At 40.4% G+C, this 57,671-nt stretch carries 31 protein-coding genes and 9 pseudogenes (1 of these 40 only partly in view); 38 read left to right on the top strand and 2 right to left on the bottom strand.

Going from position 1 to position 57,671, the window contains the following annotated elements; translation table 11 throughout:
* Positions 1 to 443: 443 nt before the first annotated feature.
* The 6 genes and pseudogenes from LIT25_26490 to LIT25_26515 all read left to right on the top strand — a co-directional run bounded on the left by LIT25_26490 (position 444) and on the right by LIT25_26515 (position 7,667).
* Entirely contained in the window at positions 444 to 1,226 is a 783-nt protein-coding gene (locus LIT25_26490; protein ID USK36685.1) for a DeoR/GlpR family DNA-binding transcription regulator, read from the top strand.
* Positions 1,227 to 1,538: 312 nt separating this feature from the next.
* Complete coding sequence (locus tag LIT25_26495) at positions 1,539 to 1,703, top strand: hypothetical protein (GenBank protein ID USK36686.1); 165 nt, start codon at positions 1,539 to 1,541, stop codon at positions 1,701 to 1,703.
* 157 nt (positions 1,704 to 1,860) lie between these two features.
* Positions 1,861 to 4,731: a metallophosphoesterase gene (locus LIT25_26500; protein ID USK36687.1), complete on the top strand. Its 2,871-nt coding sequence runs from the start codon at positions 1,861 to 1,863 to the stop codon at positions 4,729 to 4,731.
* A gap of 131 nt (positions 4,732 to 4,862) precedes the next feature.
* On the top strand, positions 4,863 to 5,204 hold the full coding sequence (locus LIT25_26505; GenBank protein USK36688.1) for a hypothetical protein: 342 nt from the start codon (positions 4,863 to 4,865) through the stop codon (positions 5,202 to 5,204).
* A gap of 239 nt (positions 5,205 to 5,443) precedes the next feature.
* Positions 5,444 to 6,547, top strand: coding sequence for a HupE/UreJ family protein (locus LIT25_26510; GenBank protein ID USK36689.1), 1,104 nt, complete (start codon positions 5,444 to 5,446; stop codon positions 6,545 to 6,547).
* A 341-nt stretch (positions 6,548 to 6,888) separates the two neighbouring features.
* Positions 6,889 to 7,667 (top strand): annotated as a pseudogene (locus LIT25_26515) (alpha/beta hydrolase).
* 147 nt (positions 7,668 to 7,814) lie between these two features.
* On the opposite strand, the gene LIT25_26520 reads toward LIT25_26515, so the two are convergent.
* Positions 7,815 to 9,245 (bottom strand): IS4 family transposase, encoded by a 1,431-nt coding sequence (locus LIT25_26520; protein ID USK36690.1) that lies wholly within the window; start codon positions 9,243 to 9,245, stop codon positions 7,815 to 7,817.
* Positions 9,246 to 9,348: 103 nt separating this feature from the next.
* Here LIT25_26520 and LIT25_26525 point away from each other — a divergent pair.
* The 15 genes and pseudogenes from LIT25_26525 to LIT25_26595 all read left to right on the top strand — a co-directional run bounded on the left by LIT25_26525 (position 9,349) and on the right by LIT25_26595 (position 30,337).
* A pseudogene (locus LIT25_26525) lies at positions 9,349 to 9,518 on the top strand (IS4 family transposase).
* A gap of 129 nt (positions 9,519 to 9,647) precedes the next feature.
* On the top strand, positions 9,648 to 9,896 hold the full coding sequence (locus LIT25_26530) for a PTS system mannose/fructose/sorbose family transporter subunit IID (GenBank protein ID USK36691.1): 249 nt from the start codon (positions 9,648 to 9,650) through the stop codon (positions 9,894 to 9,896).
* 718 nt (positions 9,897 to 10,614) lie between these two features.
* On the top strand, positions 10,615 to 13,935 hold the full coding sequence (locus LIT25_26535; protein ID USK36692.1) for a metallophosphoesterase: 3,321 nt from the start codon (positions 10,615 to 10,617) through the stop codon (positions 13,933 to 13,935).
* A gap of 1,030 nt (positions 13,936 to 14,965) precedes the next feature.
* Positions 14,966 to 15,142 carry a hypothetical protein gene (locus LIT25_26540; GenBank protein USK36693.1) on the top strand — a complete coding sequence of 59 codons (177 nt, stop codon included), beginning with the start codon at positions 14,966 to 14,968 and terminating at the stop codon, positions 15,140 to 15,142.
* 172 nt (positions 15,143 to 15,314) lie between these two features.
* Positions 15,315 to 15,488 carry a PTS system mannose/fructose/sorbose family transporter subunit IID gene (locus LIT25_26545; GenBank protein USK36773.1) on the top strand — a complete coding sequence of 58 codons (174 nt, stop codon included), beginning with the start codon at positions 15,315 to 15,317 and terminating at the stop codon, positions 15,486 to 15,488.
* A 366-nt stretch (positions 15,489 to 15,854) separates the two neighbouring features.
* Positions 15,855 to 16,105: pseudogene (locus LIT25_26550) on the top strand (DUF839 domain-containing protein).
* A gap of 203 nt (positions 16,106 to 16,308) precedes the next feature.
* Positions 16,309 to 16,533, top strand: coding sequence for a twin-arginine translocase TatA/TatE family subunit (gene tatA / locus LIT25_26555; GenBank protein ID USK36694.1), 225 nt, complete (start codon positions 16,309 to 16,311; stop codon positions 16,531 to 16,533).
* Between the two features lie 34 nt (positions 16,534 to 16,567).
* Positions 16,568 to 16,678 (top strand): annotated as a pseudogene (locus LIT25_26560) (twin-arginine translocase subunit TatC).
* 200 nt (positions 16,679 to 16,878) lie between these two features.
* Positions 16,879 to 19,485, top strand: a complete 2,607-nt coding sequence (locus tag LIT25_26565; protein ID USK36695.1) for a carbohydrate-binding protein — start codon at positions 16,879 to 16,881, stop codon at positions 19,483 to 19,485.
* Between the two features lie 132 nt (positions 19,486 to 19,617).
* Positions 19,618 to 19,944: a hypothetical protein gene (locus LIT25_26570; protein USK36696.1), complete on the top strand. Its 327-nt coding sequence runs from the start codon at positions 19,618 to 19,620 to the stop codon at positions 19,942 to 19,944.
* Positions 19,945 to 20,119: 175 nt separating this feature from the next.
* Entirely contained in the window at positions 20,120 to 20,782 is a 663-nt protein-coding gene (locus tag LIT25_26575; protein USK36774.1) for an IS6 family transposase, read from the top strand.
* A 381-nt stretch (positions 20,783 to 21,163) separates the two neighbouring features.
* Positions 21,164 to 21,700, top strand: a pseudogene (locus tag LIT25_26580) (response regulator transcription factor).
* 184 nt (positions 21,701 to 21,884) lie between these two features.
* Positions 21,885 to 25,421, top strand: a complete 3,537-nt coding sequence (locus tag LIT25_26585) for a S8 family serine peptidase (protein ID USK36697.1) — start codon at positions 21,885 to 21,887, stop codon at positions 25,419 to 25,421.
* Between the two features lie 266 nt (positions 25,422 to 25,687).
* Positions 25,688 to 29,824, top strand: a complete 4,137-nt coding sequence (locus tag LIT25_26590; GenBank protein ID USK36698.1) for a S8 family serine peptidase — start codon at positions 25,688 to 25,690, stop codon at positions 29,822 to 29,824.
* A gap of 345 nt (positions 29,825 to 30,169) precedes the next feature.
* Positions 30,170 to 30,337 (top strand): annotated as a pseudogene (locus LIT25_26595) (IS3 family transposase).
* A 158-nt stretch (positions 30,338 to 30,495) separates the two neighbouring features.
* On the opposite strand, the pseudogene LIT25_26600 reads toward LIT25_26595, so the two are convergent.
* Positions 30,496 to 31,734 (bottom strand): annotated as a pseudogene (locus LIT25_26600) (IS110 family transposase).
* A 564-nt stretch (positions 31,735 to 32,298) separates the two neighbouring features.
* On the opposite strand from LIT25_26600, the gene LIT25_26605 reads away from it, so the two are divergent.
* The 17 genes and pseudogenes from LIT25_26605 to LIT25_26685 form a co-directional block, all read left to right on the top strand.
* Positions 32,299 to 34,038 carry a class I mannose-6-phosphate isomerase gene (locus tag LIT25_26605; protein ID USK36699.1) on the top strand — a complete coding sequence of 580 codons (1,740 nt, stop codon included), beginning with the start codon at positions 32,299 to 32,301 and terminating at the stop codon, positions 34,036 to 34,038.
* A gap of 21 nt (positions 34,039 to 34,059) precedes the next feature.
* Positions 34,060 to 34,455, top strand: coding sequence for a PTS sugar transporter subunit IIA (locus tag LIT25_26610; protein USK36700.1), 396 nt, complete (start codon positions 34,060 to 34,062; stop codon positions 34,453 to 34,455).
* 19 nt (positions 34,456 to 34,474) lie between these two features.
* Positions 34,475 to 34,960, top strand: coding sequence for a PTS sugar transporter subunit IIB (locus LIT25_26615; protein USK36701.1), 486 nt, complete (start codon positions 34,475 to 34,477; stop codon positions 34,958 to 34,960).
* A gap of 15 nt (positions 34,961 to 34,975) precedes the next feature.
* The gene (locus LIT25_26620) at positions 34,976 to 35,767 is read left to right on the top strand and encodes a PTS sugar transporter subunit IIC (GenBank protein USK36702.1); all 792 of its coding nucleotides are present in this window, start codon (positions 34,976 to 34,978) and stop codon (positions 35,765 to 35,767) included.
* A gap of 2 nt (positions 35,768 to 35,769) precedes the next feature.
* A complete protein-coding gene (locus tag LIT25_26625; protein ID USK36703.1) occupies positions 35,770 to 36,576 on the top strand; it encodes a PTS system mannose/fructose/sorbose family transporter subunit IID in 807 nt (268 codons plus the stop codon).
* Positions 36,577 to 36,708: 132 nt separating this feature from the next.
* On the top strand, positions 36,709 to 37,458 hold the full coding sequence (locus LIT25_26630; protein ID USK36704.1) for a GntR family transcriptional regulator: 750 nt from the start codon (positions 36,709 to 36,711) through the stop codon (positions 37,456 to 37,458).
* 717 nt (positions 37,459 to 38,175) lie between these two features.
* Positions 38,176 to 43,239, top strand: a complete 5,064-nt coding sequence (locus LIT25_26635) for a discoidin domain-containing protein (protein USK36705.1) — start codon at positions 38,176 to 38,178, stop codon at positions 43,237 to 43,239.
* Positions 43,240 to 43,486: 247 nt separating this feature from the next.
* Complete coding sequence (locus LIT25_26640) at positions 43,487 to 44,551, top strand: HupE/UreJ family protein (GenBank protein USK36706.1); 1,065 nt, start codon at positions 43,487 to 43,489, stop codon at positions 44,549 to 44,551.
* Positions 44,552 to 45,668: 1,117 nt separating this feature from the next.
* Positions 45,669 to 45,833 (top strand): annotated as a pseudogene (locus LIT25_26645) (RNA-directed DNA polymerase).
* Positions 45,834 to 46,425: 592 nt separating this feature from the next.
* Positions 46,426 to 46,878, top strand: a pseudogene (locus LIT25_26650) (IS4 family transposase).
* Between the two features lie 991 nt (positions 46,879 to 47,869).
* The gene (locus LIT25_26655) at positions 47,870 to 51,076 is read left to right on the top strand and encodes a DUF5010 C-terminal domain-containing protein (protein USK36707.1); all 3,207 of its coding nucleotides are present in this window, start codon (positions 47,870 to 47,872) and stop codon (positions 51,074 to 51,076) included.
* 119 nt (positions 51,077 to 51,195) lie between these two features.
* On the top strand, positions 51,196 to 51,597 hold the full coding sequence (locus LIT25_26660) for a hypothetical protein (protein USK36708.1): 402 nt from the start codon (positions 51,196 to 51,198) through the stop codon (positions 51,595 to 51,597).
* A 127-nt stretch (positions 51,598 to 51,724) separates the two neighbouring features.
* A complete protein-coding gene (locus LIT25_26665) occupies positions 51,725 to 52,807 on the top strand; it encodes a HupE/UreJ family protein (GenBank protein USK36709.1) in 1,083 nt (360 codons plus the stop codon).
* Positions 52,808 to 53,767: 960 nt separating this feature from the next.
* Complete coding sequence (locus tag LIT25_26670) at positions 53,768 to 55,381, top strand: ABC transporter substrate-binding protein (GenBank protein ID USK36710.1); 1,614 nt, start codon at positions 53,768 to 53,770, stop codon at positions 55,379 to 55,381.
* Between the two features lie 3 nt (positions 55,382 to 55,384).
* The gene (locus tag LIT25_26675) at positions 55,385 to 56,374 is read left to right on the top strand and encodes an ABC transporter permease (protein ID USK36711.1); all 990 of its coding nucleotides are present in this window, start codon (positions 55,385 to 55,387) and stop codon (positions 56,372 to 56,374) included.
* Positions 56,371 to 57,186 carry an ABC transporter permease gene (locus tag LIT25_26680; protein ID USK36712.1) on the top strand — a complete coding sequence of 272 codons (816 nt, stop codon included), beginning with the start codon at positions 56,371 to 56,373 and terminating at the stop codon, positions 57,184 to 57,186. Before LIT25_26675 ends, LIT25_26680 begins: the two co-directional genes overlap by 4 nt.
* Positions 57,187 to 57,198: 12 nt before the next feature.
* Positions 57,199 to 57,671, top strand: partial view of an ABC transporter ATP-binding protein gene (locus tag LIT25_26685; GenBank protein ID USK36713.1) — the 5' portion only. It continues 463 nt past the right edge of the window; only the first 473 of its 936 coding nucleotides appear in the window; it begins with the start codon at positions 57,199 to 57,201; its stop codon lies beyond the right edge, outside the window.

Below are 57,671 nucleotides of genomic sequence, written 5' to 3' on the forward strand. Positions count from 1 at the left end.
TATACTGGCTACAATGTAAGCTTGCAGTGGATTTAAAATTAAGTTCGAAAATTTATAAAAAAATATGATAAAAAATTCTGTTTTGATAATGCTAGATTCTCTTTCGCGGAGAATTTGTGTGCATCCAGTAAAAATACTAAATACCAACAGTAATGAAACGGCCATACTTCTCCTAAATATGTTTTCCTCCTCCTATAAACCAGACTTTTGGTTATTTCTTCATTTTTCAAAAAATTATGTTCATTCAAACATATCTTATTTATATTGGATAGTTTTGTAGAAAAATACTGAGAAAGCTTGTATGTACGTATCCATTTGTAAAAACTTTGCAAGAATCTCACGTGAGTTAGGTTGTGAACTTATGCGAATTTGTGTTATTTATAGAATAAGTAAAAAAATTAAGAAATACCAAATTTGCCTAATAACTAAAGCAGGTGAAAATATTGTTAGCTCATGAGCGTCATGAACATATAATGGAATGCTTACGAAAAAATAAGTCTGTCAAGGTGTCTTCGATCACAAAAACGTTTGGTGTGTCTACCGAAACAGTCCGCAGGGATTTTGAATATCTCGAGAAAGAAGGGTATATAAGAAGGGTGCACGGTGGAGCGGTTTTAGATAATGCGAACAGTCAAGAAATCAATTTCTCATTGCGGGAAACCAAAAATATTGAGGAAAAGAAGGAAATAGCGAAGATTGCTGCACATTATGTTACAGAAGGACAATCCATTGCATTAGATGTCAGCACAACAAATACCGAATTGGCGAAAGAATTAAAAAGCAGGTTTCAAAGACTTACCGTTTTAACAAATTCCTTAATCATTGCCAATGAACTTTCAGAAATGCCTCATTATACGATTTTGATGCCGGGGGGTGTACTCCGAAATGAAGAATTATGTCTAGTAGGTTCTTTAGCGGAAGAATTTTTTAAAGGATTTCACATTGATACTTTTTTTATGAGCATCAGTGGTATTTCCTTGACGGAAGGGCTGACGGATTACGGGTTAGGTGAATACCAAGTGAAAAAGAAAATGCTTGAGAATTCTCGAAGTTGCATTGTGCTGGCGGATAGCAGTAAATTTGATGTTGCATCATTATTGAAAGTCTGCCATTTTGAAAGGGTTGACCGTATTATTTCTGATTCAAATCTATCCGAAAAGGTACTGCAGAAATATAAAAAAGAAGGTATTGAAATTGTGAATAAGATTAATTTGGAGGAAAAGTAGCCGTCTACTTTCCTTTTTTTTATGTGTTTTTTAAACTCAGTTTATCTCATTTCAGCTTTTCTCCTCAAATTTCAAGTAGCAAAGTAAATCTTTTATTTTTTGCAGCCAGGAAAATAAAATCCACCATCAGCTATTAATGTGTAATTGTGTGATTTTGGTGATTTTTCAAAAAAATTACACGATATTTACAGAAAATCAATAATAATTGTGTATTATTTGTTTGTACAATAGGTAATTTGTGTGAGTATGTTATATTTTATGCTGTTTTGAGGTGGCGTCTATTGTCATGTATTTCCCCTATTCTAGGAGGTGATGCTTCAAAATATCGGCGTACCAGAATTAAAGCACCATTTCAGTTTAATGAGAGCAGCAGAAGGAGAAAATCAAGGTTTCAATATTGGAAACGAAAGGGGGATTTCCGTGACGAAAAATCTCCTCTCATCCCGATCGATGGGAGGATGCCCGCCATCCTTGTAAAGCGGGGCGACCTTCTCCAGCACAATGGAGTCGTGGACAGGATCGATATAATCAATGAGTTCCGCATCGAAGTTTCGCTACGGTTTTGTTTTTTACTCAATTTTACAAGCTTTTTGAACAGGCTCTTAAAATACTTAAAATATGGAGGTTTTCTGTAATGAAAAGAATTTTATCTATTACCCTCGCATTCACGATGATATTCGTTATGTTATCGACCACCACATACGCAAAAATAGATAATGCCAGCAAAGATGCCAAAATTGCATCGATTAAATTTGATAATAATTTGAAGGACGATGCAAATCAACAAGATTTGATAGCAAAAGGGAATTATAGTTTTGTAGACGGTGTATTACCCGGAACCAAAGCTCTGCATTTAGAAAGCGGAAATGGCAATTATGTCAGTACGCCGCAGAGCTTGAAATTTGGAGAAGAGAGTTTTACCGTATCCTTCTGGTATAAGGGCGACACTAAAAATAATAATGTCATATTATCAAACAAGGATTTTAGTAACGGCTCTAACGCAGGCTGGGCGATTTACACATCAGCCAATTCGATCAACATGAATTTTGGATTCCCGACTGCAAAAGTAAAGAACATTTCCTTTGGGCGCAACACGTTTGATGCTTCCGATTGGCGTTACGTGACATTTGTTGTAGACAGAGATAAAATGCTCGCGTCGCTTTATATTGATGCTTACAAAATGGCTGAAACTTCGCTGAGGCACGGATCTTTAGATACGTCGAATCCATTGAATATAGGTGGCGACGGATTGGGCAACCTCGGCGGTAATTCATTCGATATCGCTGATCTGATGATTTGGAAAGGCGTCATTAGCAGTAAAGTCGTTCAAGCGAATTATAATAGTTACGCTGGACATGAAGTAGATATGAACGCACTTAACGACACCATATCAGAAGCAAGTGCAATCGTAGAAGACGGTCGCGGCAAAGGCTTCAGCAAAACCGATTTTAATTATTTGAAAAAGGCTTTGAGATATGCAGAAAAGGTTGCAAGAACGCAAAAAGAAAAATTCTATACACAGGAAACCATCAATTATTACGAACGTGAACTAAACAACGCCATATTCATCTATCAAAAAAGCAATAAAACATTAACTCCCCCCGGTTTAAATGTAACTATAAACAGTGACACAGAAATCAATGGTAATCCTAATACAATCGCGCGCGTGGAAGAAGATATGAGAAAAGCCATGAGCGTGTTCCCGCAGGCCGATGTCATGTTGATTCCTGGCGACGTTACCGGAGGTAACAACGCCGGTGAACATGTGTGGATGGGTGGGCTTACAAAAGTATACAATAAACTTCAAAATGAGGGTTTATTTGACAGTACGGAGTTGTTAATGGTAAGAGGCAACCATGATTTGGGCGGTTCCGAAAACCTAATACCTATCGGTTCGGCGGGCGCATGGAACGAAGCAACGAATTCGTACGATAACAATTTCTTTAACAGTGCTTATCGGGTTAAGGTAAAAGGATACAATATTGTCGGTTTTGACGCAAATTACAATAACCAAAATACGGTGGGAAAAACCCAAAATTACCTCAACACAATCACAGAAGAAGAGGATTATGATCCAACAAAACCCATATTTGTATTTTCTCACTTCCCTGTAAGCGGAACCGTGTGGGGATCGAGATGGAGCAGCTCGGGAAGTAATGCTGTAGGTAAATATATTGCCGACAATAATTTGTCGCAGGTGTTTTATATGTCAGGCCATACGCAATACGACCCGACCGACGAACGTTCTCTCCATCAAGGTTCGGCTACGTTTCTCGATTCCGGTTCGTCGCACTATTCCAGTTATATCGATAACGGTCCGTACGGCGGATATATTGAAGGAAATTATATCAATAAATACCATACCATACCGCGCATTGTGAATTTCTTGGAGGTTTACGGTCCGAAAATTATTATCAAACAGTACAATTTAAGTACTGAAGAATTTGTAGGCATACCTCGTGTAGTAAACGCTGGCGAAGGCAAAAATGCCTTTACGTACAGCAGGAACGATATAAGAGAACTCATACCTCCGCAGTTTGATGAAGGCAGTATTAAGCCAAAATCCTTCGAAAACAACGAGCTTATTTTTACAATGAAGCAAGCCAGTGACAACGTTCGTGTGCTGGAATACAATGTTGATCTGATCAACAAGCTTACAGGAGAAGTGGACAAATCGTTCAATAGTCTTTCGCTGCCGCTAGACAAGCCATTCGATGTATATAGGGAATACAAGATGACAGGCTTGTCGCCGGTTACTCCTTATACACTCCGAATATTCGCCGCGGATTCCATGTATAACCGTTCGTCGCAGGAGATTGACATTAATGAAAACAGTGGTAATTTAAACAGCATCCCTGCGCCTGCTGACATAACAGAGGGGACAATCGGATCGGCGAAGACAGCGGACGGCCTTGGATTGCCAGCGACAGTACCCTTGGATACCGATGAAGGCTGGGGGTTTGCCGATGTGTCATGGAATGTAGATGCTTCAAACTATGATCCCGCTGTAAAGACTGTACAGACCTTCACTGTAAATGGAACTGTAACTTTGCCAACTGGGGTGGCAAATCCCAATAACGTGCCTTTGACAACAAGCATTAGAGTAACTGTTAATAAGATTCGGACCGACTCAGTTACCGCTTCATCGTATTTCAATGCCAGTTATACTCCCGACAAAGCGTTCGATGGCATCATAAGGGGCAGCGAATGGGTGTCCAAGTCAGAACTGAATCCATGGATCCAGCTGAATTGGACGACGGCTCAAACGTTCAACAAGATTATCTTCTATGATCGGCCTAATTTAGTGGACTGGGCGCCCGGCGGAACGCTTACCTTTAGCGACGGAAGCACGGTTAAGGTTTCAGGAATCCCGGATGACGGGAGCGCTTATTCTGTAACTTTCCCTGAGAAGACGGTGACATGGGTCAAATTCCAGGTATCCGGTGGAATCGGCTCCGCTGTCGGTTTGTCGGAAATGAAAATTTTAGCGCCGGTGGATAAGTAAGTTCCTGAGGTCGAGATGACCGTACTGGGAGACAACAGCATTTATGAAGATTCCGGGGATTTGACGCCTAAGATTACACTAACCGATAAGTTGTCGGGTGTAGACAACGCAAAACGACGGTTACGCTTGATTTGCATGCTTACCAAATCGGAACGGCGATCCCGCTCTATACGTTGCCGCTTGGGCAGCATACGCTTGTTGTATCCTCCAGCGACTTGGCCGGAAACCAGGTAAGCAAAACCGTTTTTCAGACAGTAGCCAGCATCGATTCCTTAAAGACGTTGGTGACACGCTTTGTCGATACCAAATGGATCGACAATGCCGGAATTGCCGATAGCCTGCAGGACAAATTGGCAAACAACGATCTAAAGGGCTTTGTGAGTGAAGTGAATGCTCAAAGCAGGAAGCACATTTCAAGCGAAGCGGCAAACTATTTGCTGCGAGACGCTCAATATGTATTGAAACAAAAGTAAAGCAATTCAAAGCTTGACCCAAGAGAATAAACACAGATGCCATCACATTTACGAATTTTAGGATGGATCGGTAATGTAACGGGGGAGATCCATTTTCTCCCCCTATTATTATTGATGGATTCAGGATTTACCACGTTAGGAACTATAATTGTTACGCAAGCCTGTGAAATTCCTGTTGCAGGCTTGCATAGCAATTCCTTCTCTACTTGGTCCATTTTATGAAAAGAGGTCCAGAAGCAATGAATCTAAGAACTTTCCTCTCCTTGTTCATCATCGTATTAATTTTGGGGACTGCCACAACTTCATTTGCGCATTCCTCAAGCATGGGTTACTCGAAGTTAAACGTTAAAGGGAACCAGATTGACTATGAACTTTTTCTTGATCAACGAGACTTGCTTGTGCAATTTGATACCAACAAGAATGATAATCTGGAAAACGAGGAACTGCCCTCGCAAAAGGACGGAATCGAATCGTTTTTACAGAAAGATCTTCGAATAGATGTGGATTCGAAACCCTTAACGATGGAATTGCTTTCGATGGACGTGACAACAAAGGATTCCACAAGAGGCGTAGTGTTTCAATTAAGGTTAACCGCCGATGAAGCGATCGAACAATTAAATATTCATTACAATCTGGTGTTTGAAGATGCGCCTGCTCATACGAGTGTACTCTTGGTCCATTCAGGGGAATTTTTCTATGAGGATATTCTTGATATCAATAGAAAAGATATTCAGATCACCTTTCCCGCGGCGGAAACTACCGGAAGCTGCAGCGATTGCGGCCATAGTGCTCAGTCCGAGATTGGCTCCGTCCTGTGGAAATACTTTGTACTTGGAATCGAACACATTTTAACCGGCTATGACCATTTGCTGTTTTTGTTATCCTTAGTATTAATTGCATCTAGATTCAAGGATGCGTTGAAGATTGTTACCGCATTTACAGTCGCCCACAGCATTACACTGTTCTTGGTGGCCACCGACCGTATTCAGGTCAGTTCGCATTGGGTCGAAGCCTTGATTCCCCTGACGATCTGTTATGTGGCAGTGGAAAATATGTTTGTTCAAAAGGCGAAATGGCGGTGGCAATTGACGACCTTATTTGGCCTGATTCACGGTATGGGTTTCGCCGGGGCTTTGGCTGAAACGGGACTTCCAAAGAGTAATCTGATTGGCTCACTCCTGACGTTTAATTTAGGTGTGGAAGCGGGCCAGATCATGGTCCTATGCCTATTACTTCCCTTCTTACTATGGCTGCGAAGGTTCCCATGGTATCGTAAAATGATGATTTCAACGTCTTGCCTTATTTTTGTGCTGGCATTTTATTGGTTGATTCAAAGATTGTAATTAGGCCATTTATTGATCAATACGAGAGTTAGCGGTATTTTTGCTAGCTCTTTTTTATTATTGCGTGTCTAACCAAGTTTTTTCAGGGAGGTGAGGAGTAATGAAAAATGACCCCTACTCGAAGCATTATAAAAATAAAATAAATCTAAAAAAGGGTCAGATTGTAGAGAAAGAAAGGAACTTAGATGGTTCATTTTGAATTTGTAAGTTATGCAAAGGAGAAGGATAGCAATAAACCCTACCTTTTTCGCTTCGGACCTACAACTGGGATAAGTACTCATTTATGTTTACAAATATGAATATCTTATTGTTGAAACCATATTTATCATGGAGGAATCGGCATGGGATACTTTGTTACTGTAGAGCAAGGTGTGAATTTATATGTTGAAGATATTAATCCGGGGGGCAGCAAGACGATACTATTTATACATGGATGGCCATTAAACCATAAACAGTTTGAATATCAGTTTAATGTTCTTCCGGCAATGGGATATCGATGATAGGAATTGACTGGAGGGGTTTTGGCAATTCGGATAAACCTTTCATTGGTTATAATTTTGACAGACTGGCAGATGATGTCCGCGCTGTAGTAGAGGCACTACAATTAAAAGACTTCACACTAGCAGGACATTCCACAGGAGGAGCGATATCGATTCGATACATGGCTCGATATCAAGGTTATGGTGTATCTAAATTAGTTCTTATTGATGCTGCTGCACCTACTAGTGTTCCAAAGGAAGTTGCAAATAAATTTATTACAGAAACATATAATGATCGACCTAAAATGCTTCAAGGAGTAACGGATCTCTTTTTCTTCCAGCATATCACTGGAGCATTCTCGGACTGGTTCTTTCAGCTGGGATTACAAGCAGCTGGGTGGTCGACTGCCGGAATTATGAAGACTCTAAGAGATGAGAATGTGTACAATGATCTTGACAAGATACTCGTACCAACACTAATTATTCATGGTATCCATGATAAAATCGTTCCTTTCACCAATGCTCAGGAAACTAATAAGCTAATAAAGAATTCACAGCTTATTCCATTTCATTACAGTGGTCATGCTCCTTTCTGGGAAGAACGTGACAAGTTTAACCAGCTATTAACACAATTTATTTAGTTGAAAATTTATACTTATTGGGGTACAGCCACATACCCATCAAGTTAATAAGTAAATTACTAGATACGAAATAATCCTTGTTTCAAAACTAGCGAGTGATGAAAAAGTAAGCATGCCAAAAAAGCCTTTAAAAACACGATTTTTTTGCTAGGCAGCTTGTCTATGCTTCACCGTCGTTTCATACACAACCCCTAGAATATCAAAGACGGTCATCTTCTTATACCGATGACATTTACGACCGTTCTTTTTGAGCAGCTGATAAAGGCGATGCAGAATTTTCAAAAGGTCTTCTGTGCCAACTGCTATCGCCTTAAACAGTAATGGAAAGTAATCTTTAATCATATATATCGCTTTGTATTCACTCAGCTCCTGCTTTTTCTTTTCAAGCATAAGCTGTCGCATTTGAAACATCGTAGAAGAACAGAGGAGAATGCCAATGAGTTGTCCATATAAATGGCACTCTAGGCGTTCTCTTTTCATATTTTTACATTCATCAATTTCGAAGAATGACTTCCACGTTTTAAACAAAATCTCAATCTGCCAACGAAGTGAATACAATGAATGCACGTAGTTCGTTGTTACTTCTTCTGGCGACGTGTTTGTGAAATATACATTCATGCCCATTAAACGTTTACTTTTATCCTTCATGACAATGCCTTTCTTCTTTTCACGTATCACTTGGTTTTTCAGGCGTGTTTGCGTTTGATCATCAGTTAAACGATGGATAATGACACGTGCTGGAAGCTTCTGATTTTGGCCAATGTATGCATCGGGAATTTCCATCGTGTCACCAGGGGTTAGACTAGACATCATTTGTGTCATATCAAGCTGGATGTATTCTGTTTGCTTTTTTAACGTGCCATTTTTGAAGTATTCTGGCTCAGGGTTTTTGATATAAATACGTGTATTCAGCTTCAACCGCGAGATATAGTAAGCCTCTTTATCATGAATGGCTTGTAAGTCACCTAAATCGAAGTAACCAAGATCACGCAAACATAAATCGCCTGCCTCAACGGTTTCAAGGCAGGTGGTACCGTATGTTTTATCATTATTCTTTCCTGGTCCAAGCTGCATGTTAAGAAATTGACCACTCAGTAAATCATTTTCCAATTGGATTTTCACACCTGCCGTATTACTACTCCCACCTGAACCTTGATAGTCAGTGGCAAAATGATCAGGCAGTTGAAACACTGTCGCATCTAAGATACGGATACGATTAAAAGTAGAAATCATGTGTGCAGAAAGCGATTGATTTGAACAGAGTTTTTTTGAGAGAAGAGAAGTAAAGACTTCTCGAAGAAATGCGACAGCTGCTGGATTAAAGCGTTGATTCAGTCCTTCTGGGCTAATTAGTACCTCTGTGGAAGCTTCTAACCGACTGCACAATTGTGTAAGTGATGTGCTAGCGATTTCCTGACTGAGCCATACGCAAAGGGCAATGAGTTCGTTTGCTTGATACTTACTAGATCGCTGTACAAAGCCAACTTGTTTGGATATGTTCTGTAGGACTACTGGAGATAAAAAGTATTGTAGCTCTTGTGCGAAAAGATTTAGTTCATTTGAAATGATAGGATTCATCAAAAACGCCATCCTTTCTCGTAAACCTCTTACGATAAGCATAGCGTTTTTTCATTTTGAGGGTATGATTTTAACTTCGCTTGATGGGTATGTGGCGGTACCCCTGTTCCAAACTATACAAAAAGGCACCCAAGAATTATCAAAGAGTCTCCTTCGTCTGTTTAACCTCCTACAGCGCAACGGACGAAAATCTCATAGATACCAGAAAAAACAGTCTTTGATATATTAGGTGTCGTTTACAATTGTACCATATCTGAAGATCTAGCTGCTTAATTAAAAAAAGACAAAACCCATTAGGGTTTATTTCGTATGCGAATTTTTAAATAATCTACACTGATCCCCTATAAAAAGTAAAAAAACTCTCCTGAAAATTTCCTAATGCAGTCTTAGCTTGATAGCGATGTGGTACTACCCCAAATTGGGGGATTAGCAGCCTCAGTCGTCCATTTATCAACTACATTAAAGGTACCGAATGGCAAAGAAACTATTGAATTACAAAAGATCTTAGACGGTTTCTTCCCAGGGTTCCTATCCCTTCTTGCAGTCCTATTTTTCTGGTATTTAATTTCCAGGAAAAAGTATAGTGGGAAAAAAGTTCTGCTCATATTAGTAGCTATTACAATTGTGGGTGTTCTATTAAATGTGTTTTAAGCAATTTTAGATCAGGATGATATTCAGGCCTGACAGGGTGAGTTTGTTATTATGAATATTCGTTAAATTCCGCCCCGCCCACACAGAATATAACTTTTGAACTATATAGTTATACCAATAGTTAAACCAATAGTTATACCAATAGTTAAACCAATAGTTAAAACAATTATCAATATTGCAAAAATTTACGTTGGATTTACACCCTGTTAAAATTTGTCACTTACCATTAAGCAGATAAGCAAATTTGATTCTGGAGGGGGTGGTTTTAGAATAATGTCCGGCCAATGGAATGTATCAGTGAGTTGATATGCTAAATTGGGTGGAAATCTTGCAGCAAGAGTTGTATAGGATCAATGCTTACGAATTTAGCTCAAAAACTTTACGACGAGGGAGGGACAACCAGATTCGATGTTAACGGGGTCTCGCTGTCAAAACGAGAATTTTTCCAGCTAAGCGATCAAGTAATATAAAATCCTGATTTTCAACCCCTCTAAGGGACCCCTTAACGGGCTAAGCAAAATGACAAACGGCCATTTCATATTGAGTATTACAAAGAATAACAGGAGGTTTAATTATGCTATTTCTTAAAAGGTTAAAAATTCTAACACTAACGATAATAGCTATTCTAGTAGGTTTTAGTGCTGTGCCTTTTCAGGGGGAAAGCTATGCAGAAGGGACAGAAAACACTACGGAAGAACCTATCTTCAGCTTCATGTCCATGTCGGACACGCATAGCAATACGGGTAAAACGGCTAAAGCTGTAACGGATGCTAAAAATAATAATGCAAGTGCAATCGTTTTAGTCGGGGATATAACCAATCTCGGGGATAGCGGTGAATATGATGCCATAAAAAATGCTATCGATTCTGTAAAAGATCATCCGCCGGTGCATTATACAATGGGAAATCATGAATATGATTGGCAGTCGGATTTTAATGTAGCGGTGAACAGATTTATACAAAAGGCAGGAATACCAGAAAATAAGGTGTATTACCACCGGGAAATACAAGGCTATGACTTCCTATTTTTAGGGTATGATAAGAAACCGACCAATACCGCGTATATGTCCGACGAACAGTTAGCCTGGTTTAAAAGTAAGCTTGCTGAAAATGCTGAACCGGACAAGCCGATTTTTGTGTTCAACCATATGCCTATTTCCAAGACCGTATCCAAGTCATATTCGGATAATTATGGTGAACAAACGGGACAGGAACAGAAGTTCAGAGATATCCTTGAAAAATATCCACAGGCTATTTTAACAACAGGGCATCTTCACGACGATACTAAGATACAAGGCAACATGTACACCAATAGATTTACTGCATTAAGAGACGGTGCCGTTTTAGAGAGTCAAGCTATGATGTTTGATGTATATAAAGACAAGGTGCATGTAAAGGGAAGAGATGTAACTACACAAAAAACCATATGGGAAGGTACTATGAGTCTGCACCCGAATACAACCGGCATGTATGAAGCCGAGGATAGTGTGTTCGCATATGCAACATCTGGCGACGACATAAATCCGTCCGGCGGCAAGTATGTGAATATGAACCATGGAAGCGCATATATCGAGTCGCTCAAGGTTGACGGAGCTTCTGGCGGCAATAAAATATTGAAAATAAGGTATGCTACCGATGCTGCCAATGTTGCCAAGGGATTATATGTAAATGGAGCCAAAGTACAGACGCTCAGCTTTCCGACTACCGGGAGCACGAGCTCGTATAACGATTTGGTGGTACCTGTTGAGCTGAATCAGGGTCCAAATAACAAGATCGTCATAAAAAGCGATGGCAACGCAGCGGGCGTGAACATAGATAAATTCCAAATTATGGATAGTAAAGATCCCAGCACGATGTGGGGATATAACGGCAATGGCAACGACAGTATCAAGAATGGGTTTAATGCAACTTTGCATGGAAGTGCTGCCTATGATACGACGGATAAAATGGAAGGTTCCGCTTCACTCAGCCTGAACGGTGCTGACGGTAATTATGCAAGTGCAGATCTTGTATCCACAAAAACAAACAATGTAACGCTAACAGCTTGGGTGAAGTGGAATGGTGCAACCTCAGGATCTCAACAAATATTGTCCAACGGAGATGGCCGTACCAATGGATATTCAATCGTGCTGGATCATGACCAAGGCGATAAGGTTTCCATTGCGGTCAACGGGCAGACGATCCTTGGATCGCAGACTGCATTGACTCCAGGACAATGGACCAATATTACTGCGGCAAGAAAAAGCGGCACCTGGAAGCTTTATATCAATGGCAACAGCGTACCAGTAACCGATAACAATACAACTCCTGCCACACCTACAACGGGAACGTATATCGGTGCAGACAGTAGAGGCCAACAAAGCTTCAATGGACGTATTGATGCAGTAAAGGTTTACAATCAAGAATTGTCTACAGATCAGATCATGGCAATTGCCAACGAGACTCCTAACGTTAAGTTGCAAAGCATCGAAATAACTAAACTGCCAACAAAGTTGAATTACCTGCAGGGAGATGGGATTAATATAGATGGGCTGGTTGTGACAGGCACTTACAGCGATGGAACAACAAAAGTGGAGAACGTAACGGTTGATCATATTACCGGCTTTAAGTCTTTTCGTAAAGGAAAAGTGCAACTGACTGTGACTCTAGGTGGAAAGACAGCCAGCTTTAACGTAAATATTTTAGATGTATTGTCTGGTTCAGCATCGGTGCCAGGAAGGATAGAAGGTGCAAACTACAATTCGAAACAGGGTGCTGTACTTAGAAGTGGACGGGTTAATGATGGCGGACCCGCATGGCAAGTGGTTTGGATAGAAAAAGGCGACTGGATGGAATATCACGTAGATGTGGCAAAATCGGGATTCTATCAAGTAAATTACAAGGTGGCAACAAGCTGGAGTCAAAATGGAAAATTCGGTCCGGCAGAGATTGAATTCCAGGTAGATGGAGTACCTCAAACGAGAACCACATTCTTAAACTCGCATTGGAACTATGTCATTAAATCCGATACGGTCGCACTGAGTGAAGGCTCACATAAAATAAGGCTGAAAGCAACTGCACCTTTTTGGGTTTTGCGCTGGTTTGAATTGATAGAGACTCAAGAAAAAAAATTGAACAGCATCACTGCGCCTGCACCGGTAACAGTGGCCATCGGAACGGCGAAGACAGCGGAAGCTCTTGGATTGCCTGCTAAAGTAGCCCTTGTAACCGATGGGGGAAATGTGGATGCCAGTGTGAATTGGGATGTAAATAGTGCAAGCTACGATCCAACTGCCACGACGGCGCAGACCTTCACGGTAACAGGAAAAGTAACTCTGCCTATTGGAGTCACAAACCCGAACAGTGTTCCATTGACAACAAGCATTAGCGTATCTGCAAGGGCTGCCGAATTAGTAGCCCACTGGAAGTTCGATGAAGGCTCCGGTACAACCGTCGGCGATTCTTCAGGCAACGGCAACACCGGAACTCTGGTTAACAACCCGACTTGGACCGATTCGGGCAAAGACGGAGCGCTTGCTTTCAGCGGCGGCTCAAGGGCCGAGTTCAACTCTTCGGCAACTTTGAATAAAACAGGTGACGAGTCCGTGTCGTTGTGGTTCAAGACTTCTCAACCTGCAACCAGCACCACGAGCATTTTCCGTAACAATAATCGTTTCACGGCCCTTCAGTTGGCAGGCGGTCAAGCTCGCGCGGCCCATTGGCCCATTGCTTCATCCAGTTATAAAGCGCTGTATTTTCCATGGACTTACAACGATAACAAATGGCATCATTATGTGGCTTCCTACGATCATTCAACGGGGATGAAGATTTATGTCGACGGTAACTTAGTGACAAGCAATACAACGAATCTCGGACTGCTTCCGACTGTGACGAATAAAATCGTGCTGGGAGCCACCGAAACCGGCGCAGAAGGTTACAATGGACTGCTGGACGACGTTCGCGTATATGATCTCCCGTTGACTCAGGACGAAGTAAGGCAATTGAGTGATCAACAATCGCCAACGACAACGGACAATGCGCCAAGCGGCTCGGTCAATTAAGATGTCACTGTAACCTTAAGCGCGAGCGATAACGAATCGGGTGTAGCCGATACCTGCTACACGGTAGACGATGGCGCTGAGCAAACGGGAATTGCCGATAGCCTGCAGGACAAATTGGCAAACAACGAGCTAAAGGGCTTTGTGAGTGAAGTGAAGGCTCAAAGCGGGAAGCACATATCAGGTGAAGCGGCAAAATATTTGCTGCGGAACGCTCAATATTTAGACGCTCAATATTCATTGACACAATTACGATTCGCTCAAGGGATTAGATTTAAACTTTGATGAAAAGAGGTCCCGCGGCAAAATATTTGCTGCGGGACGCTCTATATTTAGACCTCAATATTTATTGACACAATTACGATTCGCTCCAAGGGATTAGATTTAAACTTTGATGAAAAGAGGTCTCGCTTTGAAAATACGTGCATTCCTGTCCTTGTTCATAGTCACCTTAATATTTTGTGCGAATGCCAGCACTTCATTTGCCCATACTGACAAGGCCCAGTGGCAGGGTAGCTGCTATGAACCGCAAAGTAGTTTACTGTATATGGAATATTTACAGGTGTTTATCCAATAATAGTTACCAAAAACCACAGTTATTGTAATGATATCTTAAACCTATAATGTTCATTGATACCATAGGCTTTGAGGTTTACCATAAAAAATCTCCAAAAACATTACCAAATATCTTTACCATAATGTTATCTTACTTTTCCTGCTGTTTACTTTGCGGTCTGTGACATGAACCCTGTCACTAGGCCTAAAAGAGATGACGTTCATCTTTCGGAGAAACCATTAAGGCTTGATCACAGGGTTGCTGCTCTAATCCGTCACATAAGTCTTAACACCGATGAAATGGCTGTTTTCCTGTTACCGAATAGGTTAGTTGGTCCCACAAATGACCCTTTTCGGTTCTTTGTTTTCTACAAAGGTTCAAAGTTGCTAAAGAGGAAACAATTATTGCAAGTATATCAAGTTCTCCATTTTTATTAGCAAAAGCAGGAATCTTAAAGGAAAAAAATATACTGTTGGAATGACTCCAGAAAATATGGAGAGTTCAGGCATCTTTGAAAAAGAAAATTATTCAGAAGAATTAGTTGTGAAGGATGGAAACATAATTACTGCAAGAGGAAGAGGGTTTATTAAATTCGGAAAATATTTTGGGGATGCTTTAAAACTTGAGTTTAATGAAAGATGGTATCAAGAATAAATAAATTGATATTCAACTAACGCATGCGTTTCTTCAATAAGGTCTTTGAAATGTTCTTCCGCAAAACAGGGTCAATAGAGAAGAACGTTATTAATGTCTTCTAAGATTATCTTGAAATCGAGTCTTCTGTTAAAGGGCGCGTTTCTTCAGGAACGCGTCTATTTTAGAAACTATTGTATTACAAAAGATCTTAGACGGTTTCTTCCCAGGGTTCCTATCCCTTCTTGCAGTCCTATTTTGCTGGTATTTAATTTCTAAGAAAAAGTATAGTGGGACAAAAGTTCTGCTCATATTAGTAGCTATTACAATTGTGGGTGTTCTATTAAATGTGTTTAAGCAATTTTAGATCAGGATGATATTCAGGTCTGACAGGGTGAGTTTGTTATTTTGAATATTCGTTAAATCCTGTCTACACAGGATTTAAATTTTGAATTATACAGTTATAACAATATATCAATATTACAAAATGTTTACGTTGTATTTACACTCTATTAAAATTTATCACTTACCATTAAGAAGATAAGAAAATTTGATTCTGGAGGTGGTGGTTTTAAAATAATGTCCGGCCGATAGAATGTATCAGTGAGTTGATATGATAAATTGGTGGAAATCTTGTAGCAAGAGTTGCATAGGATCAATGCTTGCGAATTTAGCTCAAAAACTTTACGACGAGGGAGGGACAATAAGATTCGACGTTAACGGGGTCCCGCGATCTGAATTGGCAGGACCTGTCTTCTCGCCTGATGGAAACACGCTTTTTGTCAATATTCAAAGCCCAGGTCAAACCTTTGCCATTTGGGGACCGTTCCAACGCAGAAACTCTGCGCGCGCAAGGGAAATGTCCTATGCTGCTCCTGCGAAGCAATTTGCACCGCAGTTTCGGACAAACTGGCTCAAGTTGCCGAGAGTCAAGGGATGTCCATTCTAGAAGCTGCAGCATTTGAGCGCCACGCACCTCAGATGATGTTTGCTTGTACAAAACACGTTAAGGAAGCTTTAAAGATGATGTATCTCCCACACGTTCATGTCATCTCGAACCAAGATAAATTAAGTGAGAGTGTCAGATGTCATATTTGTGGTTATAAAGCTCATTATAAGTTGTTTAACTATCTCCCTCAAAAGAAGCAGGATTTAAAAAATATTATATAAATAGGAGGTTAATTATAATGTTACAAAACATAGGGATTCCTGGTTTGATTTTAATACTTGTGATTGCTTTAATTATTTTCGGCCCCTCCAAGCTGCCGGAAGTCGGACGGGCTTTTGGACGCACGTTAACTGAATTCAAGAGTGCGGCCAAGGGGTTAGTATCCGATGAAGAGAAAGAGGAAGCGAAAAAGCCTGAATTAACAGCTGTTGAAAAGAAGCAGGAGAAATCAGCAGTTTTATAATCATAGGTAGACGAGGCAACTCGTCTATTTCTTTGTGATGTTCTTAACGAAATTAGGGATTCTTAACCCAATCAGACTGGCTAAAGCGAGGAAACTCTCATATTTTGCTCTTATTGTAGTATCGATCTTGATTACGCCACCTGAAGGCACAAAACGGGAAATACATTTCAAGAAGCTGCAACCATTTTGCTGCGAGACGCTCAATATGTGTTGTCACAACAATAGCGTATTTATGAAAAGATAGAGGAAACGGATTCCAGCATGACTTGAGTTATAAACTTAATATCTACTCATTATTATTAATATTGTGAAAAATAATACTTTGTTAGAAGGGAAGAATATTCAATGAAAAAAATTATGAAAGACCAAAACGTATTAAACGAAGAAGTAAAAACGGTAAAAAATGATCCTTTTAATGTGGAAATGGATCGCCGCACCTTTTTGCAGAAGACCACGATTTTTGTTGGAGCTGCTGCCATAGGATCGACTCTAGTAAACTCAATTCCTGGTTTACCAGCTAGTGCAGCATCTAGTGCAGCATCTAGTTCATCCATCATGAAACCAGCAGGGGCAGAAAACCCTATCTTCAGCTTTATGTCCATATCTGACATACATGTCAATACAACGAATCTTGCTGAGGCGTTGAATGACTCTGTTGCTAACAATGTCAGTGCTATAGTTTCAAATGGGGATATGGTCAATTATCAAAGAGATGATGAATATGACACTGTCATAAATGCGATGAATGCAACAAAACATGCTCCAGTATATTATACAATTGGAAACCACGAGTATGACTACGATCCTGATTTCAACATATCCAAGAATAGATATTTAAAAAAGACAGGAATGCCGGGATTGTATTATGATAAGTGGATCGAAGGTTATCATTTCATTTTTTTAGGATCAGAGGAAAAATGGGCATTTATTTCCGACGAGCAGATCAGTTGGTTAGAGAGCAAGCTAGCTTCCAATGCCGACCCAAGCAAGCCGATTTTTCTGTTCTTGCATCATCCATTAGACGCAACTGTATCTAAATCATATCCATCGGATGGTTATATCGGAGTTGATTTTTTACAGCAGCAGAAAATCAAGAAAGTTTTGGCGAAATATCCACAGGCTATTTTAACAACAGGGCATCTCCATAATGATATTAGATTGGAAAACAATTTATATAGCAAAGAATTCTCAGCAGTAAGAGATGGATTTGTTACTGGCGCTGGCTGTCAAGGTTTAATATTTGATGTGTATAAAAACAAGGTGCAAATTAGGGGCAGGCACTTCAATACGTTAACAACAATATGGAACGGTACGATACTACTGAAACCGAATAAAAAAGGTGCGTACGAAGCCGAAGATGGTGTATTCGCTTACGCAACCATGAGCGATGACGTCAATGCGTCTGGTAGTAAGGTTGTCAATATGAACGATGGACGAGCATATTTGGAAATGCTCAGGGTTGACGGAGGAGCATCTGGCGGCAATAAAATATTGAAAATAGGGTATGCTACCGATGCTGCTAATGCTTCGATGGGGGTATATGTAAATGGAACCAAGGTACAGACGCTTAGCGTTCCGACTACCGGAGGAATGAGTTCATATAACGATCTGGCGGTTGCTATTGATCTGAATCCGGGTCCAAATAACAAGATCGTCATAAAAAGCGATGGCAACGCAGCGGGCATGAACATAGATAAATTACAAATTATGAAAAGTACCGATCCCAGCACGATGTGGGGATTTAACGGCAATGGCAACGACAGTATCAAGAATGGGTTAATTGCAACCTTGCATGGAAGTGCTGCCTATGATAAGACGGATAAAATGGAAGGTTCAGCTTCGCTCAGCCTGAACGGTGCTGACGGCAATTATGCGAGCGCAGGCCTTGCATCAACCAAAAGAGACGATGTAACGCTAACAGCTTGGGTGAAGTGGAATGGTGCAACCTCAGGATCTCAACAAATATTGTCCAACGGAGATGGCCGTACCAATGGATATTCAATCGTGCTGGATCATGACCAAGGCGATAAGGTGTCCATTGCGATCAACGGTCAGAAGATCCTTGGATCGCAGACTGCGTTGACTGCAGGACAATGGACCAATATTACTGCGGCAAGAAGAAGCGGAACCTGGGAGCTTTATATCAATGGCAACAGCGTACCAGTAACCAACAAGAACACAACTCCTGCCAAACCTAGAACGGGAACGTATATCGGTGCAGACAGCAGCGGCAAACATGTCTTCAATGGAAATATCGATGCTGTTAGGATTTACAATCATGCATTGTCCACCGATCAGATAAAGGCGATTGCCAATGAGACTTCTGACGCTAAGTTGGAAAGCATCACAATTACAAATCTGCCAACAAAGCGGATTTATACTATAGGGGAAAAAATTAATATCAGTGGCATGACCGTTGTTGGTACCTATAGCGACGGTTCTACACAGAATGTGAAGGTAAGTGCTGACAACATAACCGGCTTTAAAAGTATTGCTGAGGAAATGGGTCAGACCGTAACGTATACGGTAGGTGGAAAAACTGCTTCATTTACAGTAGATATATATACGGTAAAGCCTGGTGTACAATCAGTACCAGGATTGATACTAGCTTCAAGCTATAATGCAATGTCTAGTGTAATCCCTACCGATGACGGACAGATGGTAGTTTATCTAACCAAAAACACCTGGTTGGACTATGTTGTGAATGTAGAGAGTACAGGAACTTATCGTGCAGATTTCCTGGTAGCAGCACCTGGTGATGGAGCAATAGATTTTATTGTCGATGGTGTTTACCAGAAAACAATATCTTTGCCGAGTACCGGTGGCTGGACTTCCTGGAAGACTAGATCAGATACTGTAGAACTAAGCAAAGGCGCGCATACTGTAAGGTTAAAAATAAAGCAAGCGGGATTTGACTTCCGTTCGTTTGAATTGGTAAAGATGAATGATTGAAAATTAAACAGCATCACAGCACCTGCACCGGTAACAGTGGCCATCGGGACGGCGAAGACAGCGGACGCCCTTGGATTGCCAACGACAGTAGACTAGGTTACCGATTCAGGCAGCCACCCCATTCAAGCCAAAGTGACATGGAATGTAGATGCTTCAAACTATGATCCCACTTTAAAGACTGTACAGACCTTCACTGTAAATGGAACTGTAACTTTGCCAAATGGGGTGGAAAATCCCAATAACGTGCCTTTGACAACCAGCATTAGAGTAACTGTTAATAGTATCCCACAGTCTCAAATGACGGAAACAGCGACAAGTCAGGAAACAAGTGCCGCTAATAATGCAACATCCATGGCGATTGACGGAGACCCACAAACGTTTTGGCATACAAAGTGGGATAAATCTGATGTTCTCCCCCAATCAGATCAGAACAAAGAGCAGTCGCTTTTTTACTGGTAAGATCCGAAATGTTCTAAAAATGATTGATGTAGATAATCAGAAACCCAGCATCTTCACATGAGAAGATGCTGGGTTTTTAAGGTTAGATGTGCAAAATATCGCCTAAAATAAGTGCAAAATAACTCCTAAAGTGACACCCCGAAGATAATTCAAGTGGAAACATTATCAACCTGATATTATTTTATTATCCGTTCGATGGTACCTACGGTATAACCTCAGTTTTCGTGATTCAGTCGAAATGATGGAAGAACGTGGACTATCTATGGCTCATACAACCATTATGCGTTGGGTTCATCAATATGGACCTGAATTAGATGAACGAGTACGACGTTGTCTTAAACCAACCAATGATTCCTGGAGAGTCGATGAAACCTATCTGGAAGTCAAAGGTCAATGGATATATCTGTATCGTGCCGTTGATTCAGAAGGGAATACGATTGATTTTTATCTAAGTAAAGCAAGAAATAAACAAGCAGCCAAGCGCTTTTTTAAGAAAGCCTTGGCTTTTTCGCACGTTTCTAAGCCTCGTGTGATAACCGTAGACAAGAACCCAGCTTATCCCAGCGCTATCCAAGAGTTAAAAGAAGAAAAGCAGATGCCTGAAGGCATCCAACTAAGGCAAGTGAAATATCTCAACAATATCGTAGTTCAGGATCATCGCTTCATTAAAAAACGAATTCGCCCGATGCTTGGATTAAAGTCCTTGCGAACTGCTAAACGAATTATTGCGGGGATAGAGGCTATGCACATGATCAAAAAAAGACAGACTCTCCAAAGGGAGAAGTCTGTCCAAAATCAAAAAGAATTCATTCATAAATTGTTTGAATTAGCTTCATAAGCTAGCAATTTAAGGAAATTGACACTCTATGTTTCTATCGAGTATTTTTTGCACCAGAACCGAATCCTCCGATAACATGCTGCTTAGAATCGATTCTATAATAATGATCAGTCCCCAGTATTCCTAAAACAACCCTTTAGATTAATGGGATTCATCTATATCTTTGGTGCTATACATCTAAAACAAAAGGCACATACAAATTATAACATTTGATGAGCAGTCAAATAAAGAAATAGGCATTAAACTAATATAGTAGCTTGCCATTTGAGGATGAGCTTACAGCCGGTGATTGGCTAGTGGATATTTTCCATTTTGCCAGTGCCGGTTTTTTTTGTTGGATAATAATGGATAAATAGATTCTTTGAAATAAAGGAAGGTGGCGTTTCCGTGGATGAGGTATTGGAAAAAGTAGAGGAGTGTAGAACGTATTTTGATGGACATCAATCTCCCTGGAAAAAATGGAATTAAGGTTACGTCACGCGTGAAAAGTCAGTATCCGAATTGCCGTGTTCTTGTGTTGACGATGTTTGAAGATGATTAATACTAAATGGAAGCACTGCGGGCGGGTGCAGATGGCTATGTATTGAAGGATTCGCCATCTGAACAAGTGGAGGCGGCCATTCGAATGGTATCACTAGGAGATTCTATTATTCATCCTCGCATGACCAAAAAGTTAATTACATATCATCACCAGCAAACGTAATCCGAATCAAATGAAAATACTTTGACCGAGCGAGGAAAAGAAATACTGTTTGAATTGGTCAAAGGTCTTAGCAACAAGGAAATCGCTGAAGCGCTATTTATCAGTGACAAGACCGTCAAAATTCACATCAATAAGATTTTTAAAAAGCTGAATGTGAAAAGCGTTCACAGGCAGTCATTTATGCCGTTCGAAATCAACTTGTTCCATTTTCTTAAAGAACTATCCTGCGCTATTTAAGGTGCGGATAGTTCTTTTGTTTTATGTTGCCATAGAACCAAAAGCTATAGCAATTATACCTTTTGATTAATTTTCAGAAAAGTGAAAATGAGAGATGATAAAGATAGATTTGAAGTTTACTAGTTTTAATTTATTTTTTTATAAGGAAAAGGAGATAGGTTCATGAAAAAAGGAAAAATGAAGGCATGGAAAGTCATGACCACGGCAGCGATGACTTCCTTATTATTTTCATCACTTACCGTTTTTGCAGAAGGTGATGTAACGCCAGTTGATTCGCCAATGGCTAAAGAAATGGCGGAACAGGGAGGACAATTATTTTTTGATAAGGATAAGATCGAAACAGGTCAAAAAGATTCACTATATAAAGACGTCAAAAAGGAAGGTTTTGCTAAAGCATATAAACCGAATGATACGGTTCGCTTAATCGTAGAAGTTGAACAGCCAGCAGAAATTAAGCAAACAGCCAAAAGCAAAAAATCTTTATATAAACAAAAACAAGATAAAGTAATCGAACAAATCTCAAATGAAAAAAATTCGAAATCAAATGCTCCTATTAAAGTGAAGCATCGTTTTTTCAAAGGGTTTAACGGATTCAGTGTAGAAACAGAGTTCCAAAATATAAAAGATATCCAGTCTATTCCTGGGGTTACGAATGTCCATATCGCCAGAACTTTCCAGGAAAATATGGCAGCAAGTAAAGAATTAGTACAAGCTCAAAAAGTATGGGAGCAATATGGCTATAAAGGTGAAGGATTAGTAGTAGCGGTCGTAGATTCCGGGATTGATTATACGCACAAAGATATGACATTATCTGACACAGCCAAAGCGAAGGAAAAATGGACTCAAGATAAAATTAATCAAAAATTTGCTGAGACAGACGTAAACGAAATTTGGTATTCCGACAAAGTTCCAACAGGATATGATTGGGCAGACAATGATACGGATGTCATTCCGGGAACAAATGGCAGTCCGCATGGTACACACGTGGCTGGTACAATTGGAGCAAGTGGAGACGAAACGAAAGATGGAGTCGAGGGTATTGCACCAGGTGTTCAACTATTAGCTGAGAAGGTATTTTCAGATAATGGCGGCGGTGCCTATGAGGATGATATTATCGCTGGAATTGAGCATGCAGTCACAATGGGTGCAGATGTAATTAACATGAGTTTAGGTGTCGATGCAGGCTATGTAGATGAAGAATTTGATCCGATTCAAAAAGCCATTCGAGTTGCGACAGAACAAGGCACCCTTGTTGTAGCAGCAGCCGGAAATTCAGCCTACAGTACGAAGAATAATATCATTCTCTCTTCATTAAAACCATATGCAGAAAATCCTGATATTGGAACAGTTGGTGCACCGGGTGTAAGTCCATATGCTCTATCGGTTGCTTCCTATGAAAATACGAAACTTCATTTAAATGCATTAGCAGATGCAAGTGGTTTTTCGGTGCCGTTCAAAGATCAAACGCAATTTCCAGCATCGTATAATTTTAAAGTCTCTAAGGTTCTTTCGCCAGATGTACCTTATGACTTGGTATATGTTGGGGAAGGAAAGAATGCATCAGATTATCCTAAAGGCAAAACTGACTACATTGCTGTGGTTAAACTATTAAATTCATATAGTACGGTTTCAACCATTCAGTGGGAAGCTAAGAGAGCAGGAGCAAAGGCAATTATTATGATACCACCTGCAAATTGGTCAGATTATACTACTCTGCCAGTAACGCCAACTGCAGCACCAACGGCGTCAACAAGTAAAGCTGCAGGTGAAGCATTGTTAAGTAAAATGGGTAGTCTGCCAAGCGGTCAATATTTAAGTATGAAATATACAGGCGGTACTTGGGTAGAGAATCCAGCGAAGGGCACCATGTCCTATTTTTCATCCTTTGGTTCTCCAAGTACATTAGATTTTAAACCAGAGATTTCTGCTCCTGGAGGAAATATTTATTCAACTATACCAGGTAATGATTATGAAGTAATGAGCGGTACATCGATGGCAGCTCCTCATGTTGCAGGCGGTTCAGCATTGCTGCTGCAAGCCTTATATGAAAAAGGGTTATCTCATTCAAAGAATACAGCGTTAAAGGCAAAAATTGCATTGATGAATACATCAAAGGTAGTAGAAGATCCTCGTACGAATAATAAGGTACCGTATTCTCCTCGTGTCCAAGGATCCGGCTTAATGCAAATTCAAAATGCGATTAAAACGCCTGTTATTGTCACCAGCAAAGATACTCCGCTAGAGCAAGCAGGAGCAGTTGCGTTAAAAGAGATTAAGGGCAACAATGCGCATTTCAAGTTGAATGTGGAAGCTCTTAAAAACGCAGATGTAAAAGAATTGGAGTATACCGTGTATGTAGATGTTTTGACGGATGAAACAGAAACAAAAGAATTTGACTTAGACAATGATGGAACGTTGGATTCCAAAGAATATTTAACTTTAACAAGCAAGCGTGTACAAGGGGCTACCTCATTAGTGAACGGGGAAGCAGTCACTCATACACAAGGAACGAATATAAAAATTAAACCGGGGCAAGAAAAAGATCTGGATGTAACGCTTTTATTACCGAAGAACTTAAAGAAAAATGCGTTTGTTGAGGGCTATGTTCGCTTAGTCCCAACTGGCAAAAACAGTAATGCAGCAGTTCCTTTAACTGTTCCATATATGGGCTTCTATGGAAAATGGGATGAACCACGAAATATCGATGCACCTGCATGGGAGAAGGAAGCATTTGTAGGATATACTGCCCTTTGGGATGAGAATTCAGAAAGTTATCCTTTGGGATATAACCCATATACTGGAAGGTTCAGTCTTAACCATATTGCATTCTCGAAAAACTATATACTCGATGGCATCTATCCGTCATTCCAAGCCTTACGTAATTTAGACAAAGCTGAAATGTATATTGAAGATCAATCTGGAAATCTCATTAAAAATTTAGGCGATTTTAGTGAGTATACTGGTACTCCATGGAAATTTAGAAAAAATATCATGTCATATGGGGATACAAAGTATGGCGGATATAAATGGGATATGAAAGACTCATCTGGACAATATGTACCTGATGGTGTGTATCAATATGTTATCAAAACAACATTAGATAATCCAAACGCAAAACCACAGATTGTCAAAATGCCAATTACGGTAGATTCCGTCGCTCCGACCGTTTCAGATATTGAGGTAACACCAAAGAACGGAAAATATGAAATTGCCTTCCATGCGGAAGATAATGCAAGTGACTTTAATTCTGCTGTTGTTTATGTAAATGGTCAATATCATGAAGTGCCGCCTGAGCAAAAATCTCTAACTGTCAATACAGAGCCGAAAGGTATGGTCATTTTAGCTATTGATTATGCAGGAAATATATCTTGGACTACGTGGGGAGATCAAAGCTATAATAAGCAAAGTATGGCCATTCAAACCATTGGTATAACCCCGACTGCTGGTCTTAACCAAAATAAGTCAGCAAGTATTTCTGCGTGGGCTTATAACAGAGTAGACTGGACGATTCATGTTAGAAATGCAAGCGGGCAGATTGTAGATTCATCTACAGTGAAAAATGAACATACATTAAAAGCAAAATGGACACCTGATAAAGATCTTCCAAGCGGCACATATACGATTTCAGTAGATGTCGCTACAAAAGACGGCTTTAAAGTGACAACCACACCTAAACAAGTAACGGTTCTCCAGCCATAAACCGATTGCGGCCCAAGTGAGGATAACTCACTTGGGTTTTTTCATGCCCGGTGCATGGTGCTATATCTATACGCAAAAGATGAATGATTAAACAAAAAGTCGCGGAGTAGTACTTTTGTTTTATACTGATATAGAACCAATAGGTGCAAAATTTACTTCTTATGTTTAATTTTCAGAAAAGTAGAAATGTGGGATAATTGTCGAAACATAGTTTGCTAGTTCATTCATTTTTTAATGAAAAATAATATTGGAGAAGGAGATGCGGTATGAAGAGAAAGAAAATAAGGAAGATACTTACAGGAACATTAGCTGTTGGATTGTTATTGTCTCAAGGCGCACCGTATAACGTATTGGCGAAAAGCCCGTACGAGCTGAATTCAGTGGATCATGCGGAAGAAATTCTAAAGAGCCTGTCTGTGGAACAAAGAAAAGCATTAGAGCAGTTGGATACAAAGCCAAGCTTTACCATTTCTCCGGATATTAATGTGAATAGTCCGGAATTAGTCAAAGTCATCGTGGAATTCAAACAGGCGCCAGCGAAAATTGAAGTGATGAAACAAGCGGCGAAAGGAACGAAACTGTCTTCTGCAATTGCGAATGAGAAAGTGGAAAAATCTCATAAAGATTTTAAACAGCATGTGCAATTATTGAAATCACAGAAAAACGTGACCAAATACAAAGCGGAAGATATAAACATCACTAGAGAGTATACAAACGCCATCAATGGTGTAGCGATGACACTGCCTGGCGTGGCCGTGCAGGATTTGCTTGAATCAGGAGTAGTTAATCGTATTTTTAAAGATTACGAAGTAAAAGTGGAACCGCCGGTAAAAACAAAAGAAGCAATCGATCCAAAAATGGCGGACAGTATTCCGCAAATTGGAGTGGACAAGCTGCATGCCGAGAACATTACCGGTAAGGGCATTAAAGTCGGTGTTCTTGATACAGGTGTTGACTACAATCATCCTGACTTAAAAGAAGCTTATAAAGGCGGATATGATTTTGTAGATAATGATACCGATCCGATGGAAACGACATACGAGGATTGGATCAATGCTGGCAAGCCAGAATACCCTGGTTTAGTGTATTACACAAACCACGGGACACATGTCGCGGGGACGATAGCAGCACAAAAGAAAAACAATGTCGATTACGCTGTTAAAGGGGTAGCACCTGAAGTAGATTTATATGCTTATAGAGTATTAGGACCTTGGGGAGGGGGAGATACAGCGGGAATCCTTGCTGGTATCGATAAAGCGATTACAGATGGCATGGACGTCATCAATATGTCGCTCGGCGCCAGAACCAACGATCCGTTATATGCCACTTCTGTCGCAACAAATAACGCTATGCTTTCAGGCGTGGTGACAGTTGTTGCCGCAGGAAATGCCGGACCGAACGAAAAAACTCTCGGTTCCCCAGGAACAGCAGCCCTTGGCATTTCAGTAGGGGCAAGCGATGCTTCGATGTCGATTCCGACATTTAATGGAAGCGCTTCCGGCGAAAAATTTGAAAATATGCAGCTGCTGGGTAAAGATTTTTCTAATAAGTTAGAAGATTTACAAGGACAATCCTTACCAATTGTTTATGCAGGTCTTGGTAAAGCTGATGACTTTGCTGGGAAAGATGTCAATGGGAAACTTGCGTTGATTCAGCGCGGAGAAATTACGTTTGATGAAAAAATCAAAAATGCTAAAAACGCTGGGGCTAAAGCAGTGATTGTGTATAACAATGTTGACGGGCAAATATCTGCCTATTTAGGTGAGGCCGTCGGTTTAATCCCGGCTTTCCGCCTATCAAAAGCGGATGGTGAGCGGTTAAATGGGCTGGGCGAAGGTTCTTTCACCTTTGAAACGTTAAGCAACACAAAAACGGAAGGCGATCATTTAGCAGATTTCAGTTCACGCGGGCCGGTAAATGGAAATTATGATATTAAGCCGGATGTAGTCGCTCCAGGTGTGTCGGTTTTCTCTACAGCACCGGAATATATCAATGATCCGCAGGATGGCATTAATTACGGGAATGCCTATGTGCGCTTATCGGGCACGTCTATGGCTACTCCTCACACAGCAGGTACAGCAGCATTGATTCTGCAGGAGCATCCGGAATACACTCCTTTCGATGTAAAATCGGCACTCATGAATACTTCAGACGATTTAAAAGAGGATTATTCTGTATACGAAGTAGGGGCGGGACGAATCGATGCCTATCAAGCGGTTCATACAGATACATCAATCAAAGTATGGGATAAAACAAAAAATATCGAAAATGGAAATATCGTAGAAATTGACGAACAAACCGGCTCCATCGTATTCGGCAGATATTATAAAAATGGTGATCAGCCAATTGAAGCAAGCAGAAAGGTGACGGTTCAAAACAACAGCCTGGAAGAAAAATCTTTTAACCTAGAAGTGGAGTATCATGGCGAGCGTAAAGGCATCCAAGACGCAGTGAAGAACGGTGTAAAAGTGGCAGTGCCTTCATCATTTACAGTAGGAAGCGGCCAAGAACAGGAGTTTCAGCCAAAAATCACGATACCAACCAGTGCTGTGGCAGGAAGATATGAAGGGTATATTCATGTGACCAATACGAACAATCCAGCCGAAACCTATCAAATTCCATTTGCTGTCATGGTGACGGAAAAGGGATTTGATTATGCGAAAACGAGCAAGCCATCCGTGACAAATACGACGCCTTTCTGGCAATATATGTACCCGTATGTCCATGTCATCATGAAATTGAATAGCCCTATGAAAACCATTGATGTGCTTGTTAAGGACAGTAAAACAGGGAAAGCTGTAGGTTTTGTAGGAACAGCGGATACTAGTAAATTACTAATAGACAGAGAAACGTTTCTTATGAATGCATTTAGCGGTACTGTCTATCCATTTACAAATGATCCTTCTAAGCCGATTGGTGATCTTCCTGTAAAGCTTCCGGCAGGCGATTATATAATGGAACTGATTGCACACGATGAGGAAGGGAAATCATATGTTGCAGACAATCCGCTTATTGTGGACAATACAGCACCAGAAGTAAACATGGATAAAAAACCGGGTGTAATCGAGGTTAATGACTCCATGTTTACAGTAGAGGATGGACAAAAAGCGGTATGGCTGCATGGAACAGCTAAGGATGAGACAGTGGACGTATTACAATCCAAAGGCTTGAACGTTGACCAATCATCCAACAGCATGGGTTACTCTGCAAACTCTCCATTCATAAATGGGTACTTCCCAATCCAAGCGAATGGAGATGTAAAATTCGGAGTTGAGGCAAATGATATTGCAACGAAGCCTCTAAAGCTGACTTTGACTACGTCTGATATTGCAACTGCAATGGGTAAACAACACTATGTCTTCGTAAAAGAAGGCACGGAATATACGACTTCTAGTTATGATAAGAAAGATGTAAAAATCGGTGATACTGTAACAATGACACTCAGCCTCAATAATGCGAAGCAGCTTGTATCTGGGGACTTCCAAGTCGAATTCAAGAATGATCTGTTTAAGTTTGAGAATGTGAAGCTGAACAGTGCGGCAAATGAGTATGCGAAGGAAAAAGGCTTGGAGGTATCGCTGCAAGAACCTGTGCTGACAGAAGGAGCTCTAACTAATACAGTGAATGTTGGCGCATCTATGAAAGGGAATGCATTTAGCGGTATGGACGGCGATCTGCCTTTCCTTGATGTTACGTTCAAAGTAGTAAGTGATGCATTTTACGATAATGTTACCAGTTTTAATGTACTACAGGCGTCTTATATGAAAGCGGGACAAACAGCCGCTACTGCCATTCCTTTTTACAATACGGAAAATTTTAACCTTATTCCAACGCATTCCAGAGTGCAGGGTTCTATCCAACCAGAAGCATTTTTGAGAAATGACGGTTCTTTGCCAATAGGTGATTATTCAAAAATCGGTGCCCAAGTATATGTGATGTCCCCAAGCGGTAAAAAATATAAAGGAACAATTGATAATAAAGGATTCTACAGCATTCATGGTATCCCAGCTTCTACGGAAGCATACACAATTGTTATTGATGTTCCGGGACATCTCAAAGTGATGAAGAAATTCATTCCTGGATATTCTGTAAACGGTGAGATGCGCGGGCAACATTTTAGATTAGGTGGTAAAGGTCTTGCGGGGGACGTGAATGGTGACAGCATGATTGATATTCTCGATATACAAAGTATCGCAGAAGCCTATGGTACGAATGATCCATCGATCGTGCCGCAAGATCTCAATCAGGACGGCGTGGTGAATGAAACCGATATTCGTTTCGTTGAGAAAAACTTCTTAACGAAGGGGCCGGATGCACCTGCTAATAAGCAGCCAAAAGCAACAATTGGCAAAAAAGATCTGGAATACTTCCTGCGCCTGATCGGACTTGAGCCAAAGCAATAGCAAAAATAGAAGGGGAGGAATCTAGAGCATTCCCCCCAAAAAAGTAAAATACCTGATATAAAATCATTTTGAGCATATTTTAAAAAGGAAAAAAAGGATGAGATGTGTTCTGCACACAAGTTCACCCTTGGGAACGCGAACAATATATGAGCATGGACTAATACCTGTAAACCCTTGACACGATTAGTGTTGAGGGTTTTTCTTATTTTTTATTTATGAGGAAAAATAACTGACCACCATTTTGACCACCAGATTTTTAACATTATTTTCTTTTGAGCGTTTATAAAACAAAAAGATTGTCCGATTTGAGTTACTAAAAAAGTTAGACATGATGGAAAGGGGGCTGAAGAAAAACGAGTAAAAGTCTCTGCTGAACAGCGGTTTCTTTTAATACGTTCTGTAATTGCAAAGTACGAAATTAAAAATATGGTGAGTTACTTATGCGAAATTGCGGGAGTTTCTCGCTTAGGTTTTTATAACTACTTTTCTTCAGAATCTCAGGAAAAGTTGAAAATTAACGCTCTGCAGGAATGCTAAACCAGCTAATAGTTTGTCAACATTTTTCAATAAAAAGATTAATAGCCACATGATATACTAAAAATATTCATGGCAAATACCCTTCCGTTAATCTGTTCTTGGAAGGTTTTGTTGTATTTAGTTAGATATAGTTTCTAAGCTATATCTTGGAAAGTAGTTCTGCTTTTTAGTAAGGCGTATATCCAATATAAGAGCTTATTAACACATGCAATAACTGCTACCCTGAAGGGTTTTCCTTCTTCTCGTTTCTTATCGTAAAACTCTCTTAGTCTTTTATTGCGTGCTATGATCTCATCTGTTGTTTTCTTCTTACGGGCATCCCGAATACCACTTTGAACAGCCATATACAAAGCGTGACGTAGTCTGCAAGATCCTCTTTTGGTAATTCGATTAACTGATGCAGTAAACTTACCAGAAGAGTAAACACTAGGATCTACTCCAGCGAATGCAACTAGTTTTTTGGCATCATTAATCCGATCTATCTCTCCGACTTCAGAAATAATCGTTGCAGCGATTTTTTCTCCGATTCCAGGGATAGATTGGAGTATTTTATATTCTTCAATTTCACTAGCGAGGGCATCTATTTCATCCGCAATTTTTGATAGATGCTCTTGGTATTGAAGAACTATGTTAATCAACGTTTCAAGATTAAAGATATGACTTTGGTACAGATTGCTTTGGAACGGGTTACGATTGGCTGATTCTCTTAACTTTTGTGCCTTTTCTTTTGCCCATAGTTCTTAACGGCTCATACATAACGAAGCTATTTTTTCAGTTAGTTCTTTTTCACTCACACTTAAGACGGCCTCAGAAGTTGGAAATGCAAGTAGAGTAAGCAATGATACTTTTGAATAAGGACTTCCAAAAACACCTCTATACTCAGGAATTACCTGATCTATTAGGGAATGGAGCTGTAACTTAGTCTTTGCTGATATTTCCGCAATACTTTCCTGTTGTCTTGTTAGATTGCGAAGGTTTAAGAGTTGTACTCCTCGTTTTTTATAAGGCTCTAACTCTTCTTTATAAAACAACTCACAAAGATGATAAGCATCAACTGCATCTGTTTTTACCTTACGCAAACTTGAACTTTTGGCTCGATGTGAGAGTAGTGGATTAACAATAATATAAACATAATTTTGCTCCTCCAAAAATTGAATAACTGGAGTATGGTAGTGTCCAGTTGACTCTAAAACGGCCGAAGGTTGGTTACCATTAGCCGTTTTTTCCACTTCTTGAAGGAATTCTAGTAAATTCCTCAAGCCTTCAAGATTGTGTTCAATACTAAAGCTCTTCCTATATGGTTTACCTTTATCTAAGAATGCTTGAACCTGACTTTCCCCTTTTGAAACATCCAGACCAATGACTGGATTCATACTTGAATCTCCTCCTCTAGAATAACTATATTAGTCGGTAACCCCTAAGGCTTCTTGTAATGTCATAGGTTCGCTTGTTAAACGGGATCATTGTCCCAACCAGCCTGAAACATGTTTATACAAGTAGGGGGTGAACAGTTTAGCTGACGGGGATCGAGTCCCACGGGTGCGAGGTTCTACCCCGACTACCGTTATAATAAAACCTTGTAGAAAAAGGTCAACCAGAAATATCTGGCTAAGGTTATATTACGAACGGGTGCGATACTTTAAAAGATTCTTTGATAAAAGACTTTTATGGACAAGGTATATCGACCGTTTGAAAATAAAAAACCGCCCATTCTTTGTGAATAGACGGTTATTTTATGTTTTAAAAATTGGGGTTGCTACGGCAGTCTTTTTCTTTTTTGCCATGATTCGAAAAGGGATTGTAATAATTTTTAGGTAGTTTGTTTGTATTATTTTATTTATTTTGAAAATTCATAAGAAACCGCTTGCAAAGGAAGGTAAATCATTTTATTATAAGATTATAACGTTACAACGTTACAATAAAGGAGAGCAAATATCATGTATAATAAGTTTCCTGAAATAAGAGTAAAAGGTCCTCTAATCAATGAATCTTGGCAAGGGTATGAATCAATTCAAAAAGAATTATTACATCAGCTGAGTAATAATGAAAATATGAAAACAGTCGTCATCGATTGTTATCCAGGTGTTCGATATGATGAGATTAAAACAAAACTAATTGATGGATTAGATGCGAATTTAGTTATTTTCTCAGATGATTTAGCATATTCGGGTAAAGAAATTACTACATTAATAGAACGTAATTTAACCGATGATCGGGTATTTGGAGTTTTATCTTGTCATACATTAGAAGAGTTCTTCGATATGAATCAAATCCAAGACGCAAGAAAAAAAGTAGAAGGTCATAATGGGATTGTAGTGGTCTATGGTGTAGGAGCTTCATTAGTAACAAAAGGTGATATATTAATATACGCTGACTTAGCCCGTTGGGAAATTCAACAACGATATCGCTCCAAAGAATTGGGAAATTGGAAAATTGACAATCATGAGGAAGATATTCTACGAAAATATAAACGGGGTTTCTTTGTTGAATGGAGAGTAAGTGATCGTCATAAAAAGACGCTATATAATGATATTCATTACTATATGGATACAAATGAAAAAGATAATGCGAAGATGGTATCTGGAAAAGCGTTTTTAGAAGGTATGCGTCAAACAGTTCATCAACCATTCCGTTTAGTTCCTTATTTTGATCCCGGAGTATGGGGAGGCCAATGGATGAAAGAGGTTTGTGGGCTTGATAAAGAAAAAGAGAACTTTGCTTGGAGTTTTGATGGAGTACCAGAAGAAAACAGTTTATATTTAACCTATGGTGATGTACGAATTGAAACACCATCAATTAATACAGTATTCTTGCATCCTACTGATTTATTAGGGGATCGTGTGCATGCTAGATTTGGAACTGAGTTTCCGATTCGATTTGATTTTTTAGATACAATGTCTGGACAAAATTTGAGCTTACAAGTACATCCATTGGTTGAGTACATTCAAGAAAAATTTGGTATGCATTATACGCAAGATGAAAGTTATTATATTCTTGATGCAAAAGAAAATGCTGAGGTATATCTTGGAATGAAGGCTGATGTGAATCCTAAAGAAATGATGGAGGATTTACGAAGAGCAGAACGTGGAGAAATTTCTTTCCCTGATGAAAAATACGTAAATAACTTTCCAGCCAAAAAGCATGATCATTACTTGATACCTGCTGGAACAGTTCATTGTTCAGGTACAGATACAATGGTTTTAGAAATTAGTTCTACACCGTATATTTTTACCTTTAAATTATGGGATTGGGATCGACTTGGCCTTGATGGTTTACCAAGACCTGTTCATATTGATCATGGTGAAAAAAATATTGTATGGAATCGAGATACGGAGTGGGTAGAAACTAATTTAATTAATCGTATCGAGACAATTGCAAGTGAGGATGGATGGAGAGAAGAAAGAACAGGGCTTCATGAAAGAGAATTTATTGAAACAAGAAGACATTGGTTTACTTCAACTGTTCATCACAATACAAATGGAAGCGTTAACATGTTGAATTTAATTGAAGGTGAAGAAGCGATTGTTGAAAGTCCAACGAATAAATTCGAACCTTTCATCGTTCGATATGCTGAAACATTTATTATTCCTGAATGTGTAAAGGAATACACGATAAAACCATATGGAAAATCAAAAGGAAAAGAAATTGCTACAATTAAAGCTTTTGTAAGAATTTAAGGTAGAAAAAGGAGAATAGATATGATTGGTATTTTAGTAACAACTCATGGTGAACTTTGTAACGGATTGTTACATGCAGCACATATGATTGCTGGTGAACAAGAAGGAATTGAAGCTGTTTCATTAGATGAAAATGGAGTAGATGATTTTGCTAGTCGTTTAGAAGCAAAGTTAGACGAAATGGTAGAAAAGTATAATCAAGTTCTTGTGATGTGTGATTTAAAAGGTGGAACACCATGTAACCAAAGCTTGAAATATGGCTTCGTGAATGAAGGGAAAGTAAAGGTAGTTGCAGGTATAAATTTACCAATGTTAATTGAAACGATTTTTGGTCGCAGCAGTGTTGGAAATCTGGATGAATTAGCAAGTTTTGCTAGTGATTCAGGTAAGCAATCGATTGAATTTATTACATTATAACCTCTGGGAGGAATGAGTAATGCCTATTACATTTGTACGAATTGATGATCGAGTAATCCATGGACAAGTTGTGACAAGATGGTCTAGACAAAAAGCGGTAAACGGAATTTTAGTCATTGATGAAAGAATTGTGAAGGATGAATTTCAAAAGAAAATCTTAACAAATGCAGCTCCTTCAGGTGTTAAAGTAGGAATCTATGGCATTGAAGAAGGTTTAGAAAAAATTAAGCTAGCAAAAAATGCGAAAAATAGTTATTTCGTGATTGTTAAAACACCAGTTACCCTACAAAAGCTTGTTAAAGCAGGTGCTGACTTTGGTAATGAGATAAATGTTGGACCAATGAGTGCTCGTCCAGATGCTAAAACAGTGGCGAAAAATGCAGCTGTTACAGAAGAAGAAAAAGCGGCATTTGATTATCTAGTAGAAAAAAATATTAGTGTTACATTTCAACTAATTCCTGAGGAAACTCCTCTTTCTTGGACAAAAGTAAAAGAAAACTATTAAAGAGAGGGATAATTTATGGATGTTGCTATCTTAATTCAAGCTGTATTAATAGGGGTTTTCTGTTATCTCGGATCCGTTTCTTCACCGTGGTTACTTGGTGTAACAGGGGGCTACTATATTATTGGAAGACCTTTAGTAGCGGGTCTAATTGTAGGTCTTATTCTTGGTGATGTTTCAACGGGTATTCTTCTAGGGGTAGCTGTTCAAGCTGCGTTTATTGCTACTATTTCGACTGGTGGTACACAAAACTCTGAGATTACATATGCAGCGTATGGTGGTATTGCACTTGGTATGCTTGCAAATGCCTCTCCGGGTGTAACGGTTACTCTATCAATTGGTATAGGTGCTCTAGGTTTAATTCTTCATAATCTGATGATGGTTACAAACTCTGTTTGGAATACTCGAGCAGAAAAAGCTGCAGAAAGGGGAGATATGCGTGGGGTTGCTCTAAACAACGGTGTGTATCCTCAAATCGTCAATTTTTTATTACGTGTCATTCCAGTTGCTTTAGCCGTGTATTTTGGACAAGGTTTCGTAGACGATGCGCTTAATGCTATTCCTGACACTGTTATTCAAATTATGAACGTTTTAGGTGGATTACTTCCAGCGTTAGGTATTGCCTTATTAATGAACTTATTAATTAAAGATAAAACATATTTAATCTTTTTTGTTGGTGGTTTTGGTATCATCGCATTCATCGTTCCAAACATGATTGCTTTAACAATTATAGCTGTATTGCTTGCATATATTGTTTACTTAGCTACAGGAAATAATGCTCCTAAAGAAGTTGAAGATGAGGTGATTTAGCGATGAAAAAACTTGATAAAGCGGATTTAAGAAAAGGCTGGCTGAAATGGGCAATGTTCCACTTGTCTTCTATGAGCTTTGAAAAACTAGAAGCACATGGCTTCGCTCATTCAATGATACCAATTATTAAAAAGTTATATAAAGATAATCCTGAAGAACAAAAAGAAGCGTTGAAACGACATTCCGTATTCTACAATACCGAGCCTCAAGTGGGGAGTGTTGTAAACGGTGTAGTGGCTTCACTTGAAGAAGAACGTGCTAATGGACAACCCATTACGGATGAAATGTTCCATAGTATTAAAACAGGATTAATGGGACCTGTTGCTGGTATAGGTGACTCAACAATTCAAGGTATTATTATCCCTATTCTTTTAACAATAGGTATGAGTATTTCTGTTGATGGTAGTCCATTAGGTGTTTTATTCTATATTGTTGCTTATTTAGCGGTTATGGGGATGCTATCTTATTGGCTATATTTCCGAGGATATCATCTTGGTACAAATGCTTTAGATGGTTTAATGGGAGCGAACGCTGATCGAATTAGAAATGCTTTAAACGTATTGGGAACTATGGTCATTGGTGGTTTGGCGGCATCTTCTGTAAAATTAGCAACGACCGTGAAAATACCAAATGGTGAAGAATTTATAGAGCTCCAAAAAACTTTAGATGGATTTTTTCCGGGTTTATTATCGTTAATAGCCGTATTGATTAGTTGGTATCTAATTTCAATTAAGAAAATTAGTGCAACAAAAGTATTGTTGTTTTTAGTAGCTCTATCTATTGTAGGTGTATTAGTCGGTTTGTTTTAATTAAATAATAGAAAGGAGTCTATTTATAACTGACTCCCTCCTTATTGTATTTTACCTCCTAAATAATTATGGTACGTTATAATTAACGATAAATAATAGATTATGAACAATATGAAAAAGGGGTAGTCATTAGTGGATGATAATGAAATGATAAATTTGGCACCATTGTATATGCAAGTAAAGATTGATATAAAGAATAAGATTGAAGAAGGTAAGTGGGGGATTGGTGAGAAAATACCTACAGAAGGAGAATTATGTAGTTTTTATGATGTTAGCCGTGTAACTATTAGACAAGCAATTGATGAACTTGTTAATGATGGTTATCTTGAAAAGAAAAGACCTAAGGGTACATATGTATTAGATTATTTAGCTAATTCAGGACCGGCTGGATTATCAACTTACGTAAAAAGCTTTACGAATGAGATGAAAGAACGAGGCTTAAATGTTAGTACGTTATTTGCTGATATTAAGCTTATTAAAGCCGATGAACATATAGCTAAACTTTTATGTGTTAAAGAGGGGGATGAAGTCATTTTATTAAGGAGAATACGAGGAATTAATGGAGTTAAAATAGGATATTTTAAAACCTATATGAAGCCTAATATGAATATCTCTTTAAATCCTAAAGATTATTACGAATCTCTTTATGCTTTGTTAGAGGTGAAAGGGATTATTGTAGCTCAAGTAAAAGAACAGTTATCGGCACTGCGATCTATAGAGGAAATCAGAGAAATGTTAGAAGTACCTCAAGATTGTCCAATATTAAGACGTATTCGATATGCTTATAAAAGTAATGGTGATTTTATTGAGTGTTCGGAATGCTATTACAATGGAGATGAATATTCTTACTACTTAGATTTTAGTTCAGCAGCATTTTCTTAAATATACTCTAGGGGACATACTTTGTAATGGTGTATCTTTTTTGAATTGAAACATTCTGAGATGTTCCCAGTATTTTGACACTAACTTATACATTTTTAAGAAAAATTATCTAAATATTCAGAAAGAATTGTTGATATAAAATTATCTCAAATATGTAGTAGGAATTCAGTTATGGTTGGATAGATTCTTACTTGTTTTTGATATTTTAAAATAATAATATGCAGTAAAGAAAAAAGGATGAAGGTTAGAATAATCATAAATTTATTTACAGGAGTAATTCAGCTTAGGGTAGAAATATAAATTTTGAATTATATAGTAATAACAATATATCAATATTACAAAATATTTACGTTGGATTTATACTCTGTTAAAATTTAACACTTACCATTAAGCAGATAAGTAAATTTGATTCTGGAGGAGGTGGTTTTAAATAATGTTCGGCCGTTTGTAAAAAAGTTGCACCGTTTAAAGACCAGTTTACTGATCACAAGTCTATATCGGATTATGCAAAAGCAGGAATTATTAAAGGAGATGGCAACGGCAGATTCTCTGCCAAAGCTAACGCAGCACACGCACAAAGTGCTGTGGTATTAAAGTGTATGCTGCATTACTTGAAATTTATCAATTAAGACAATGAAGCAATGGTAACGTATGGTGGGAACGGACTAACTGCAGCCCCACCAGCTTATTAAAGCAAGTAGAGAGGAAGGAATTGAAATGAAAAAGAAAGTGTCGGCATTGTTAGCTTTTGTCATACTCTTATATTCGTTTAGTTCTACCTTTGTTGATGTTGAATTTGCAGCTAGTCCAGTCACGATTACACAAGTCACTCAAAGGCCGTTTATCATCAACGATGAAGGGAATTTAAAATCAGAAACGAAGCTGACCGTTAATAATCCCGACAGCGCATTTAGCGCTTGGGTCAGAATTACCGTTACTGGAAAAGATCCTTATATGCAGTCAATTGGCAACCTCGCTAGTGGGAATAATACTCCTATTGTCGATGTATTGGAGTTAAACAATGACGGTGATAATGTAACGTTTGAGATTTTTGATAATGCTAACGGAACGGGAACGCCATTAGCAACCAAAACTTTGCCGCAGAACAAAGTCCGCCATTGGAAATTTTTCATAGCGCACGATTTGCACCTGGACATCGGTTTTACTCATTATCAAGAGGATCTAAATAATGATATTTTGCCAGGTTTTCTGGATACAGCCAACTCTAAAATTAAGGAAACAGCTGGATTACCAACGAACGATCAGTTCCGATATCCGCTTGAGACTTCTTTTCAATATCTCGATTCTGCTGCAAAGGTGAGAAATGCGGATTGGATTGAAACTTTCAAGCAAAATGTGAAAAGCGGGAATATATCTTACCCTTCTAATTATACAAACCCTGTGTATGAAGGCCTTGGTACCGAGCAGATGGCCAGGGAGAACTACTATTCAGAGAGGATTATGAAAGATGTAATCGGCGCCGAATCGAGCAAAGTGTTGGTGAAATCGGATGATAGTAGCATTTCATGGTCCAACATCGACGCCAATGTTCAAGCTGGCGTGAAATACGGCGTCATCCGCGCGAATCATGCAAACAGTACATGGAGCGACAACGGTGGCACTGACTACTATTCCTCTTATCCTAGACTATTTTATATGCAAGGAAGAGTCCCCAATAATAAAATTTTATTTTACAATCACGGGAAATATTCGCTAGATGAGTTTAGTTTTAGAAGTACAGATACTACGGGTAATACTACTTTTAATAAGATAGCCGATAAACTAATGGCTTTACAAAGAGGCAGCAGCAATCCGACGGATGCTTCCAGCTATCCATATGACGCTGTATTTGAAGATACTACGAATGGCGGCGATAATGGAGGAATTGTTGCTGATGTACTCAATAACATTCAAAAAATGAATGCCAGAACAGACGGCAAAGGACGCAAATATGTTTATCCTGAATACCGAAGCTCTGATGTGGGCGATTTTTTTCGGTATATTGAAGAAAACTCTGACACCACCCAGATCCCAGCATTTAAGGGAACGATCGAGGGTTCTTGGAACTATGGCGCGGGATCAACCGCTTACGAAACAGCCGTCAATAAAGAAAATCACGATAAATTGCCGGCAGCTGAGAAGTTTGCGACTTGGGCCAACATGGCGAGCGCGGGCAGGCGATATCCATTTGAGAAAATTAACGATGCATATAAGAAAATGTCCCTTTATGAAGAACACACATGGGATTACTGGAATACTGCTCACCCGACTTTGAATACGAATTGGAAGAGGGATATGTCTATATCCAGCAATAAATTATCCGATTCGGTTCTAAGCAGTTCACTCGACGCGATTAGTACCCAAATTCCAACAAGCGGACACACGATTGCCGTGTATAATTCGCATTCGTGGACGAACTCGGATATCGCGAAGGTGAATTTGAAAAGTCTGCCGGCCCATTTTGATATTGTTGATAAAGAAACCAATTCGAAAGTCAAATATCAGAAATTAAGCGACGGCAACGTTGTCTTTGTTGCGGAAAATGTTCCGGGCAACGGCTATAAAACGTTTCAGGTAAACTCCCGTTCGGATGATCCGGTATTTACAACGTCCGTTGTTGCGACATCCAATACGCTGGAAAATAATTATTATAAAGTGAAGTTCGACTCCAGTGGTTCGATTTACAGTATTATCGATAAAGTCAATGGGAATAAAGAGATGGTTGATAAAACGGCGCCGTATAAAATGAATCAGTTTATTTTTTATACTACCCCTTTACAATCAAGCGGCGTATCCTCAACAAACATTGTAGAAACAGCGCAGCTTTCGAGCACAACTGGCGGGGTCATGGGGGTTATGACAGCTGATGGGAAACCTGCTTTGGGCGTAAGCAGTTTAAAAAGAAACGTTATATTGTACGATTCGATCCCGCGGATTGATATTGTCAATGATGTGGTAAAGAATCCTGCTATTGATATTAGCAGTCAAGACGAAGAAGCTTTCTTTTCCTTTCCTATGAATGTTTCAACACCTGTTATTCGCCACGAAATGCCAACAGGAGATGTGAGACCGGGTGTGAGCTCTAATATTAACGATCCAAGTACCGAGCAGTTATATGCTTCAATGACAGACGAATATACGGTGAATCGATGGATTGACGTATCCAACCAAAGCGATTACGGCATTACGTTTTCACCGATAAACGCGCCGCTCGTGCAATACGGCGAACGCCGTTCTTACAAATTTGATAAAGACTATGATGTTAGGCAGAAGAAGCCATGGATTTATAGCTACGTAATGAATAATAAGTGGCACGTGAACTTCCCGAAATCACAGCCTTCCCCCGTTTCATTTAAGTATTCGATCACATCCCATGGGGGCAAAAATTGGCAAGCGGGCAGGGCTGACAAATTTGGTATGCAAACTTCCTCCGGATTTAAGTCCACCGTGATTCAAAATGCGCAGCAGGGTTCATATAACGGAGTAAAAGATCAATTTATTGGAATCGATCAAGATAATGTCGTGCTGACAGCTTCGAAAATTGCGGAAGACAACGGGGAAGGTGTCATTCTTCGATTTAACGAAACAACAGGAAAAAATACGAGAGTAACGGTAGATTTAGGGAAATTACAAGCAAGTTCGGTCACAAAGACGGATATTGTCGAGAATGATATTGCGACATTACCGCTGAAAAACAACAAAGTGAGTTTTACTATTAAAGGAAATGACTGGTTTACGATTCGCGTCAAACAAGGCACAGCGCCTGCTCAAGTAACGGGAGTCGAGGCGACGATGGATAACCGAGGAACTCAGTTGACTTGGACGGACTTGAAGGATTCTTCTCTAGCCTATTATGAAATATTCAGAAGCCCGGATATCAATTTCACACCGGGAATGGGAAGCTATCTTGGCTCTGTAAGCAGCAACCATTTTTACGACAATCAGGTAATGACAGGTCTTACAAAAAAATATTACTACAAAGTAAGAGCCGTAAGGGCGGGAGCCAAAGGAGCATTTTCGAACGCTGTTTCGCCCGCAGCGGGAGCAATTTCAGATGAGCAAGTTCCTTCTACACCTGAACTGAGCATGGATTTCGCAGTTCCCGGTCGTGTTTCCATTAGTTGGACGAAATCGACCGATGACGTGTCCGTTGCAGGGTATAAAGTATACCGGGATGGAATTGAAATCAAGGACAACCCAGCTCTATTAAACAGCTATTTGGATTATCAAGTCGCTACGGGATTGCATACGTATACGGTTAGAGCTTACGACCGGGACGGTAAACTTTCGCAGATGAGCGACCAGGTTTCTGCTTTGGTTGATAATGAACCGAACAATATCGCTCCTAATGCGACTGTGACGGCATCAACAACCTCTCCTTCCTCTATCTATGAGCCGATAAATGTCACAGATGGGATAAAAGGTATATCAAATGTAGGCGAGTGGGCGTCAACTACTTCGAAACCTTGGATTAAACTGACGTGGGACAGTACTCAGAAAATCGGCAAAATTGTGTTGTTTGATCGGAACTCGAGGGATCATCATGCGAATAGCGGAACGCTGTCGTTCAGCGACGGATCAACGATCGCCGTATCAGGTCTTCCGAAGAACGGTACATCCAAGACGATTCGATTTGCTCCGAAAGAGGTAACGTGGGTGAAATTCGACGTGAGCGGCGGTACGGGGACTAATGTTGGTTTAGCTGAATTTCAAGTATTTGCATCAACACAACATGATGTCGTGCCAGCAACGCTTGTTGCCCAGTGGAAATTGGACGAAGGTTCCGGTATAACCGCAACCGACTCTACAGGCAACAAGAACCATACAGGAACGCTGATCAACAATCCGGAATGGTCAGCTTCTGGCAAGATCGATGGAGCACTCTCTTTCAACGGCTCCAATTCTAAAGTTGATATCGGCTCTTCGCCGGCTTTGAATGAAACGGATGCAATGACCATTACGGGTTGGTTTAAGACCTCTCAGTCCGCAAGTTCCGGCAACGTGTCGATCATGAGTCATAACGGGCACTTTACCGGCTTGCAGCTGGATGGTGCGGGGCGCGGCCGCGCACAGTATTGGATCGATGGATCGCCTAACACGTTGTCGTTTGACTGGACGTACAGCGATAACAAATGGCATCATTATGCTGCAAGTTATGACAAACGCAAGGGTATGACGCTATATGTTGATGGAACTCGAGTAGCCGAAGATCCTATGACCTTAGGAGCGCTTTCGACAACGACGGCTCATTTCGAGTTAGGCAACTCGGAGACCGGCAATGAAGCTTATAACGGGATGCTGGATGACGTTCGCGTATATCGTGGAGCACTAACGCATTCCGAGGTGCAACAATTAACTGTTAATAAGATCCCCCAGTCTCAAATGACGGCAACGGCGACAAGTCAGGAAACGATTGGTGAAAATAATTCAGCATCCATGGCGATTGATGGAGACCCACAAACGTTTTGGCATACAAAGTGGGATAAATCTGATGTTCTCCCCCAATCGATCACCTTAAATCTTGGAGGAACTTACGCAATCGATAAGGTCGCGTATTTACCAAGGCCATCAGGCAGCAACGGAAATATTACAGGATATAACGTTTATGTAAGTACAGATGGAGTGACCTTTACTAAAGTTGCAAGCGGAACTTGGGCAAACAACAATGAGGAGAAATTAGCAACTTTTGATCCGACAGATGCATCATATGTCAAGCTCGAAGCAACGGAGGGTACTGGCGGCTGGGCATCGGCTGCGGAGATTAGCGTCCTTCGTCCTTAAAACAGAAACTGTAAAGAATTAGCTTCTAACTTAAAAGAATTTATTGAACGCTGGACACGGTGAATTAAGGAAAGACCCTTACAAGTGAGGATTGGCACATGGTTAAAGATGCAGATATCAATCATAACGACAAGATTAATTTTGCAGATTTAGTTTGGATCGCCAATAAGATTTTGCAATAGCACCAGATAATAAGGAGAGAAAAGTAAATCTTTTCTCTCCACTTTCTATGAAATGAGGTCCCATTATGATTCGACGTTCATTCCTGTCTTTGTTTATCATCTTATTATTTTTGGGGACTGCCACAACTTCGTTTGCGCATTCCGGAGGCTTCGGTTACTCGACCTTAAACGTTGATGGAAAAGAGATAAAGTATGAACTTTTTATTGATCAAAGCGACTTGTTTCAACAAGTCGATACCAATATGGATAATAATCTGGAGAACGAGGAACTGGCTTCGCAAAAAGAATGGATTGAATCGTATTTAAAGAAAGGTCTTCGTATAGAAACGGACTCGCTGCCCTTAAAGATGGAATTGCTTTCGATGAAAATTGAAGAAAAGAATTCAATGAGAGGGGTACTGTTTCAATTACGGTTTACCGCCGATCAAGTGATTGAACAATTTGATCTTCATTACAATCTGGTATTTGAGGACGCTGACCCTGCTCATACGAATATACTTTTGGTTAATTCAGGAAAACAATCTTATCAGGATATAATTGAAACAAACAAAAGAGACATTCATATCATCGTTCCCCAGTCCGAAGTTGGCGTCGCACTATGGAAATACTTTGTTCTTGGAATCGAACATATTTTGATAGGTTATGATCATTTGCTTTTTTTGTTATCTTTGGTACTGATCGTATCTAGCTTCAAGGAAGCGTTGAAGATTGTTACTGCTTTTACAATTACCCATAGCATAACACTATTCTTGGTGGCCACCGACCGTATTCAGGTCAGTTCGCATTGGATCGAAGCTTTTATAGCGCTGACCATCTGTTATGTGGCGGTTGAAAATCTGTTTGTTCAAAAGGGGAAATGGAGGTGGATATTGACAGCCGTATTTGGCCTGATTCACGGTATGGGTTTCGCCGGGGCTTTGGCTGAAACGGGACTTCCAAAGAGCAATCTGATTGGCACACTCCTTTCGTTTAATTTAGGCGTGGAAACGGGTCAGTTCATGGTACTGTGTCTATTACTGCCTCTCTTGATTTGGCTGCGAAGGTTCCTATGGTATCGTAAAATGATGATCTCCGCGTCTTGCCTTATTTTTGTTTTAGCATTTTATTGGTTGATTCAACGCCTGCAGTAAACCATAGCCCAAAACATGAAAAGATTGCCAACCATATGGCCGGGAAGGCTCGAGAAGTGAAATCTTTTTATTTTGTCTATGTGGTTACCCTACAAATTGAGCCATTCCTATAAGGGGATGCGTAATGCAAGTTTATTAGTAGAAGGCGACGAAGTTTCCGGAATGGTTGAAGCGAAAAGCTTGACGGCGATATAACAATCATGATCAACTCAGTGAAAATTAAAGGAGATTTGGATTAGCTTCATAAGCTAGCAATTTAAGGAAATTGACACTCTATGTTTCTATCGAGTATTTTTTGCACCAGAACCATATTTTCTTATCTGGTTAACCTTATAATACGATCGGGCGCGATCGTGGGTGCGAAATGTTCCTGGCTTAAATGAAATGTGGTCACACGATTTCGGTAAAGGTCGGGTAGTTTTAGATTGCTAAAACTGAAGGGTTATGTTGAGGAGTCGAATGAGGAGGTAACGCTCTGAAAGGCTCCCCCTGCGTCGAATAGCACGCTGTTTAGTAAGGAAAAGCGTGTTATAAGCTCGGCTAATAGGCGTGAGAATTTACCGTAACAGTCCGGCTGACGGAAGCCTACCCGATGGGGTGGTGTAAATCATGGTGCTTGGGTTGAACAGATATGGTGAGAATGCAATGTAAATACAATAAGATACTGTATTGCTGACGAACTTCTAAATGTACGGGTCTAGACGCGCATTATATAGAAATGTATTTACTACTAAATGTAGGGTTAGCTATGGATGAGTAAGAATCCACAATATAAAAATCCATCTTGTGTTATAGGCACATGCAACGCTAACAGGCTCATAGGAAGCACCTAAGTTTGTTCTATAATAGATGTAACTCAACGTTGTAAGCTGATAACGTGGAGAGCTTACTCTCGTTGAAGCGTTGGAAAGGAAAATAGTCGTGAGAATAGCGACTATATAACTTTTCTTCATATCAGTGAAAGTGGTGGCACAGTACCGTCGAAGCGTGTAATGAACGTGGAGGGGTAGCCACTAGACTAATAAAAGATTCATTCAGCCATGCAAGACAGTTCTTAAACGATTAATAAGGTTCTTGTAAGACTAATAGAGGTTCAGCTCCGAAAGGAGCCACCGACTTGTTAAAACGAAAAAAGCTGAGGCACAATGAGTATAATGATATGCAATCTTATTTTGATTCTTTATATGCTCAAAGTGCTAATGGTCAAAATTTTTATGGATTACTAGATTTAATACAATCTGATGAAAATATTCGATTAGCTTATCGGAATATTAAACGAAATTTCTAATACAGATAATCGCTTTATATCTTCAATCGTCAATCCATCATATCCAGCCGTTTTACTGCTTTGAGAGATCAAGAGAAAATACAAATGCTTTTAAACTCACTCAAGTTAAATGAAAAGCAACTTACAGAAGTTAATAAATTGCGTGAGCAATGTCTGAACGAAGCAACCTGATTCTACATTTCATCTTGCATATACATAAAAATATTGAATGAGTTGGATTAGTTGGAACGCCGTATGCTGGGAAACTCGCCTGTACGGTGTGAAGTGGGGGAAAAGCTGGCGACAACTTCAAAAGCTTACCTATCACTATAAGAAAATTAATATTTTTAAACGACTGTATTGCTGAGGCATCCTATAAAAAATTTAACAACTTTAGTTTACTCCCATCCAAACCAGGACGGGGGTATGCGTGTTAGAAGTATTAAACTTAAACAACTTATTGTAATCTTGACATTTCCTTATTGCGGGTGGTGACAGCTTCGTTGGTACTACCCCATCGCTATCAAGCTAACAAAATAAAATACCCCTAAAATGAAAAAATACGCTATTCTTTCTGTAGAATCATAGGAAAGGATGGCGTTTTTGTATGTCTATTTCTGTATCTGATGAATTACAACTATTTGCTCGAGAAATTCAAGGCTTCTTATCCCCAAATTTCTTACGAGATCTTGCTAAAAATGTTGGTTTTGTCCAGCGAACTAGTAAATACCAAGCCAAAGATTTAGTTGCTTTATGTGTATGGATGAGCCAAAATGTTGCTACTACTTCTTTAACTCAGCTATCTAGCTGTTTAGAAGCATCAACAGAAGTACTCATCAGTCCTGAGGGACTGAATCAACTATTTAATAAAGCGGCCGTCCAATTTTTGCAACATATATTAGCTGAACTACTAAACCAAAAATTGGCCTCATCTATACCGATTTCTTCTCCATATACTTCTGTTTTCAAGCGTATTCGTATTTTAGATTCAACTGCATTTCAACTCCCAGATCCCTTTTCATTCGTTTATCCAGGCGCAGGAGGATGCAGCCATACAGCAAAGACACCCAAGAATTATCAAAGATTCTCCTTCGTCTGTTTAACCTCCTACAGTGTAATGGACGAAAATCTCATCGATACGAGAAAAAAACAGTCTTTGATATATTAGGTGTCGTTTACAATTTTACCATATCTGAAGATCTAGCTGCTTAATTAAAAAAAGACAAAACCCATTAGAGTTTATTTCGTATGCGAATTTTTAAATAATCTACACTGATCCCCTATAAAAAGTAAAAAAACTCTCCTGAAAATTTCCTAATGCAGTCTTAGCTTGATAGCGATGTGGTACTACCCCTAATCGGGGGATTAGCATCCTCATTCGTCCATTTATCAACTACATTAAAGGTTCCGAATGGCAAAGATACTATTGAATTACAAAAATCTTAGACGGCTTCTTCCCAGGGTTCCTATCCCTTCTTGCAGTCCTATTTTGCTGGTATTTAATTTCTAAGAAAATGTATAGTGGGAAAAAAAGTTCTGCTCATATTAGTAGCTATTACAATTGTGGGTGTTCTATTAAATGTGTTTTAAGCAATTTTAGATCAGGATGATATTCAGGCCTGACAGGGTAAGTTTGTCATTTTGAATATTCGTTAAATCCTGTCTACACAGGATTTAAATTTTGAATTGTATGATTATAACAATATATCAATCTTACAAAAAATTTACGTTTGTTTTACACTCTATTAAAATTTATAACTTACTATTAAGCAGTTAAGCAAATTTGATTCTGGAGAAGGGGAATCTTGCAGCAAGAGTTGTATAGGATCAATGCTTACGAATTTAGCTCAAAAACTTTACGACGAGGGAGGGACAACAAGATTCGACATTAACGGAGGCCCGCTGTCAAAACGCGAATATTTCCAGCTAAGCGATCAAGTAATATAAAATCCTGATTTTCAATCCCTCTAAGGGACCCCTTAACGGGCTAAGCAAAATGACAAACGGCCATTTCAGATTGAGTATTACAAAGAATAACAGGAGGTTTAATTATGCTATTTCTTAAAAGGCTAAAAAAGCCATTTCTATCACTCATGCTGGTGAATGTAGCCCTGACGGGTGTAGTAGGCAGTACTTCGGCAGAAAGCTCTGCAGCAGTGACAGAAAACACTACGGAAGAACCTATCTTCAGCTTCATGTCAATGTCGGACACGCATAGCGATACGGTTAAAACGGCTAAAGCTGTAACGGATGCTAAAAATAATAATGCCAGTGCAATATTTTTACCCGGGGATATAACCAATCTCGGGGATAGCGGTGAATATGACGCCATAAGAAATGCTATCGATTCTGTAAAAGATCATCCGCCGGTGTATTATGCAATCGGAAATCATGAATATGATTGGCAGTCGGATTATAATGTAGCGAAGAACAGATTTATAGAAAAGGCAGAAATACCAGAAAAGAAGGTGTATTACCACCGGGAAATACAAGGCTATGACTTCATAATTTTAGGGTTTGATAAGAAACCGTCCTATACCGCGTATATGTCCGACGAACAGTTAGCCTGGTTGGAAAGCACGCTTGCTGCAAATGCTGAACCGGACAAGCCGATTTTTGTGTTCACGCATGAGCCTATTCACCAGACCGTATCCAAGTCATATTCTTCGAATGGTATTTATCAAAGAAATGCACAGGAACAGGAGTTCCGAAAAATCCTTGAAAAATATCCACAGGTTATTTTAACAACAGGACATCTTCACGACGATACTAAGATACAAGGTAACATGTACGCGAATAAATTCACTGCATTAAGAGACGGTGCCGTTTTAAATAGTCAAGCTATGATGTTTGATGTATATAAAGACAAGGTGCATATAAAGGGAAGGGATGTAACTACACAAAAAACCATATGGGAAGGTACTATGAGTCTGCACCCGAATACAACCGGCATGTATGAAGCCGAGGATAGTGTGTTCGCATATGCTACCTCTGGCGACGACATAAATCCGTCCGGCGGCAAGTATGTGAATATGAACCATGTAAGCGCATATATCGAGTCGCTCAAGGTTGACGGAGGAGCTTCTGGCGGCAATAAAATATTGAAAATTAGGTATGCTACCGATGCTGCCAATGCTACCAAGGGAATATATGTAAATGGGGCCAAAGTACAGACGCTCAGCTTTCCGACTACCGGAAGCATGAGCTCGTATAACGAATTGGCGGTACCTGTTGAGCTGAATCCGGGTCCAAATAACAAGATCGTCATACAAAGCGATGGCAACGCAGCGGGCGTGAACATAGATAAAATCCAAATTATGGATAGTAAAGATCCCAAAAATATGTGGGGATTTAACGGCAATGGCAACGACAGTATCAAGAATGGGATTAATGCAACCTTGCATGGAAGTGCTGCCTATGATAAGACGGATAAAATGGAAGGTTCCGCTTCACTCAGCCTGAACGGTGCTGACGGTAATTATGCAAGTACAGATCTTGTATCCAACAAACAGAACAATGTAACGCTAACAACCTGGGTGAAGTGGAATGGTGCAACCTCAGGATCTCAACAAATATTGTCCAACGGAGATGGCCTTACCAATGGATATTCAATCATGCTGGATCATGACCAAGGCGATAAGGTGTCCATTGCGATCAACGGGCAGACGATCCTTGGATCGCAGACTGCTTTGACGGCGGGCCAATGGACCAATATCACGGCGGCAAGAAGAAACGGCACCTGGGAGCTTTATATCAATGGCAAGAGCACCCCGGTAACCAATAATACAACAGATCCTTCTACGCCAACAACGGGAACGTATATCGGTGCGGACAGTAGAGGCCAACAAAGCTTCAATGGACGTATTGATGCAGTAAGGGTTTACAATCAAGCATTGTCTACCGATCAGATCATGGCAATGGCCAACGAGACTTCTAACGTTAAGTTACAAAGCATCGAAATAACTAAACTGCCAACAAAGTTGAATTACCTTCAGGGAGATTGGTTGAATATAGACGGGCTGGTTGTGACAGGCACTTACAGCGATGGAACAACAAAAGTGGAGAACGTAACGGATGATCATATTACCGGCTTTGATAGTGTCACTCTTAAAGAAGGAGTGCCACTGACTGTGACTGTAGGTGGAAAGACAGCCAGCTTTAATGTAAATATTTTAGATGTAATGCCTGGTTCAGCATCGGTGCCAGGAAGGATAGAAGGTGTAAACTACAATTCGAAAAAACCGGATTCTGTATTTAGAAATTTTCCGGGTAATGATGGCGGACCCACATGGTTGGTGATGGGTATAGAAAAAGGCGAATGGATGGAATATAACGTAGATGTGGCAAAATCGGGATTCTATCAAGTAAATTACAGGGTGGCAACATGGCGTCCGGCAGAGGTTGAATTCCAGGTAGATGGAGTACCTCAAACGAGAACCCCATTTTCAACCGGGAGTTGGAGACCTGGCACTTTTTCTTCCGATACGATCAAACTGAGTGAAGGCTCACATAAAATAAGGCTGAATGCAAATACAGGTTTTTGGAGATTGCTCTGGTTTGAATTGACAGAGGTTCAAGAAAAAAAATTGAACAGCATCACTGCGCCTGCTGACATAGACGCAGCAATCGGAACGGCGAAGACAGCGGACGCCCTTGGACTGCCAAAGACAGTATCCTTGGATACCGATTTAGGAAATGTGAATGCCAATGTGACATGGAATGTAGATGCTTCAAACTATGATCCCACTGTAAAGACTGGACAGACCTTCAATGTAAATGGAACTGTAACTTTGCCAACTGGGGTGGCAAATCCCAATAACGTGCCTTTGACAACAAGCATTAGAGTAACTGTTAATAGGATCCCAGTGGGGACCGCCGCAGTTACCGCTTCATCGATTTACAATGCCAGTTTTACTCCCGACAAAGTGTTTGATGGCATAGGGCAAGCGGTTAATGGCGAATGGGCCTCCAAGGGAGAACAGAATCCATGGATCCAGGTGAATTGGACGACGAATCAAACGTTCAACAAGATTATCTTTCATGATCGGCCCAACACAGCGGACTGGGCGCCCGGCGGAACGCTTACCTTCAGCGACGGAAGCACTTTGACGGTTTCAGGAATCCCGAATGACGGGAGCGCTTATTCTGTAACTTTCCCTGACAAGACGGTGACATGGATCAAATTCCAGGTATCCGGTGGAAGCGGGTCAAATGTAGGTTTGTCGGAAATGAAAATTTTAGCGCCGGTGGATAAGTAAGTTCCTGAGGTCGAGATGACCGTACTGGGAGACAACAGCATTTATAAAGATTCCGTGGATTTGACGCCTAGTTTGCATTAACCGACAACCTGTCGGGGGTCGATAACAGCAAAACGACGATGACACTCGATTCGCATTCTTACCAAATCGGAACGACGATCCCGCTTTATACGTTGCCGCTTGGGCAGCATACGCTTGTTGTATCCTCCAGCGACTTGGCAGGCAACCAGGTAAGCAAAACCGTTCACTTTCAGACAGTAGCCAGCATCGATTCCTTAAAGGCGGTGGTGACACGCATTGTCGATACCAAATGGATCGACAATGCCGGAATTGCCGATAGCCTGCAGGACAAATTGGCAAACAACGAGCTAAAGGGCTTTGTGAATGAAGTGAAGGCTCAAAGCGGAAAGCACATATCAGGTGAAGCGGCAAAATATTTGCTGCGGGACGCTCAATATTTAGACGCTCAATATTCATTGACACAATTACGATTCGCTCAAGGGATTAGATTTAAACTTTGATGAAAAGAGGTCCCGCAGCAAAATATTTGCTGCGGGACGCTCTATATTTAGACGCTCAATATTTATTGACACAATTACGATTCGCTCAAGAGATTAGATTTAAACTTTGATGAAAAGAGGTCTCGCTTTGAAAATACGTGCATTCCTGTCCTTGTTCATAGTCACATTAATATTTTGTGCGAATGCCAGCACTTCATTTGCCCATACCGACAAAAGTAGGGGTTACTCGATTTTAAACATTAAAGGGAATACGATTGACTATGAACTTTTTCTTGATCAAATAGACATGCTGGAACAATTTGATACCGACAAGGATAAACATCTGGAGAACGAGGAACTGTCCTCGCAGAAAGAAAGAATCGAATCGGTATTACAGAAAGATCTTCGTATAGATGTGGATTCGAAGCCATTAACGATGGAAATACTTTCGATGGAGTTGGGAGAAAAGGCTTCCACGATCGGCGTAATGTTTAAACTAAGGTTAACCGCCGATGAAGCGATCGAACAATTTAATCTTCATTACAATCTGATGTTTGAAGGTGCGCCTCTTCATACGAATGTACTGTTGGTCCATGCAGGGGAATATTTCTATCAGAATATTCTTGATACCAAAAAAAGAGATGTTCAGATCACCATTGCTCAGCCTGAAAATATTGCTCAGCCTGAAAGTGAATCCGTCCTATGGAAATACTTTGTACTTGGAATCGAACACATTTTGACCGGGTTCGATCATATGCTGTTTTTGTTATCCTTAGTATTAATCGCATCTCGCTTCAAGGATGCGTTGAAAATTGTTACTGCTTTTACAATCGGCCACAGCATAACACTATTCTTGGTGACCACCGACCGTATTCAGGTCAGTTCGCATTGGGTCGAAGTTTTTATAGCGCTGACCATCTGTTATGTGGCAGTAGAAAATATGTTTGTTCAAAAGGTGAAATGGCGGTGGCTATTGACAGCCATATTTGGCCTGATTCACGGTATGGGTTTCGCCGGGGGTTTGACTGAAATAGGACTTCCAAAGAGCAATCTGATTGGCACACTCCTTTCGTTTAATTTAGGCGTGGAAACGGGTCAGTTCATAGTACTGTGTCTATTACTGCCTCTCTTGATTTGGCTGCGAAGGTTCCCATGGTATCGTAAAATGATGATCTCCGCGTCTTGCCTTATTTTTGTTTTAGCATTTTATTGGTTGATTCAACGTCTGTAGTAAACCATAGCCCAAAACATGAAAAGATTGCCAACCATATGGCCGGGAAGGCTCGAGAAGTGAAATCTTTTTATATTGTCTTTGTGGTTACCCTACAAATTGAGCCATTCCTATGAGGGGATGCGTAATGCAAGTTTATTAGTAGAAGGCGACGAAGTTTCCTGAAGGGTTGAAGCGAAAAGCTTGACGGCGATACACCGATCATGATCAACTCAGAGAAAATTAAAGGAGATAGCTATAGTACTTCCCAAATTTTCAACTTTAGTGTCAGTCGTTACAAAGTGAAAGTATTTTTGAATATTCGTTAAATCCTGTCTACACAGGATTTAAATTTTGAATTATTGTAATAACATAATATCGATATATCGATATTACAAAATGTTTACATTGAATCTAAACTCTATTAATATTTACCACTTATCATTAAGCAGAAAAGCAAATTTGATTCTGAAGGGGGGGAAATAATGTTCGGCCGTTTGTGAAAAAGTTGTACCGTTTATAAAAAAGATTGATTAAAATACAGTACATATTTTATAGAACGTTGATAAAACAAGATTTATGAACATTTTTGCTCGAACTTTATTCTAAAATATATGGTCGGAAACATCAGGGGATTAATAGTTTTTGATCAATCTTTTTTCCCAAAATAAAACTAAGTCCTATTGATAAATCATATCAAGTAGCAGTTTATATTAATAGAATGTAACGGAAGAGTATAGCTGTTACTCTCTGTTAAAAATATTGCAATGGAGTTGGAACATCCGTTTATCGGTTCCACCGATACAAAATCAATGGCATTGGTACCAAAGCTTAATAAGATATCCGCCACATATACCGCGGAATTTGCGCTATCAGAAACATTATCAAAGCCGAAATTGTTGGAATGAAGATCCTGTCTGAACCGAGGACGGGCCCGTATATATATTCACAATTGACGAAAATTTTACAAGGAGAAGAGAAATGAAACCAAACTGTCGTACTTTCCTGCTACTAATTCTCGCAACAATTTTCGCGATTACAGGATGTTCTAAGAATGAAGGCTCAAGTGAGGAGACAACGAACTCTACTGAACAGGAGGTGCGTGAGTTGGTTCTTGCTGTGGGCGGCGAATCGGATGAAGGTTTCGACCCTACGACCGGCTGGGGTCGGTATGGTTCTCCTCTTTTTCAAAGCACACTCCTTAAACGCGACAGCAACATGGAGATCGTCAATGATCTTGCAGAAAACTACAGCATAAGCGAAGATGCTCTAACCTGGACAGTGAATATAAGGCAAGACGTCAAATTCAGCGATGGCGAGCCGCTGACTGCCGAGGATGTTATCTATACGTTCGAAACAACAGCAAAAAGCAACTCGGTCGTTGACTTGCAAAATGTAGCGTCGGTAACGGCACAGAATGATTCTACAGTCATATTCACGTTGAAGAGTCCCCAATCGACTTTTATCGACATTCTTGCAACCCTTGGTATTGTTCCCAAGCATGCTCATAATGAATCGTATGCCGAGCAGCCAATTGGATCGGGGCCGTTCAAGCTCGTCCAATGGGACAAGGGCCAACAGCTGATCGTGGAAGAGAATCCAAACTATTACGATGAGAAGCCTTACTTTAAGAAGCTTACATTTCTTTTCTTGGACGAAGATGCGGCATATGCTGCCGCAAAAGCCGGAACGGTTGACGTAGCCTATATCCCTTCTGCGTTCAGCAAACAACAAGTAGCGGGAATGCGCCTGGAATCATTGGAATCCGTAGATAACCGGGGAATTATGTTTCCTTATGTTAAGAGCGGCCAAACGACGGCAGATGGTCATCCGATCGGAAATGACGTAACCGCAGACCTCGCGATCCGCAAAGCTATCAATGCAGCAGTTGACCGTGAGGCGTTGGTAGAAGGCGTTCTGGAGGGGCAAGGAACCCCTGCCTATACGATTAGCGACAAGATGCCGTGGTGGAATTCGGATACGGTAATCGAAGATGGAGATGCCGCCAAAGCGAAGGGTATTTTATCAAAAGGCGGATGGAAGGACACGGATGACGACGGAATCGTTGAGAAAGACGGAGTAAAGGCGCAATTCACTTTGCTCTATCCATCGAGTGACGAGACAAGACAATCCCTTGCGATTGCCGTTGCGGATATGATCAAGCCGATCGGCATAGAAATCATTGTCGATGGGGAAAGTTGGGACGAAATAGGAAAAATGATGTATTCCAATGCAGTCCTGCTCGGGTGGGGCAGTCATGATCCGCTTGAAATGTATAACGTTTACAGTAGTAAATACGCGGGAGTCGATTATTTCAATCCAGGCTTCTATAAGAGCCCTATAGTGGATCAGTATTTGGAAGAAGCGATTGCGGCAAAGGATGAAAAGGCGGCTATGGATCTTTGGAAGAAGGCGCAGTGGGACGGAACAACCGGAATGAGCGCAAAAGGCGATGCCCCTTGGGCGTGGCTTGTCAACTTGAATCACCTATTCCTGGTAAGAGAACAACTTGATATCGGACATCAACAAATACATCCTCACGGCCACGGATGGCCGGTCACCAGCAACATTGAGGAATGGAAATGGAAGGAATAATTCATGTTTTTTGACCTAGCTAAATTTCTTTCTCTGCAAATAATGAAATTGGCGCTTCTGCTAACCGCGGTTAGCGCCATAACTTTTGCTCTTGTCAGCTATTCTCCTATTGATCCGACGCAAGCTTATATAGGCGCAGACATGTTACGGGTAAGTCCAGAGCAGCGTGCGGCAATCGCAGAATATTGGGGACTTGACGATCCTCCCTTGCAGCGTTTCCTGGCATGGTACAGCGCATTGTTAAGAGGCGACTTAGGAACCTCCATGATTTATCGAGAGCCTGTAACGGACGTCATTGCAGAGCGGTTTCTTAGCTCACTCGGATTAATGAGCTCTGCATGGCTGCTATCCGGTATCATCGGCTTCGCTGTCGGAGCGGTAGCTGCGATGAGAAGGAATACGTGGCTGGACCAAGCGATTAAGTGGTATTGTTTAACGCTTTCCTCCACGCCACCGTTTTGGGCAGGCATACTCATGCTTATTGTGTTTACCGTATGGCTTCCTATATTTCCTGTCGGATTGGGTGTTCCGGCAGGCGTGGTGGCCGAAGAAGTCACTAATCTAGACCGGATTCGCCATATGATCTTGCCGGTGCTCACATTAAGCATAACTGGAATCTCGGGAATCGCTCTTCATACTAGAGAAAAACTCGTGGAGGTACTCGAGAGCGATTACGTGCTATTTGCGAGAGCAAGAGGAGAAAAAGGATTTATACTCTTCCGCCGTCATGGATTGCGTAATATTATGCTGCCGGCGATCACTTTGCAATTCGCTTCGTTCAGCGAATTATTCGGCGGAGCGGTCTTGGTGGAACAGGTGTTTTCCTACCCAGGACTAGGCAGAGCAACCGTAGAAGCAGGTACTCGGGGAGATGTTCCACTATTATTAGGTATCGTATTGTTCAGTACCTTGTTTGTGTTCGCAGGAAACTTATTGTCTGAACTGTGTTACCGATGGATTGACCCTAGAATTCGGGAAGGGGATTCCATATGAACCGCAGAAAGAGAACCGTCGTGTATTCCATCATTTCGCTCGCTTTATTGCTCGTGCCAATTATTCTCAGTGTATTGTTAAGCAACGATCAATTATCCACCCAATTAACGGAGAGAAACGAGCCCCCATCATGGGGAAACCCATTCGGTACGGATTGGCTCGGCCGAGATATGCTTACCCGGACTATGAAAGGATTAGCGTTAAGCCTAGGGGTAGGCATGACTGCAGCTTCAATAAGCGTGCTCATAGCCGGAACGCTAGGCTTAATGGCAGCAACATTAGGACAAACAGTGGATCGAATCATCACTTGGCTCGTTGATTTATTTCTTAGCATTCCGCATTTAGTCATGCTTATTCTAATCGCTTTCGTTTCAGGCGGAGGGGTGCGAGGCGTGATTATTGCCGTAGCGCTGACGCATTGGCCTAGTCTCACGCGAGTCATTCGGGCTGAAATTCTATATTTAAAGTCATGTGAATTCGTAATGATCTCCAAACACATGGGCAGGTCGAAGTGGTGGATTGCCACCAGACACTTTCTACCGCACTTAATACCGCAATTTATCGTCGGTACGCTGCTTGCATTCCCTCATGCTATTTTGCACGAGGCTGCAATTACATTCTTGGGAATGGGGCTGTCGCCGCATCAACCCGCGATCGGTATTATTCTTTCGGAATCTATGAGATATTTATCGACCGGCATGTGGTGGCTCGCTTTCTTCCCCGGGTTATGCTTGCTTATCGTCGTTCGAGCTTTCGACGTACTCGCGGAGAATCTTTATGCGCTGATCAATCCGAATCGTTCACAGGAGTAGAGAGGAGGCATCATGAGTTTGCCTTTGCTGGAAGTCAACAATGTATCCATTTCATTTATTCAATACGAGACAGGTCTCAAACAGGTTAACGTGCCTGTAATTAAAAATCTTTCGTTATCTGTAAACCCTGGTGAGATCGTTGCAGTAGTCGGAGCCAGTGGTTCCGGGAAAAGCCTGCTTGCCCATGCGATTCTCGGAATTTTACCCAAGAACGCTAGAGTTACAGGTCAACTAACTTTTGACGGAGAACCGCTAACCTCCTCTCTAATTAAGAAGCTGAGAGGAAGAGAGGTGGCGTTAGTGCCGCAGTCGGTTCAGTTCCTAGACCCTCTTATGCGAGTAGGTCATCAAGTGAAGCAGGCGGTGCGCACGGGAGATCCGGAAGAGGAGCAAATCAAGGCATTTCAGAGATACCGTTTAGGCCCTAAAACAGCTAGACGCTTTCCGCATCAGTTGTCCGGAGGAATGGCTAGGCGTGTCCTTGT

Origin of the sequence: Bacillus sp. F19 (assembly GCA_023823795.1) — a bacterium.
Lineage (GTDB): Bacteria > Bacillota > Bacilli > Bacillales > Bacillaceae > Bacillus_P.

Bases quoted from the DNA above. Each gene is read 5' to 3' on its own strand.
- LIT25_26635 (USK36705.1), top strand. From the start codon at position 38,176: ATGAAAAAGAAAGTGTCGGCATTGTTAGCTTTTGTCATACTCTTATAT.
- LIT25_26655 (USK36707.1), top strand. From the start codon at position 47,870: ATGCTATTTCTTAAAAGGCTAAAAAAGCCATTTCTATCACTCATGCTG.
- LIT25_26610 (USK36700.1), top strand. From the start codon at position 34,060: ATGATTGGTATTTTAGTAACAACTCATGGTGAACTTTGTAACGGATTG.
- LIT25_26605 (USK36699.1), top strand. From the start codon at position 32,299: ATGTATAATAAGTTTCCTGAAATAAGAGTAAAAGGTCCTCTAATCAAT.
- tatA (USK36694.1), top strand. From the start codon at position 16,309: ATGTTACAAAACATAGGGATTCCTGGTTTGATTTTAATACTTGTGATT.
- LIT25_26500 (USK36687.1), top strand. From the start codon at position 1,861: ATGAAAAGAATTTTATCTATTACCCTCGCATTCACGATGATATTCGTT.
- LIT25_26540 (USK36693.1), top strand. From the start codon at position 14,966: ATGACTCCAGAAAATATGGAGAGTTCAGGCATCTTTGAAAAAGAAAAT.
- LIT25_26670 (USK36710.1), top strand. From the start codon at position 53,768: ATGAAACCAAACTGTCGTACTTTCCTGCTACTAATTCTCGCAACAATT.
- LIT25_26590 (USK36698.1), top strand. From the start codon at position 25,688: ATGAAGAGAAAGAAAATAAGGAAGATACTTACAGGAACATTAGCTGTT.
- LIT25_26620 (USK36702.1), top strand. From the start codon at position 34,976: ATGGATGTTGCTATCTTAATTCAAGCTGTATTAATAGGGGTTTTCTGT.
- LIT25_26520 (USK36690.1), bottom strand. From the start codon at position 9,245: ATGAATCCTATCATTTCAAATGAACTAAATCTTTTCGCACAAGAGCTA.
- LIT25_26615 (USK36701.1), top strand. From the start codon at position 34,475: ATGCCTATTACATTTGTACGAATTGATGATCGAGTAATCCATGGACAA.
- LIT25_26680 (USK36712.1), top strand. From the start codon at position 56,371: ATGAACCGCAGAAAGAGAACCGTCGTGTATTCCATCATTTCGCTCGCT.
- LIT25_26495 (USK36686.1), top strand. From the start codon at position 1,539: ATGCTTCAAAATATCGGCGTACCAGAATTAAAGCACCATTTCAGTTTA.
- LIT25_26585 (USK36697.1), top strand. From the start codon at position 21,885: ATGAAAAAAGGAAAAATGAAGGCATGGAAAGTCATGACCACGGCAGCG.
- LIT25_26625 (USK36703.1), top strand. From the start codon at position 35,770: ATGAAAAAACTTGATAAAGCGGATTTAAGAAAAGGCTGGCTGAAATGG.
- LIT25_26565 (USK36695.1), top strand. From the start codon at position 16,879: ATGAAAAAAATTATGAAAGACCAAAACGTATTAAACGAAGAAGTAAAA.
- LIT25_26675 (USK36711.1), top strand. From the start codon at position 55,385: ATGTTTTTTGACCTAGCTAAATTTCTTTCTCTGCAAATAATGAAATTG.
- LIT25_26640 (USK36706.1), top strand. From the start codon at position 43,487: ATGATTCGACGTTCATTCCTGTCTTTGTTTATCATCTTATTATTTTTG.
- LIT25_26510 (USK36689.1), top strand. From the start codon at position 5,444: ATGAATCTAAGAACTTTCCTCTCCTTGTTCATCATCGTATTAATTTTG.
- LIT25_26660 (USK36708.1), top strand. From the start codon at position 51,196: ATGACACTCGATTCGCATTCTTACCAAATCGGAACGACGATCCCGCTT.
- LIT25_26535 (USK36692.1), top strand. From the start codon at position 10,615: ATGTCGGACACGCATAGCAATACGGGTAAAACGGCTAAAGCTGTAACG.